This is a genomic window from Streptomyces sp. NPDC054794 (assembly GCF_053611585.1).
Window position 1 is genome coordinate 1 of the sequence record NZ_JBSHAQ010000022.1, and the last position, 57259, is coordinate 57259.

Consider the following 57259-nt stretch of genomic DNA (forward strand, 5'->3'; position numbering starts at 1 on the left):
GGCCGTTCGCCGCCGAGTCCATCCGGCGTGTCTGCACTCGGCTCGCGCGCCACCTCCCACCGGCCGTTCGCCGCCGGGTCCATCCGGCGTGTCTGCACTCGGCTCGCGCGCCACCTCCCACCGGCCGTTCGCCGCCAAGCCCACCCGGCGTGTCTCCACTCGGCCCGCGCGCCGCTCGCTCCAGCAGGCGCGGCCTGCTGCTCGTGGCCGCGCTCGCCGACAAGTGGGGGGTGGGGGAGCGGGGGCTCGGCAAGGCGGTGTGGTGCGAATTCGCGCGCCCGGCCGCAGGGGGCCGATGGCCCGGCCCGTGACGACAGCGGCCTCCGCCGGAGGAAGGTCCTCCGGCGGGGGCCGTCGCCGTACGTGCCGTGGTCAGAGACGCTCAGGCGTCCGAATGCCCAGCAGGGCCATGCCCCGGTGCAGGGTGCGGGCCGTCAGGTCGACCAGGAACAGGCGGTTCTCCATCTGCTGCGGGGTCTCGGCCTTCAGGACCGGGCACTGGTCGTAGAAGGTCGTGAGGAGCGTCGCCAGCTGGTAGAGGTACGCGGCCAGCTTGTGCGGCTCGTACGCCGACGCCACTTCCAGAACGGTCTCGGCGAACTGGTCCAGGTGCAGGCCCATCGCGCGCTCGGCGGGCGCCAGTTCCAGCTCCGGGTGGGCCGTCGGGCGGGCCTCGCCGGCCTTGCGCAGGATCGACTGGATGCGGGCGTACGCGTACTGGAGGTAGACGGACGTGTCGCCGTTCAGCGAGACCATCTGGTCCAGGTCGAACTTGTAGTCGCGCACGGCGGAGGTCGACAGGTCGGCGTACTTCACCGCGCCGATGCCGACGTACCGGCCGTTCTCGACGATCTCCCGCTCGGACAGGCCCACCTTCTCGGCCTTCTCCCGGACGACGGTCGTGGCGCGGTCGACCGCCTCGTCGAGGAGGTCCTGCAGCTTGACCGTCTCGCCCGCACGGGTCTTGAACGGCTTGCCGTCCTTGCCGAGGACCGTGCCGAAGGCGAGCTGCTGCGCCTTCACGTCGTCGTTCAGCCAGCCCGCGCGGCGGGCCGTCTCGAAGACCATCCGGAAGTGCAGGGCCTGCCGGGCGTCGACGACGTACAGGAGCGTGTTCGCCTTCAGGTTGAAGACGCGGTCGCGGATCGCCGAGAGGTCGGTGGCCGCGTAGCCGTAGCCGCCGTCCGACTTCTGCACGATCAGCGGGACCGGCTTGCCGTCCGGGCCCTTGACGTCCTCGAAGAAGACGCACAGGGCGCCCTCGGAGCGGACCGCGACGCCGGACTCCTCCAGGAGGCGGCAGGTCTCGGCCAGCATGTCGTTGTAGCCGGACTCGCCGACGATGTCGGGGTCGCGGACCTCCATGTCCAGCTTCTCGAAGACGGAGAAGAAGTAGATCTTCGACTCGTCCACGAACTTCTGCCACATGGCGAGGGTCTTCGGCTCACCGGCCTGCAGGTCGACCACCCGGCGGCGGGCCCGCGTCTTGAACTCCTCGTCGGAGTCGAAGAGCCCCCGCGCGGCCTTGTAGAGGCGGTCGAGGTTCGACATCGCCTCCTCGCCGGTCACCTCGGCGGCCTTGTGGTCCAGCTCGTGCGGGTGCTCGTCCAGGTACTGGATGAGCATGCCGAACTGGGTGCCCCAGTCGCCGATGTGGTGCCGGCGGACCACGCTCTCGCCGGTGAACTCCAGGATCTGGACCACCGCGTCGCCGATCACGGCGGAGCGCAGGTGACCGACGTGCATCTCCTTCGCCACGTTCGGCTGGGCGTAGTCGATCACCGTCGTGCCGGGCCGCTCCGCGAACGGGACGCCGAGGCGGTCCGCGTCCGCGTACCGCGCGGCCAGGTTCTCGGTGATCGCCCTGTCGCTGATGGTGATGTTGAGGAAGCCGGGGCCGGAGACCTCGATCTCCTTGATCACGTCACCCGCGACGACCTGGGAGACGACCTGGGTGGCCAGCTCCCGCGGGTTCGCCTTGGCCTTCTTGGCCAGCGCCAGGATCCCGTTGGCCTGGAAGTCGGCCCGGTCGCTTCGTCGCAGCAGCGGGTCCGCGGAGCCGGCGTCCGGCAGGGCCGCCGAGAGAGCCGTCGCGAGGTGCTGCTGGACTGAGTCGCTGAGGGACGTGACCGGGGCCATAGGAATGGGTGCCGTTCTCCTCGTGGGGATGGATAGACCCGGCCAGTATCCCATGGGAGGTAAAGCGGTTTTCCCGGTCGCGGGTCGGTCTGGGAGTATGGAGGTCCCACAAGAGTTCCAGGACAAGAGGACGTGCCGAACGTGGCTCAGAGCACCGAGACCACCGACTGGGTCTCCCGTTTCGCGGATGAGGTCATCGAGGAGTCGGAGCGTCGGGCCCCGGGCAAACCGGTCGTCGTCGCCTCCGGTCTGTCGCCCTCGGGCCCCATCCACCTGGGGAACCTGCGCGAGGTCATGACCCCCCACCTGGTCGCCGACGAGATCCGGCGGCGCGGGTACCAGGTGCGCCACCTCATCTCCTGGGACGACTACGACCGCTACCGCAAGGTGCCGGCCGGCATCGCGGGCATCGACGAGTCCTGGGCCGAGCACATCGGCAAGCCCCTGACCGCCGTGCCCGCCCCGAAGGGCTCCGCGTACCCGAACTGGGCCGAGCACTTCAAGGCCGCCATGGTCGAGTCGCTGGCCGAGATGGGCGTCGAGTTCGACGGGATCAGCCAGACGGACCAGTACACCTCCGGGGTGTACCGCGAGCAGATCCTGCACGCGATGAAGCACCGTGGCGACATCGACGCGATCCTCGCGCAGTACCGGACCAAGCCGAAGGCCGCGAAGAAGCAGCAGCAGAAGGCCGTCGACGAGGCCGAGCTGGAGGCCGAGGAGGGTTCGGGCGCGGCGAGCGAGGACGACGGCAGCTCCGGCTTGGGCGGGTACTTCCCGTACAAGCCGTACTGCGGCAACTGCGGCAAGGACCTCACCACCGTCACCTCGTACGACGACGACACCACCGAGCTGGCCTACACCTGCAACGAGTGCGGCTTCGCGGAGACCGTCCGGTTGAGCGAGTTCAACCGCGGCAAGCTGGTCTGGAAGGTCGACTGGCCGATGCGGTGGGCGTACGAGGGCGTGATCTTCGAGCCGTCCGGTGTCGACCACTCCTCGCCGGGGTCGTCGTTCCAGGTCGGCGGGCAGATCGTCGGGATCTTCGGCGGCAAGCAGCCCATCGGTCCCATGTACGCGTTCGTCGGCATCTCCGGCATGGCGAAGATGTCGTCCTCCCGGGGCGGCGTGCCGACCCCGGCGGACGCCCTGCAGATCATGGAGCCGCAGATCCTGCGCTGGCTGTACGCCCGGCGCCGGCCGAACCAGTCCTTCAAGATCGCCTTCGACCAGGAGATCCAGCGGCTGTACGACGAGTGGGACAAGCTCGCGGGCAAGGTCGCCGACGGCTCCGCGCTGCCGGCCGACGTCGCCGCGCACTCCCGCGCGGTGCGGACCGCCGCCGGTGAGTTGCCGGAGACGGCGCGCCCGATGGCGTACCGGACGCTGGCGTCGGTCGCCGACATCACCGCCGGGCACCAGGACCAGGCGCTGCGGATCCTCAGCGAGCTGGACCCGCACAACCCGCTCGGCTCGCTGGACGAGGCCCGGCCGCGGTACGACAAGGCCGAGGCCTGGATCAACACGCACGTCCCCGCCGACCAGCGGACCATCGTGCGCGACGAGCCCGACGCCGAGCTGCTGAAGTCCCTCGACGAGGCCTCCCAGCAGTCGGTGCGGCTGCTGCTCGACGGGCTGGCCGAGCACTGGTCCCTGGACGGGCTGACCCACCTCGTCTACGGCGTGCCCAAGGTCCAGGCCGGGTTCTCCGCCGACGCCACGCCCAAGGAGCTGCCGCCGGAGATCAAGACCGCCCAGCGGACGTTCTTCGCGCTGCTGTACCACCTGCTGGTGAGCCGGGACACCGGGCCGCGGCTGCCCACGCTGCTGCTGGCGGTCGGGCAGGACCGGGTGCGCAAGCTGCTCGGGGAGTAGGACGCAACGGAAAAGGGGCCCTCGCGAGAGGGCCCCTTTTCCTTGTGTCGTTTCCGACTCAGGCGATGTGGTCGGCTTCCAGTTCCGCGTTGAAGCGGTTGGTGAAGCGGTTGACCATGCGGTCGGCCTCGCGTGCCGGGAGCGCGATGCCGTACGTCGACTCCACGTCGTCCCGGAACTGGCCGGGAGTGGGGAAGCTGCCGTCTATCGACTGGCGGAAGACCTGGTAGTAGGCCTCCTCGTCGGGCTCCGGCGGGCCGCCGCCCTCGCCGAGTTCGCGGGTGCGGTTCGGGCCCACCGGGATGGGGAAGCTGCCGGTGTCCTCCGGGGAGGGCTCGGCGGCCTCGGGCTCCAGGAACCGCTGCTGCTGATCCTGGAACTCCTGGTACTGCTGCTGCTCCGCGAACCACGCCGCGTACTGCTGCTCGGGCACGTACGGGGGGTCGAAGGTGGGGTCGTAGTCGCCCTGGTAGTTGATCTGCTCAAGGGGGCCCTGGAACCACGGACTCTGGTCGTCCGGGGCCTGCGGGGCTTCCGGTTGCCCGGCGTTGGGGTTGCCGACCAGCTCGGGGCGCTGCTCGACGGGAGGAGCGCTCTGCTGCGGGACGGGCGCGGGGGTGGCCTGCGTCCGTGCCGGGGGTATCACCGCCGGCTCGATGCCCGCCGCGGCCAGGCCTGCCGGGGCCGTCTCGCCGAGCGGGACTCCGTAGCGGGCCAGGCGCAGCGGCATCAGGGACTCGACCGGGGCCTTGCGGCGCCAGGCGCGGCCGAAGCGGGCCTGGAGGCGGGCCTGGTAGACGAGACGTTCCTGCTCCAGCTTGATCACCTGCTCGTAGGAGCGCAGCTCCCACAGCTTCATCCGGCGCCACAGCAGGAAGGTCGGCACGGGGGAGAGCAGCCAGCGGGTGAGGCGGACGCCCTCCATGTGCTTGTCGGCGGTGATGTCGGCGATCCGGCCGATGGCGTGGCGGGCGGCCTCGACGGCGACCACGAACAGGATCGGGATCACCGCGTGCATGCCCACGCCCAGCGGGTCCGGCCAGGCGGCGGCGCCGTTGAAGGCGATCGTCGCCGCGGTCAGCACCCAGGCCGTCTGGCGCAGGAGCGGGAACGGGATGCGGATCCAGGTGAGCAGCAGGTCCAGGGCGAGCAGGACACAGATGCCCGCGTCGATGCCGATCGGGAAGACGTACGAGAAGTTCCCGAAGCCCTTTTGGATGGCCAGCTCGCGGACGGCCGCGTAGGAACCGGCGAAGCCGATACCGGCGATGATCACGGCGCCGGTCACGACCACGCCGATGAGGATGCGGTGCATCCGAGTCAGCTGCAGTGGCGCGGCCACGTACTCCCCTCCCCTTGCGTGTTGTTGCGCGCAACAGGGTGGCACATGAGTGCGGCGAACGTGTTGCCGGTGGTCCCGGAGCCCGGCTCGGCGGAAGGCCGGACTCCGTCAAATTGTGCGGATGAGCTGGGCGTTGTGTGCCAGGTGTGACGGTCAGCTCTTCTTCGACGCTGACTTGGACGGAGAGGCACTCGGGGCCTTGGAGGAGGAGCCGCCCGCCGACTTCGACGCCGACTTGGACGGCGAGGGCTTCGTCGTGCCCGAATCCGCTCCGGAGCCCGACCCACCGCTGTTCGCCGAGGTCACCGAGGCGACGACCTCCTTGGCCGCCTTCAGGGCCGCCTTCGACAGGGTGTCGGCGCTCGGCGTCTTGTCGCCGGCCAGGCCCGCGCCGTTGTAGTCGAGGGTGATGACGACGTTCTCGACGCGCGCCACGACCGTGTGCTGCTTGAAGGTGCCTTCCTTCTTCTTCAGGTCGTAGCGCACCGAGGTCGCCTCGTCACCCGTTCCGGAGACCGGCGCCGAGTTGGCGTTCTTCGCGCCGTCCACGGACCGGGCGTCCTGCACCTGCTTCTGGTAGTACGCCTGCGCCTGCTTCTCGGCGGAGCCGCGGCTGGTGTCGGAGTCGAAGCGGAGGAGGGAGACGTTGAGCCAGCGGAACTGGGAGCCCTTCACGCCGTTGTTGTCCAGGCTGTTCCAGGAGCAGCTGGCACGCGACGCCGTATCGTCCGTGGTGCCCTCCTTGCCCGACTTCGACCCCTTGGGTACGAGTTCGCCGAGGGTCTTGCCCGACAGCACCCCGCACACCTCCGGAAGCTTCCGGTAGGCGGCCGCCTGCACGGTCGGGGAGGCGCTCTTGGTGTTGTCGCCGCCGGTGGCGCTGCTGCTGGCGGACTGCTGGGCCTTGTCGCCGCCGTCGTCGCCGGAGTCGGAGGAGCAGCCGGCGGCGACGAGCATCACGGGGACGGCGGCGGCGCAGACAAGGATGCGGCGGAGGCCTCCCGCTCGCTGGTCACGCTCGTCACGCTGGGCACGGTGGTCGTCTCGCATGGCTGCTCGCTGCATGGTTCCTTCACTCATGACGCTCGGGTTTCCTGCGGTCGGATCGGGTCCGAGGGGCCACGGTACGCGGTGAGCGAGCTGTGCGGTTCCGGTTCACGGGCTTTGCGTACGGCCCCGGCGCGGGGCCGCGGCGCGGCTAACCGTTGAGGGAGTCGGCCAGTTGTGCGGCCAGATTTTGCGCCCTGTCCTGCATTTCCTTGCTGTCCGGGACCGTGCCGGTGGCGGTCGGCTGCTCCTCGTACTCGATGGTCACGATGACGTTGGACGTGCGGAACACCACAGTCACCGTCCGCTGTCCGGCCGCCGAGCCGGCGCCGTTCAGCTGGTCGTCGAGGAAGCCCTCGTCGCCGAGCCCGTCGAGGGTGCGGGGTTGGAGGTTGGCGGCGGAGGAGGCGGAGGGGGAGGACTGCGAGCCGGAGCCGGAGCCGGAGCCCGAGCCGGAGGCGGGCGGGGTACCGGACGGGGAGCCGGTCGGGGACACGGTCGACGTCGGCGAGGACGTCGGCGGCGAGGAGGGCGACGAGGGCGACTCGGTGGACGAGGAGCTCGGCTCGCTGCCGGCGGCCACCGTGGAGGCGGTGGGCTCGGGCAGGTCGGCCGCGGTCTCCCGGGTGGCGTAGAGCTGCTCGGCCTGGCTGTCGTCGCTGACCGCGGTGTCGTACGAGACGACCCGCTCGAAGTCGACGAGCAGGTGGTGGGTCGCGGTGGCGGACTCGACCTTCCAGCGGCAGCCGACCTTGCGGTCGGTGTCGTACGTCAGCGTCGCCTCGCCCTCGTACGCCTTGTCCCGCTGATCCGCGTCGGCGATCTGCGCGATGCCGGGCAGCAGGGAGTCGAGGGTGTCGTGGTCGACCGCGCTGCAGGCTTCGGGCAGGACGCGGTACTTGCCGGGCTCGGCGACCGCGGAGGCCGTGGTGCCGGTGCCCGGGTTCGCGTTGTCCGTCGTGTCCTTGTCCGCCGAGCCGCTGGTGCAGCCGGCCAGCAGGGCCGCGAGGAGCGCTGCGGTGCCGGGTACGTAGGCCTTCCGCTGCACGGTCAGGCTCCTCTCGACGGTGTCCGCGCGACGAAAGCCGCGGTCGGTGATCCAGTGTCCCCGCTGGTTAATCGCTTGCCGCGGCGGGGCGCCCCCAGACAACAATGTGTATCGCACGCACCACCGTGGACGCCGGTCCGTTGTCCCTTTCGTTGACCTTGGCTCCGGTTTTTGCGTTTCAAGGCTTCTGTTTGGTTACCGGGGGAAAGAGGACGATATGTCGTACGTGGAAATGCCGGGCGCGAAGGTTCCGATCCGTATGTGGACCGATCCCGCGACCGTGGAGGACGTGGCGCTGCAGCAGCTCCGCAACGTCGCCACCCTGCCCTGGATCAAGGGCCTGGCGGTCATGCCGGACGTCCACTTCGGAAAGGGTGCGACGGTCGGCTCGGTCATCGCGATGCGGGGCGCGGTATGCCCGGCGGCGGTCGGCGTCGACATCGGCTGCGGCATGTCGGCGGTGCGGACGTCACTGACCGTCAACGACCTCCCCGGTGATCTCTCCCGGCTCCGGTCGAAGATCGAGCAGGCCATTCCGGTGGGGCGGGGGATGCATGACGACGCCGTGGACCCGGGACGGCTGCACGGTCTGCCGACCGCCGGCTGGGACGGGTTCTGGGGACGCTTCGACGGGGTCGCCGAGGCCGTGAAGTTCCGCGAGGAGCGGGCGACGAAGCAGATGGGCACGCTCGGCTCGGGCAACCACTTCATAGAGGTGTGCACGGACGAGGACGGCGCCGTCTGGCTGATGCTCCACTCCGGATCCCGGAACATCGGCAAGGAACTGGCCGAGCACCACATCGGCGTGGCCCAGAAGCTCCCGCACAACCAGGGACTGATCGACCGCGACCTCGCGGTGTTCGTCGCGGACACCCCGCAGATGGCGGCCTACCGCAACGACCTGTTCTGGGCGCAGGAGTACGCCAAGTACAACCGCACGATCATGATGGCGCTCCTGAAGGACGTGATCCGCAAGGAGTTCAAGAAGGCGAAGCCGACCTTCGAGGCGGAGATCTCCTGCCACCACAACTACGTGGCGGAGGAGCGGTACGAGGGCATGGACCTGCTCGTCACCCGCAAGGGCGCGATCCGCGCGGGCTCCGGCGAGTACGGGATCATCCCCGGCTCCATGGGCACCGGCTCGTACATCGTGAAGGGCCTCGGGAACGAGCAGTCGTTCAACTCGGCCTCGCACGGCGCCGGCCGGCGCATGAGCCGCAACGCGGCCAAGCGCCGCTTCTCGACGAAGGACCTGGAGGAGCAGACGCGGGGCGTGGAGTGCCGCAAGGACTCCGGCGTCGTCGACGAGATCCCGGGCGCCTACAAGCCGATCGAGCAGGTCATCGACCAGCAGCGGGACCTGGTCGAGGTCGTGGCGAAGCTGAAGCAGGTCGTCTGCGTGAAGGGCTGACGCGGCCGGGCCGGCCGGGCCGGGCTAACCGAGCCGGGCCGCGGCCCGGCGTGCCGCGGTGGCGTGGTGGGCCGAGTCCCAGGCGCGGGCGACGCGCTCGGCCAGGGCGTAGGCCTCGGCCGCGCACTGCCGTTCACCGGTGAACCGGTACAGGTCGCCGAGCGGGTGGGCGAGCGGACGCGTGGCGTACGCCCCGCCCGCCGCGCCGGCGAACTGCTCCCGCAGGGGCAGCAGTTGCCGGATCAGCTCGGCCGCGGTGTCCCGGTCCCCCAGCCGGACCGCGAGCTCGCTGCGGTAGTCCAGCTCCACGCCGTAGAGGTGGTCCGTCACCGGACGCGGCGGGAAGGACACGGCCCGGGCCTCGTCCAGCCGGCCCAGGCGGGCCAGGACCAGGGCGTGCGCGACGGCGACGGGGGCGCCGACGGCCGCGTGCACCTGGCGGACGACCGGCTCGATGTCGGCCTCCCGCCCCTGCGTGAGCCGGATGGTCCACAGGCCCAGCGTGCGCGGGCCCGTGGCGTGGTGCGCCCCGACCCGCTGGAACAGGTCGTCCGCCTCGGCGTACCGGGCCTCCGCCTCGTCGAAACGGCCGGCGGTCGCGGCCAGCATGGCCAGCGTGGTGGCGTTGATGGCCCGCGCCCAGCGCATCCGGTAGCGCTGCGCCAGTTCCAGGCCCGCGGCGGTGTGCCGGCGTACCGCGTCCGGGTCGTTGCGGGTCGCGGCGGTCAGTCCGTCGAGGTGCTCGCACACCCAGTGGTAGGCGGGAAGGTCGTGCGTCCGGGCGAGGCCGCGCAGTTCGTCGACGAGCGGCGTGCGGTCGGCGCCCTGCAGTTCGTGCGGCAGCAGCCGGGCCGACGTCATCAGCGCCGAGGCCAGCAGCCGCGGTTCGCCGTCGGCCCGCGCCAGCGCCAGCTGGGCCCGCGCCGCCGTGGCCGCCCGCGGCGCGTCCTCGCCCGCCACCGCGTCCGCCAGGACCTGGAGCACCCGGGCACGGGTCGGACCGTCCAGCGTGTCGTCGTGGGCGAGCCGCTCCAGGCGGGCCAGCGCGGTCCGGTCCCAGAAGCCCTCCAGCCGGCTGCGCCAGGGCGAGGGCTCGGTCCAGGCGCCGTAGACCGCCGCGGCCAGGTCGTCCCGGCCCGCCCGCACCGCCAGGTCGACCGCCTGCTGCCGGGTGTGCCGGGCGGCGTCCGTGGCACCGGCCCGCACCTGCGCGCCGAGCAGCCGCACCAGCAGCGCGACCGTGTCGTCCGGGTGGGCGTCGGTGTCGGCGGTGGCCGCGGCCTGCGCGTCCAGGGCCTGCTGGATCAGCCCGACGGCCACGTCGTGGGCGTAACGCCGCTCGGCCACCTCGGCGGCGCGCAGCGCGTAGTCGACGGCCAGGGGAGCGTTCGCCGTCCTGCCCGAGCGGGCGAAGTGGTGGGCCAGTCCGGCCAGGTCGTCCGGGCGGTGCCGACGCAGTTCCCGGGCGATGCGGTCGTGCAGGCGGGAGCGGCGTATGCCCGACAGGTCGGTGTACACGGTGTCGCGGACCAGCGCGTGCACGAACCGGACGCGTCCGGGCCCGGGCTCGGTCAGCAGATCCGCGGCCACGGCGGCGTCGAGCCCCGCCAGTACGGTCTCCTCGTCCGCGTCGGCCGCGTCCGCCAGCAGCGCCACGTCGGACTCCAGCCCCGCGACGGCCGCGAGCCGCAGGGCCGTACGCGCGTCGGCGGACAGCAGCGCCAGCCGTCTGCGCAGCACGTCCCGCACCCCCTGGGGTACCTCGGACACGGCCACCAGCGCGCCCTCGCCGGCCAGCAGACGGGCGCTCTCCCACACGTAGAACGGATTGCCGCCGGTGCGTTCGGCGAGCGCCGCCACCGTGGTCGCGTCCACGGGTTCGCCGCAGACGGCGTCGACCACGGTGGCGACGTCGCCCGGTGACAGGCCGGCGAGCGCGATGCGGTGCGGCAGCCGGGGAGCGAGGTGGGCGAGGGTCTTGGCCAGTTGCTCGCCCCCCTCGGCCGGGCGGTAGCTGGCTACGGTGAGGAGGGCCACGCCGGTGACCGCGGTCGCCGCTTCGAGCAGGGCGAGGGTCTGGCCGTCGGCGCGGTGCAGGTCCTCGACCAGCACGGCGAGCGGCCGCGCGCCGGCCGCGTCCCGGAGCCAGGCGGTGAAGGCGCGGTGCATACGGAAGAGTCCCGCGGTCGCCTCGTCGCGGGTCGTGGCGGCCGTTCCGTCCGGTTCGTACAGCAGGGCCGCCAGTTCCCCGTACTGCGCCGGGGGCACGGTCCGGGCCAGCGCGCCGAGCGCCTCCACCCAGGCCCAGGCCGGCGGTGCGCCCTCGTACTCCGGGCAGCGGCCGATCACCACCGTCCAGCCCTCCCTGCGCAGACGGTCGGCGAGCCGGGCGAGCAGGGCGGACTTGCCCGCGCCCGCCTCTCCGGTGACCAGCACCGTGCCGCCCGCGCGCCGGGCGGCCCGCGCGGCGGTGTCCAGGGCCCGCAATTCCGCGCTCCTGCCGACGAAGAGCTCGTGTCCGCCGCCGGGCAGACCGGCCGGGGCAGCGCCGGCCGAAGGCGGTTCCGGTACGGCTGCGCGCAGCACGTCCAACCGCTGGGCGAGTACGGCCTGTTCCAGGTCCGCCAGGGCCGGGGAGGGATCGCAGCCGAGTTCGTCGCGCAGTACGGACTTCGCTCCGCGCAGCGCGCCGAGGGCGTCGCCGCGCCGGCCGCCGGCCCAGTGGGCGAGCGTCAGCAGCCGCCAGCCCTCCTCCCGCAACGGGCTCTCCCGCACCATCTCCTCGGCCGCCGCGGCGGCCTCGGCCAGGTGCCCGGTGCGCAGATCGGCCGCGACGGCGAGTTCACGGGCCTCGGCGCGCAGCGCGCCCAGCCGGGCCACCTCGGGCCCCGCCCAGGTCTCGTCCGCGTGCTCCAGGAAGGCGGGCCCCCGCCACCAGCGCAGCGCCTCGGCCAGCAACTCGCGGGCTTGCGCGGCCGGGGCGCGCCGGGCGCGGCCCACCCGGGCCTCGAAACGCCAGGCGTCCACCGCCTCTTCGGGCAGCCGCAGGGCGTATCCCGGGGGCGAGGAGACCAGGACCGAGGCGGGTGTGCGGGGCAGCCGCTCGGGTTCGAGCAGGCGGCGCAGGTTCGACACGTACGCGTGCAGGGACACGGTCGCCTTGGCCGGGGGCGCCCCGCGCCACAGGTCGTCCGCCACGCGGTCGACGGACACCACCGCGCCGCGGGCCGCGATCAGAAGCGCGAGGAGCGCCCGCTGCCGCGGGGCTCCCAGTCCCACCGGTTCCCCCGCGACGTCGGCACCCAAAGGACCCAGGACTCTGATACGCAGCACGTCGCCGGAATCTAGCCGAGGGCTGTACGCATCCCGTCAATGAGGGGTAAACGCCCTGGCCAGGAAGGCATCGGGCACGACGCCGAGCGGGACGCCAAGTCGTCGCCAAGTGGGCGGCGGCAGCGTGGGCATCCGTTGTCCGAAACCGATCGTTGGAGCACACCCGCGTGTCCCTCAGCAGTGCACCGTCCAGCCTCCCCGCCGACGGGCGTCCCTACACCCACGAGATGGTCGTGGTCCACCGCGTCTTCCGCCGCGAGTCGGCGCTGCTGCCCCGGCTGGTGCGAGCCGTACCGGACGGCGCGTCGGCACGGGCCGCGGAGGTCTCGGCCTATCTGACCGACTACGTGACGGGTCTGCACCACCACCACACCCTTGAGGACGAGCTGATCTGGCCGCTCGTGCGCGCTCGGGCCGCGAACGAGGAACTGGTCGTCCGGATGGCGGAGCAGCACGAACGCATCGACGCCACCCTGGCTGCGGTCGCGCAGTGGGCACCCCAGTGGCAGGGGTCGGCCGACAGCGTCGCCGGGCAGGAGCTCGCCCTGGCGCTGGAGGAGCACCGGCTCGTGCTGCTCGACCACCTCGACGACGAGGAGCGGCTCGTCCTTCCGCTGGTCGAGGAGCACCTGACCGTCGACGAGTGGGACGAGGTCGGCCGCCGCGGGCTGGAGACCCTCCCGAAGAACAAGGTCATGCTCGCCATCGGCGCGATCCTGGAGGACGCCACCGAGGAGGAGCGGGCCTACTTCCTCGGCCGGGCGTCGCTGCTGGGACGCCTGATGTGGCGGCTGGTGGGCCGGCGGCAGTACGCCTCCTTCTGCCGCGGTATGCGGGCCCCGCTGACCGGGGAGGCGGGACGGTGACCGTCCTCGACTCCGCCCCGCTCGACGTCCTCGACGCCTACCGCACCTGCGAGTTCGCCACGCTGGGCCGGGACGGGACGCCGCTGGCCTGGCCGACGGCGGTGCGACGGCACGAGGACGGCACGCTCCGGCTGACCACGTCCCTGGCGTTCGCGCAGAAGGCGCTGAACGTGCGCCGGGACGGACGCGTCGCCCTGCTCTTCTCCGACCCCACCGGCAGCGGCCTCGGCGACGCCCCGCAGATCTTCGTCGGCGGCCGGGCCGAGTGTCCCGACGACATCAGGACGGGCCCCGAAGACCTTGAGGACTACTGGCGGGTGCTCTTCGAGCGGCAGCCGCACAGCCGGTCGTATCTCTCGTGGCCCATGCGGCGGTTGATGGACTGGTACTACCTGCGGCTCGTCATCACCGTGGCTCCGGAACAGGTGATCGTGCGGCCCGCCTCGGTGCCGCCCCTGCCGCAGGCGTCCGCCGTCGCGGGCGGCGCACCGCTGCCCGGGGCCGCGCAGCTGGCCGGTTACTCCACCGCGGTCCTCGGCGTCCGCGACGCGTCCGGAGCGCCCGTCCTGGCCCGGACCCGGACGGCACCGGCGGCCGGCGGCTTCGCGGTGCTCCCGCCCGACGACTGCGCCGTGGCCCCCGGCCCGGCCTCGCTGCTGGTGCACCGGCACGACGAGCGGCTCAACCACATGCGGAACGCGCTGGTCCGCGGTGAGCTGTGCCGGACCGACGAGGGCTGGCTGCTGGTCCCCGGCAAGGTGCTGGAGCCGATGGGCTCGGGACGGCCGAGCGACGCGCCGCGGGTCCTGCGCAGCACCCAGCGGGCCACGGACCGGTATCTGCAACGCCGGGGTCTGCCCCGGCCCCAGGTGCGCTGGGACCGATTCCGCGAGGTCGCGGCGTCCGCTCCCCGGCCCGGCCGGTCGCGATGGGCGTCCTGATCACCCTCGTGGTCGTCGCGGTCGCGGGCGTGGTGGGACGGCTCGTCCGCCGGTCCCCGTCCGCGCGGCCCGAACCGGTGCCGGTGCCGGTGCGGCACGTGATGCGTTCCCCGCACCACTGACAGCCGTCCCGCCGACCAGGCGTCCCCCGCGGTCGGCGGGACGGCGCGCTACTTCGCGTGCCGCACCGCGTAGATCATGACGAACGCGATGAAGTGGATGCCGAAGAGGAAGTAGGCCAGGAAGTACCAGACCTGGCGTTCGTTCTTGGTCTCCCGCTCCAGGCGGCGCTTCTCGGCGGAGGCGCTGTCCGCGGAAACCTCGGGGACTTCGGGGACTTCGGGGACCTCGGGGACCTCGGGCATCACAGTTCCCGGTGGACCTTGGTGTTGGAGGCCTGGGCGCGCGGGCGCAGGACCAGGAGGTCCACGTTGACGTGGCTGGGGCGGGTGACGGCCCAGGCGATCGTCTCGGCCACGTCGCCGGCGGTGAGGGGCTCGGCCACGCCCTGGTAGACCTTCTCCGCCTTGTCCGTGTCGCCGCCGAAGCGGGTCAGGGCGAACTCCTCGGTCTTGACCATGCCGGGGGCGATCTCGATGACCCGGACCGGCTTGCCGACGATCTCCAGGCGCAGGGTCTCGGCGAGGACGTGGGCGCCGTGCTTGGCGGCGACATAGCCACCGCCGCCCTCGTACGTGCCGTGGCCCGCGGTGGAGGACACCACGACGACCGTGCCGTCGCCGCTCGCCTCCAGCTTGGGGAGCAGGGCCTGGGTGAGGTTCAGGGTGCCGATGACGTTGGTCTCGTACATCGTGCGCCAGTCCGCCGGGTCCCCGGTGGCCACCGGGTCGGCGCCGAGCGCGCCGCCCGCGTTGTTGACCAGGACGCCGACGGTCTTGAAGGCCGTCGCGAACTCGTCGACCGCCGCCCGGTCGGTGACGTCGAGCTGGTACGCCGTGGCCGCGTGCCCCGCCGCCACGATCTCCTCCGCCAGCGCCTCGATGCGGTCCTTGCGGCGGGCGGTGAGGACGACCCGGTAGCCGGCCCCGGCGAGCTCGCGTGCCGTGGCGGCGCCGATGCCGCTGCTCGCACCCGTGACGACGGCGATGCGGGTGGCGGCGGACGGTGCTGCGGGGGCCATGGGCTGCTCCTCGGGTCCTCGGACGTGCGTACGTTCGTTTCCCGACCAGGGTAGGCCGCCGTCAGCTCCCGCTCCTCGGCGCCCACATGATCACGGCCATGCCGGCGAGGCAGATCAGCGCGCCGGCGAGGTCCCAGCGGTCGGGCCGGTAGCCGTCGGCGACCACGCCCCACAGGATCGAACCGGCGACGAAGATCCCGCCGTACGCGGCGAGGATGCGTCCGAAATGGGCGTCCGGCTGGAAGGTGGCGACGAAGCCGTACGCGCCGAGCGCCAGCACCCCGCCCGCCACCCACAGCCAGCCGCGGTGCTCGCGCACGCCTTGCCAGACCAGCCAGGCGCCGCCGATCTCGAAGAAAGCGGCGACGACGAAGAGGGCGGCGGAGCGGAGGATCGGCATGCCCGCCAGCCTCGCACGCGCGTCACCTGATGGATGGCGCCTGTCCGCTGCCGCACGGGGGATAGATGTGTTTGTCATACCGGTATCCGAACTGGCAAGACGTACACGATGTACATGACATACACGACGAAAACAACGTACAACGCGGAGTGGTGAGCATGCGGACGACGACGAAGGTACTTGCAATGGGAGGTGTCGTACTCGCCGCGGTCACGGTCGCCGGGCCCGCACGGGCGGGCGGGGTGCCGGAGGCCGACCTGGCGTTTCACGGCTCGGCGGTGATGGAGGGGGACCGGGTCGAGGTCCAGCTGACCCCGAGCAACCACGGGCCGTCCGCCGTCCCGGAGGCCGACGTGCGGCTGCGCTGGTCGGTTCCGCTCGCCGACCGGCAGATCCTGCCGGTCGGCTGCGTCCGCACGGGTGAGCGGGAGGTGGTGTGCGGCACGGGCCCGCTGCCCGCGGACGGGCCCGGACAGCGGATCGACCTCGGGCTGATGCTGCGGGACCGGCCGCAGGAGGTCAGGCTGGAGATCGCCACGGTGTGGAGCGGCGGCATGGTGGACCGCGACCGGACGAACGACCAGGTGCGGGTGCTGGTGCTCGACACCGGGGACGCGTACTCGTTCTGAGCGGGACGGACGAGCTGCGCGGCGTACGATCGATACGATCTCTGCGCGGCGCAGACGAAGGGGAGTGCGGCATGTCCGGGAACGGGACCGAGCGGGCGAGGCTGCTGGCCGAGCTGTCCACCGTCTCCCGCCGCTACATGGCGTCGTACGCCCTGTTCAACCAGGCCGTCGCCGACCGGCTCGGCCTGCACCCCACCGATCTGCAGTGCCTGAACCTGCTCACGCTGGAGAGCGGCCCGGTGACGACGGGCCGGGTCGCGGAGCTGACGGGGCTGACGACCGGGTCGGCGACCCGGCTGGTGGACCGGCTGGAGAAGACGGGGTACGTCGTCCGGGAGCGGGACGCGGCCGACCGGCGCCGGGTGCTCGTGGCGACCGTGCCGGAGAAGATCGCCGAGTTCGGACGGACGTGGGACCGGCTGGGCGGCGACTGGACGGCACTCTTCGACGACCTGAACGACACCGAACTCGCCGTGATCGTCGGCCACATGCGGCGAACGGTGGAATTCAGCGGAGAACAGGTCACCCGCCTGCGCGAGGGCCGCGAGTAGCACCCACGCGGGTCCTTTCTGCGCCTTCGACCAGCGCCGGGCTACCTCCTGCTCCGGCGGGCGCCGGGCTGCTCACCGACTGGCGCCGGTCTGCTCCCGGGCTTCGGCTGACGCCCGGTTGTCCTCCGACTCCACGCACGCCGAGTACGTCGTCGTCGACACGGACGCGGTCGCCGAGGCGCCGACGACGGCGGACGCCGCGCACGCGGCCACGCTGCCGCTGAACGCGCTGACCGCCGCGCAGGCCCTGGACCTGCTGGAGCTCTCGGCCGGGCAGTCGCTGCTGGTGACGGGCGCGGCCGGTGCGGTCGGCGGGTTCGCCGTGCAGCTCGCCGCGCACCGCGGGATCGCGGTGACCGCGGTCGCCCGCGCGCGGGACGAGGAGCTCGTACGGTCCCTGGGGGCGGCGCGCTTCACCACCGCCGAGCGGCGCCGGGCGAGGCCGACGCCGTCCTGGACGCGGCGCTCCTCGGCGAGCGGCCCTGGAGCGGGTGCGGGACGGCGGTGCCTACGTGGGTGTACATCCGGGGGCCCACCCGGCGTCCGTGCGGGGCGTGCGGACCGCGGCGGTCGAGGTGGACGCCGACGGGGCGCGGCTGGCCGAGCTGTCGCGGCTGGTGGACGAGGGCGTGCTGACCCTGCGGGTGGCCGAGACCTACGGCCTGGACGAGGTGGTCAAAGCGCACGCGCGGCTGGCCGAGGGCGGGGTGCGCGGGCGGCTGGTCCTCGTCCCGTAGCGATTGTCTAGGGTGCGGCCCATGGAGATCGTTGACGTGAAGCCGGGCGATCCCCGGCTCGCCACCGAGCTGTTGCCCGTTCTGCGCGAGCTGCGCCCCCACCTGACCGAGGAGCTCTTCGGGCAGGTCTACGAGGAGGGGCACGCGCAGGGGCTGCGGTTCACCGCCGCCTACACCGACGAGGGGGTGTGCGCCGGGGTCGCCGGCTGGCGGGTGATCGTGAACACCAGCACGCTGCGTCAGCTGTACGTCGACGACCTGGTCACCTCGGCGGCCGTCCGCTCCGGCGGTGTGGGGCGCGCGCTCCTGGCCCACCTGGAGGGGCGCGCCCGCGCCCTCGGCTGCCACGAGCTGGCGCTGGACTCCGGTACGCACCGCACCGACGCGCACCGCTTCTATCTGCGCGAGCGGATGTCCATCGCGGCGTTCCACTTCAGGAAGCCGCTGGACTAGAGGTTCAGGAAGCCGCCGGGCCGGAGGCCTTCGTGGCGTAGGCGGTCGGGGGCACCCCCACCGTCGCGGTGAAGTCGCGGACGAGGTGTGCCTGGTCCGCGTAGCCGAGGTCGGCGGCGAGCGCCGCCCAGTCCACCGCGTGCTCGGTCTCGGCGCGCTCCAGGGCCTCGTGGATGCGGTAGCGCAGGATGACCCACTTCGGGCCGACGCCGACGTAGGCGGCGAACAGCCGCTGGAGCAGTCGTACGGACATGCCCTCGGCCGCGGCGAAGTCGGCGACGCGGCGGATCGTGCGGTCGGCGCGGATCCGGTCGACGAGGGCCATCGCGAGGTCGGCCTGCGGGTCGGGTCGGGGTTCCAGGGAGAGCAGGAAGGCGTCGAGGGCCGCGACGCGGGCGTCCTCGTCGTCCGGGGTGAGGACGGGCGCCGGGTCGGCGTCGGGGAGCCGGACCCGCCGGCCCGTCCACTCCGAGACCGGCCGGTCGGGGGCGAAGGGGCGGTAGCCGCCGGGCCGGAACTGGATCCCGCAGACCCGTCCCCTCCCCTCCAGTTTCTGGGTGAAGAGCCCGAGCCCGATGCCTGCGACCTCGGCGAAGGGCTCCTGGTCCGCGTACGTCTGGAAGACGACGTTCACCGAGGGGTGCGGGACGACGTGCGAGGCGTACGGCTGGGGGAGGTCCCAGTCGATCAGCCAGTAGTGCTCCAGATAGGGGCGCAGCGGCTCGGCGGGCTCGCGGCGGCGGAAGTCCACGTGCGCGAAGAGCTCCGCGGCGTCGACGATGCCTCGGGTGTCACGGCGTGGGGCGGCCATGGGGCGATCGTAGAGCGGGGCACTGACAGCGGTCGGAATACCGGGGAAGGGGGGACGGTTGGAGGGGTATAGTTGAACCGTCAACAACTTGGAGGATGAGCGACCATGCAGTTCGGGATCTTCAGCGTCGGTGACGTCACCCCGGACCCGACCACGGGCCGGACGCCGACCGAGCGCGAGCGCATCAAGGCCATGGTCGCCATCGCGCAGAAGGCGGAGGAGGTCGGCCTGGACGTCTTCGCGACCGGTGAGCACCACAACCCGCCGTTCGTGCCGTCGTCCCCGACCACGATGCTGGGCTACATAGCGGCGACGACCGAGAAGCTGGTCCTCTCCACGTCCACCACCCTCATCACCACCAACGACCCGGTGAAGATCGCGGAGGACTTCGCGATGCTCCAGCACCTGGCCGACGGCCGGGTGGACCTGATGATGGGCCGCGGCAACACCGGTCCGGTCTACCCCTGGTTCGGGCAGGACATCCGCCAGGGGATCAACCTCGCCATCGAGAACTACGCCCTGCTGCACCGCCTGTGGCGCGAGGACGTCGTGAACTGGGAAGGGAAGTTCCGCACCCCGCTGCAGGGCTTCACCTCCACCCCGCGGCCGATGGACGACGTACCGCCGTTCGTCTGGCACGGCTCCATCCGCTCCCCGGAGATCGCCGAGCAGGCCGCGTACTACGGCGACGGCTTCTTCCACAACAACATCTTCTGGCCGGCCGAGCACACGAAGCGGATGATCGAGCTCTACCGGACGCGGTACGCCCACTACGGCCACGGCACCCCGGAGCAGGCGATCGTCGGGCTCGGCGGCCAGGTGTTCATGCGGAAGAACTCGCAGGACGCGGTGCGCGAGTTCCGTCCGTACTTCGACAACGCGCCGGTCTACGGTCACGGTCCGTCCCTGGAGGACTTCACCGACCAGACCCCGCTGACCGTCGGCTCCCCGCAGCAGGTCATCGAGAAGACGCTGTCCTTCCGCGAGTACGCGGGTGACTACCAGCGTCAGCTGTTCCTGATGGACCACGCGGGCCTGCCGCTGAAGACCGTGCTGGAGCAGCTCGACCTGCTGGGCGAGGAGGTCGTGCCGGTGCTGCGCGAGGAGTTCGCCAAGGGCCGCCCGGCCGACGTGCCGGACGCGCCGACCCACGCGTCGCTGCTGGCCGCCAAGGAGACCGCCGGGGAAACCGGGGAGACCGCCGGGGAGACCGGAGAAACCGGGGAAGAGGAGACCGCCGCATGAAGCTCGTCGTCGTCTCGGCGGGGCTGAGCGTCCCGTCCTCCACCCGGCTGCTGGCCGACCGGCTGGCCGCCGCCGTCGACCGGAAGACCCCGGTGGACGGCGAGGTCGTCGAGGTCATCGAGCTGCGCGACCTCGCCGTGGAGATCGCGCACCACTTCACCAACGGATTCCCCGGGAAGGCGCTGGCGGCCGCGCTGGACGCGGTGACGCGGGCGGACGGGCTGATCGTCGTCACGCCGGTGTTCTCCGCCTCGTACAGCGGACTGTTCAAGTCCTTCTTCGACGTGCTCGACAAGGACGCGCTGGCGGGCAAGCCGGTGCTGATCGCCGCGACCGGCGGCACCGCCCGGCACTCCCTGGTGCTGGAACACGCGCTGCGTCCGCTCTTCGCCTACCTGCGGGCCGTGACCGTCCCGACCGGGGTCTACGCCGCCTCGGAGGACTGGGGCGCCGAGGGGCTGCCGGAGCGCGTCGACCGGGCGGCCGGTGAGCTGGCCGCGCTGATGACGGGTCTGTCGGCGGGCCGCGAGGAGAAGAAGCCGGCGCACCTGGAGGTCGCCGACTTCACGGTGGTGCCGTTCGCGGAACAGCTGGCCCGCGTCAGCTCGTCCGGTGGGTGATCGTCCGGTATGTGGGCCCGGGGCGTTGCACGCCCGGACGAGGGCCCGCCGACTTCACCGAGAAGACGGCGGGCCCTCGTCGCGCGTTGCCCCTGTGACGGTGAGAGACCGGTAAAAAGGGTGATCGTAGGCCTGCTCAGCCCGGTCGAACCGGCCGAGGCCTTGGCAGACTGGGAGCGTGCCCCAGACAGTGCTGCTCGCCGAAGACGACCGCGCCATCCGACACGCCCTGGAGCGGGCCCTGACCCTGGAGGGCTACCAGGTCACGGCGGTCGCCGACGGCGTCGAGGCGCTGGCGCAGGCCCATCGCACCCCGCCGGACGTGCTCCTCCTGGACGTGATGATGCCCGGGATCGACGGGCTCCAGGTGTGCCGGGTGCTGCGCGCCGAGGGCGACCGCACGCCGATCCTGATGCTCACCGCGCTCGTGGAGACCGCCGACAGGATCGCCGGGCTCGACGCCGGCGCCGACGACTACGTGGTCAAGCCGTTCGACGTGGAGGAGGTCTTCGCCCGGCTGCGCGCCCTGCTGCGCCGCACCAGCCCGGTCACCGCCGGCGTCGCCGGGACCAACGCGAACGGCACCGCGAGCGAACCGGCCAAGGACACCCAGCTCCCCGACCGCCAGGTCGGGGCCGCCGGGCTGCGCATGGACCTCCAGGCCCGCCGGGCCTGGCGCGGCAGGCGCGAGCTGGAGCTGACCCGCACCGAGTTCGAGCTGCTGGAGCTGCTGGTCCGCAACGCGGGCATCGTGCTCGACCACTCGACCATCTACGACCGGATCTGGGGCTACGACTTCGGCCCCGGCTCGAAGAACCTGGCCGTCTACGTCGGCTATCTGCGCCGCAAGCTGGACGAGCCCGACGCGCCGCAGCTGATCCACACCGTCCGGGGCGTGGGTTACGTGCTGCGGGAGGACTGAGTGGGCCGCCTGCGGCGGCTGTTGGCGCGGCGCCGGCCCAAACTGGTGTCGCTGCGCACGACCTTCGCCGTGTCCTTCGCGGCCGTCACCGCCGCCGTCACGATCCTCGTCGGCATCCTGTCCTACAGCGCCGCCGCCCGGCTGGTGCGAGTGGACCAGCAGTCGGTGTTCACGCAGGTCGTGCAGGACGTGCAGGACGAGGTGCGGCAGCACGAGATGGTGCCGGAGGACTTCAGCTCCTCCCGCCCGGGGCACGACCTGGTGCGGCCCGCCCGCACCGACGTCCAGGTGCTCGGCGCGCAGGGGCAGATCATCGACCACGGCAGCCCGGTGCTGCCCGTCTCCGGCCGTGACCGGGCCACGGCGAGCGCGCGGGAGGCCGGGACGACGGTCGAGTACCGGGACGTCCCGGTCGGCTCCGACCTGTTCCGCATCGCCACCGTCTCGCTCGGCGACGGACGGGGCGCGGTACAGGTCGCGCAGGAGTTCAGCGACACCGAGGACCTGCTGCGGGCGCTCCAGCAGCGCACGCTCGCCCTCATGGCGGCCGTCGTGGTCGGCGCCGGGCTCTTCGGCTGGTGGCTGGCCCGCCGCATCACCCGGCGCCTGGTCGTGCTCACCTCGGCCGCCGAGGACGTCGCCCGCACCCGGCAGCTGGGCATCGAGGTGCCGGTCGCGGGCCTGGACGAGGTGGGGCGCCTCGGCCGCGCCTTCGACCGCATGCTCGGCCGGCTCGCCCAGTCCGAGGAGGACCAGCGCCGCCTGGTCCAGGACGCGGGCCACGAGCTGCGCACCCCGCTGACCTCGCTGCGGACGAACATCTCCCTGCTGCGCCGGATCGACGAACTCCCGCCCGCCACCCGCGAGGAACTCGTCGCCGACCTCAGCCAGGAGGCGCGGGAGCTGACCGACCTGGTCAACGAGCTCGTGGACCTCGCCGCCGGGCAGTCCGACGCCGAGCCGCCGCAGCGGGTGGACCTCGCCGACCTCGCCGAGGACGTGGTGGGCCTCGCCCGGCGCCGTACCGGGCGGGAGATCGTGCTGCGGGCGAGCGGCGACACGAGCACGGACGGCCGCCCCGGGAGGCTGCAGCGGGCCATCTCCAACCTCGTGGAGAACGCGGCGAAGTTCGACGAGGGCGGCAAGGCGCCCATCGAGGTCGAGATCACCGGCCCGCTGCCGGGCGCCGCCGGGGCCTGGGGCGCCGTCGGCACCGGGGGAGCGGGTCAGGCCAGGGATGCCCGCGGCGGCACGGTCCGGGTCACGGTCCTGGACCGGGGGCCGGGGGTCTCCGACGGCGATCTCATCCGCATCTTCGACCGCTTCTACCGCGCCGCCGACGCCCGCTCCCTGCCCGGCTCGGGCCTCGGCCTGTCCATCGTGCGCGAGGTGGCCGTGGCTCACGGCGGCACACCCTTCGCCTTCCGGCGCGAGGGCGGCGGCTCGGTCATCGGCTTCACGGTCGGCGGAGGCATGCCCGGCGCCGTCTGAGGGGGCCGCCCGGCGCGGTCCGAGAGGCCCGCCCGGCGCCGTCCTGCAGGCCCCGTAGTGCGTCGGCGCGCTGTATGCCACAGCGCGCGCAGGCATGCACATCACTACCACCGAAATGGCATGGACCGTTCACGCCCCATCCATGTTCGACGCGTTGGCGCGAAAGCATTCGGCCATTGACTCTGTCCGCACGGCGACCGACCGGTCCTGTGCGGGGAGTGTCATTTCCGTAGGGGTGGGGGGACGCACAGAGTGTCCACGCTGTCGAGTGCTGCCGGGCCGGAGGCCGAAAGACCCGTGCCGCGGCGGGCCAACGCCGCGAGAGGGCTCGGTGACCGGATCTTCCGGTACCAGTTGACGGCCACCGGTGTCACGGTCCTCGCCATCATGGCGGCCGTCGGACTGTTCCTGCTGCTGAGGGCGGGTCAGGCGCTGCGCACCAGGGGCATCTGGGCCTTTTTGACGACCGCCGAGTGGCAGCCGGACGTCCACAACTTCGGCATCGCGGCCGTGCTCACCGGCACACTGCTGATCGCCGTCGTCGCGGTGACGATCTCCGTGCCGCTCGCCGTGGGAACCGCGCTGTTCATCTCCGACGTGGCCCCGCGCCCGTTGCGCCGCACCCTGGTGACGATGGTGGACCTGATGGCCGCCGTGCCGTCGGTGGTCTACGGCCTGTGGGGCCTGTTCTTCCTCCAGCAGCACGTGATCGGACTGTCGCGCTGGCTCTCCGACTGGTTCGGATGGATCCCGTTCCTGAAGGTGGACGGCGCGCAGCCCGGTGAGCCGCTGGCCTCCCAGAGCGTCTACACCGCCTCGACCTTCGTCGCCGGCATCGTCGTCGCGCTGATGGTCGCGCCGATCCAGTGCTCGGTGATGCGCGAGGTGTTCGCGCAGGCGCCGGCCGGCGAGCGCGAGGGCGCGTACGCACTCGGCGCCACCCGCTGGGGCATGATCCGGGCGGTCGTCCTGCCCTACGGCAAGGGCGGCATCATCGGCGGCACCATGCTGGGGCTCGGCCGGGCGCTCGGCGAGACGATCGCCGTCTACCTGATCATCTCGCCGGTGTTCGCCATCCAGCCGCACATCCTGCAGACCGGCTCGAACTCCGTGTCCTCGCTGATCGCCCTGCACTACGGCGACGCCTCCCCCTTCGGCATGTCGGCGCTGATGGCGGCGGGCCTGGCGCTCTTCCTGCTCACCCTGGCGGTCAACTTCACCGCCTCTTCCATCGTGGCCCGCTCCCGGTCCGGCGCGCAGAGCGAGGCATAGACATGACCGTCGTAGAAGAGCTCGTCCCCGAGACGGCCGTGCCCGTCGAAGCGCTCCCCGAGGTCCCCGACGTGCCCCGCCGGATCGGCGGTCTCACCCGCTCCGGCGTGCTGTCCCTGTTCGGCGCCGCGGCCTCGGGACTGTGCGTCGCCGTGCTGCTGTTCGGTGAACTCGCCCCGTTCTCCGGGCCCCTGGGCTTCACCCTCACCGCCTATGTGTCCTTCCTCGGCATCTACGCGGTGCTGACCGGCCTGGAGGAGAACGGGCAGGCGGTACGGGACCGGGTGATGACCATCGTGCTGTGGACGGCGGCCACGCTGCTGTTCATCGCGCTCACCCTCGTCGTCGGCTTCACCGCCTGGCGCGGGCGCGAGGCGCTGCCGCACGGCAACTTCTTCACCCAGGACATGCAGGCGTCGGGCCCGCTCGACCCGCTCACCCACGGCGGTATCGCGCACGCGATGCTCGGCACGCTCATCATGATCACCATCGCACTGGTGATCACCGTGCCGCTGGGGCTCGCCTGCGCCGTGTACCTGAACCAGATCCAGGGCCGCTTCTCCCGGTTCGTGCGCACGATCGTCGAGGCGATGACCGCGCTGCCGTCGATCGTCGCCGGTCTGATGGTGTACGCGGTCTGGATCCTCGGGCTCGGCATGCAGAAGTCGGGTCTGGCCGCGGGCTTCGCGATCAGCGTGATGATGCTGCCGATCGTCATCCGGGCCGCGGACGTGGTGCTGCGGCTGGTGCCGGGCACGCTGACCGAGGCCTCGGAGGCGCTGGGCGCGCCGCGCTGGCGGACCGTGTGGCACGTCGTGCTGCCCACGGCACGCTCGGGCCTGGCCACCGCCGTCATCCTCGGTACCGCCCGCGGTATCGGCGAGACCTCCCCGGTGCTCCTCACGGCCGGCTTCACCGCGGCGAAGAACCTCGACCCGTCGGCCGGGCCGATGGTGTCGCTGCCGCTCGCCGTCTTCAACTTCGTCAAGTCGCCCGAGCCGACGATGATCGCCCGTGGTTTCGGCGCGGCGGCCGTCCTGATGGCCCTGGTCCTGGTGCTGTTCACCATCGCCCGGATCATCGGCGGCCGTGGCCCCGGCCACCTCAACCGCCGCCAGGCCAAGCGCGCGGCCCGCGCCTCCCGCCGCGACGTGGAGCGCTTCGCCGAACTGCACACCCCGGGGCTGTCGTTGTTCGACGCCGGCCAGGGCAAGCAGGTCGACGCGCAGGACACCCGGCCGCTCCCCGTTGTCCCCTCCGGCGCGGAGCCGCAGGCCGCCGAGCCCGCGGTCCGGCTGACGAAGCCCCGGCCCGAGGCGGAGCCCGACGCCGAATCGCGAACCGCTACGCGCGAAGAACCCCCGTCCGAGTCCATCCCCGGCGAGAACTCCGGAGAGAACGCCTGATGCTCAGCCACCTCACCACTCGTTTCCGGCGCCTGCGCGCGCTGGGAACCCTCGGCGCGACGCTCGGCGTGCTCGCCGGGCTGCTGGTCGGGCCCATGGCCGCGCCGGCCGCGGCCGAGAGCTACACCCCGATCGCGGGTGCCGGATCCACCTGGGCGGAGAACGCCGTCGACGAGTGGCGCCGCGCCGTGAACCAGTACGGCATGCGCATCTCGTACGCCGGTACCGGTTCCTCCGACGGCCGCCGCCAGTTCCTCAGCGGAACCGTCGACTTCGCGGTGTCGGACATCCCGTTCCAGACGCACCCGACCGACGGTTCGGCGGCCGAGCGGCCGGCGCCCGGGTCGTACGCGTACATGCCGATCGTGGCCGGCGGCACCGTCTTCATGTACCACCTGACGGTCAACGGCAAGCGGGTCACCAACCTGCGGCTGTCCGGCGACGTCGTCACGAAGATCTTCACCGGTGTCATCAAGACCTGGGACGACCCGGTCATCAAGGCGGACAACCCCGGCCTGCAGCTGCCGCACCGCACCATCGTCCCGGTGGTCCGCTCCGACGGCTCGGGCTCCACGGCCCAGTTCACGATGTGGATGGCCAACCAGCACAAGTCGCTGTGGCAGGCCTACTGCCGCCGCGTCGGCCGCTCCGGTGCCTGCGGTCAGACCTCGTACTACCCGACCGTCTCCGGCATGATCGCCCAGTCCGGTGACCTCGGTGTCGCCGGTTACGTCGCCCAGAACTACGGCGAGGGCGCGATCGGTTACGTCAACTACTCCTACGCGCTCAACGCGCACTACCCGGTCGCCAAGATCCTGAACCACTCGGGCTACTACACCGAGCCGACCCCCAAGAACGTCGCGGTGTCGCTGCTCAAGGCGCAGATCAACACCGACAAGAGCTCGCCGGACTACCTGACCCAGCAGCTCAACGGCGTCTACAACGACACCGACCGGCGCAACTACCCGCTCTCCAGCTACTCCTACATGATCCTGCCGCTGAAGGTGCAGGGCACCTTCACCAAGGTCAAGGGCAAGACGCTGGGCGCGTTCTCGTACTACTTCATGTGCCAGGGCCAGCAGGCGGCACCGCAGCTCGGCTACTCGCCACTGCCGATCAACCTGGTCCGGGCGGGCTTCGACCAGATCCGCCGGATCCCGGGCGTGCAGGCGCAGAACATCAACATCAACGGCTGCAACAACCCGACCTTCACCACGAGCGGCCACAACCGGCTCGCCGAGACCGCTCCCTACCCGGCGGCCTGTGACAAGAAGGGCGCCCCGCCGTGCACCAGCGGCAGCGGCGGCGCCAAGGGCCCCGGCGGATCCGGCGGCGCGGGCGGCAGCTCGGGCGGCGGTGCCTCGGGCGGCGCGGCGGCCGGCGGCTCCTCCGGGGGCGGCGGTACGGGCGGCTCCGGCCCCGGCGGCAGCGGTAAGCCGTCCGTCGATCCGGACACCGGGCAGACCCTGGCCCCCGGCGGCGGTTCGGGCGGTGGCGCCGCGGGCGGCAACGGCACGGGCGCCGACGGCACCGTGGCCCTCGCCCAGCCCGTCGCCGTGGCCGCCGCGCACGGCTGGAGCAGCACACAGACGCTGATGCTGCTGGCCGCGTTCCTGGTCCTCGGCCTCCTGCTGCTGCCCTCGGTGGTCTCCCGCCTGGTGGGCTCGCGGTCCGAGAACCGCGCCACGGACGGGAGTTCACGATGAGCGGCAGACGGCCCGGCCGCGTGCGCCGCGCCCTGGTCCGCCTCCTGGCCGGCGCCACCGTCGGGGCCCTCGCGGGCCTCGCGGTCGCCCAGGCGGCCCCCACCGCCACCGCCGCAGGCAACGCCGGTTCCTCGGTGACCGTCTCGGGGCGGGGCGAGTTCAAGGACATGAAGTTCACGGTCGACCAGACCAGCCATCTCACCAGCCAGGCCGTCACGGTCAGCTGGAAGGGCGGAACTCCGACCACCTTCGCCGGCACGATGTTCAACACCGACTTCGTGCAGATCATGCAGTGCTGGGGCGACGACGACGGCACCGTCCCGTCCAACCCCGGTCCGCCGCGCACCCAGTGCCAGTACGGCGCCTCCCCGACCACCGACCGGGGCAGCTGGCCCGGCAACGGGCTGGACGACACCCGCCAGATCTTCTACAGCGCCGACCCCACCAACTACGGCCAGGACAACCGGTACGGGGCGGCCAACCCCAACGCGCCCGGCGAGGTGCCCTTCAAGTCGGTCACCGGCGAGACGGTCCTCACCAACACCCAGAACAACCGCTTCTTCAACCACAACACCACCAACGAGGTGGACTTCGCCCGCACCGGTGCCGCCGGCACCGGCGAGGAGTACTTCGAGGTGCAGACCGCCAACGAGGCCCCGCACCTGGGCTGTGGCGCTCCCGTGACGACGAACGGTGTCACCAAGCCGCGCCCCTGCTGGCTGGTCATCGTCCCGCAGGGCCACCTCGACCTCGACGGCAAGCCGTACCAGGACCACAGCCAGGTCAACGCGGGCTCCCCGGTCTCCTCGACCAACTGGCAGAACCGCGTCGCGATCCCGCTGCACTTCAACCAGGTGGGCAACAACTGCCCGCTGGGCAGCGATGAGCGCCCCACCACCGGCAGCGAGCTGGCCGCCGACGCCATGACCAGCTGGCAGATGGCCCTGTGCCCGTCCGGCAAGGTGTACGGCTACACGGAACTCGGCGAGCCCGACACCCGCAGCCGGCTCGGCAACGACGGCGGCTTCGGCCTCGGCTTCACCACCCGCGCCCTGGGCGCCGACGAGGGCACCACGGCGCCGTCCGGTACGACGACGTACGCGCCCGTGGCCCTGTCCGGCACGGTCATCGGCTTCACGATCGAGCGCAGACCCAAGGCCGGAGCACCCGACGACATCAGGAAGCTCGCGGGCACCAAGGTCGCGTCGATCAAGCTGACGCCCCGGCTCGTCGCCAAGCTGCTCACCGAGTCGTACCGCAACTCCACCTGGGGATCGGTGCTCGGTGACAAGGCGGCCCGCGGCTACAGCTGGGCGAAGAACAACCCGGCCGGCCTGGCGAGCGACCCCGAGTTCATCTCCCTCAACCCGGAGTTCGCGCACCTCTCGGTCGCCGAGACCCCGGCCACCGACACCGACCTGCTGACCTCGCTCGGGCACAGTGACTCCGCCCGTGCGGTGTGGCAGTGGATCCGGTCGGACAAGGAGGCCCGGCAGTTCCTCTCCGGCGTCTCCGACGACTGGGGCATGCGGGTCAACCCGTACTACAGCACCAACTCGGAACTGAACCCCGCCGGTCTCCCCTTCGCCCCCGAGCACGTCGACGAGTACCCGAAGAGCGACCCCTGGTGCACGGTCCCGCCCGGGACCGACGCGCCCAAGACCGCCAAGCAGTGCATGACCGACTTCCACCCGTACGTGGACGACATGCACTCCGGCGCCCTGCACGCCCGGCGCGCCGACACCCTGTGGAAGTCGACCTGGGACCCGCTGTCCAACCCGCCCGCCTACCGCAGCCCCGGCCCGCAGACGGTCGGCTCCCGGTTCGTCATCACCGTCACCGACGCGGCCTCCGCCGCCCGGTACGGCCTGCAGACGGCCCAGCTGCGCAACGCGGCCGGCAAGTTCGCCGCCCCCACCGCCGGCGCGCTGGCCGACGCGGCCAAGAGCGCCTCCGGCAAGGACGTCGCCGAGATCGACCCGGCGAACGCCAAGGCGAAGGGCGCCTACCCGCTGGCCCAGCTGGTGTACGCGGCCGCGCGGCCGGGCTCGCTGAAGGCGGACGCCCGCGCGGACTACGCGGCGCTGCTGCGCTACGCGGCGGGTGCCGGTCAGGTCAGCGGCGCCGACCCGGGCCGCCTGCCGGTCGGCTATGCCCCGCTCTCCCGTGAGCTGCGCACTCGCGCGGTGCACGCCGCCGACGCCCTCCTGCACTACAAGGGTCCGACCTCCACCGACGGCGGAGGCTCCGACGGCGGCACCGGAAGCGGCGGGAGCACCGGAGGCGGCGACACCTCCGGCGGCACCGGCTCCGGCGGCGCGCCGGGCGGCACCTCCGGCGGCACGGGAACCGGCGGCGCGAGCACCTCGCCGAGCCCCCAGGCCTCGTTCGACGGCGGCAAGGCCGTACAGACCACCGCCTCCGGTGACACCCCCGCCGACCCGGCCACCCCGCTGCGCTACGCCGTCCCGGTCGGGGCCGCGCTCGGCGCCGTGGCCGGAGTGGGCGCGCCGTTCGCGGGCGGCAGCAGGCTGCGGCTTCCGCTGCGGATGCCGCTCCCGGGCGGCCGCACGATCACCGTGATCCCGGAGTTGACGCTGCCCGAGCGGCTGCGACGACTCCTCCCCTGAGCCGGAGCACCCCCGGGTGCTCCTTCCAGACGGCCGCCCGCCCCGAAAGGCAGTCGGGGCGGACGGCCCGTACCACCCTGCCAGATCCCTTCTCCCGCACCCACGCACTATTCAGGAGACTCTCGATGCGCAGAACGCGCTCTACGGCGGCGCTCGTCGCTGCCGCCGTGGTGGCCGGCGGCCTGGCTCTGGCGAGCCCCGCGTACGCCGACCCCACCCCCGCCGGATCCTTCCGCCAGCTGGTCGGCGTGGGCTCCGACACCACCCAGGACGTGCTCAACGCCCTCGCGGGCGACACGGTCAACGGCACGAGCTACTCCGCCACCGCCGTGAAGTCGGCGACCGGCGCGGGTATCGCCTCGTACGACGCGATCGAGCCCGGCACCGGCTCCACCACGTCCAACATCACCACCCGCTCCGGCGGCCCGGCCTTCCTGCGCCCGAACGGCTCCGGCAAGGGCCGTCTCGCCCTCAGCGAGTCCCTGACCGGCGACAAGTACCCGGACTCCTCCGGCGTCTCCATCAAGGGCCAGGTCGACTTCGCCCGCTCCTCCAGCGGCCCGTCCACCTCCGGCACCGCGCTCACCTACATCCCGATGGCCCGTGACGCGGTCGGCGTCGCGGTCAAGGGTTCCGCCCTGGACACGCTGACCGTGGACCAGCTGCACGACATCTACTCCGGCACGCTCACCACGGTGAACGGCCAGACCGTGCACCCGAGGATCCCGCAGAACGGCTCGGGCACCCGTAAGTTCTTCCTCTCCGCGATCGGCCTGACCGACGCGACGCTCTCCCCGAGCATCCCGACCGTCCAGGAGAACCAGGGCAACGCTGCCCTCACCGAGGACGGCGCGCTGGTGCCCTTCTCGGTCGGTTCCTGGATCGCCCAGAACAACGGCGTCTCCCCGGACTTCACCAAGACCTCGGCGGCCGCGGGCGGTCACCTGGCCGCGGTGCAGCTGCCCGGCGACTCCGGCGCCACCACCCCGGTGGCGACGGTCAACGGCAAGCTCGCCCCGGTCAACGCCTACTACGAGAACGCCACGTTCGGCCGTGACGTCTACAACGTCGTGCCGTCCCGGGCGATCGACCCGACGAGCGTCTTCTTCGACAAGGACCTCTACGACGTCTTCGTGACCACCGGCAGCCACGAGGCCGCCATGGCCTCGGACGCCGCCGAGGGTGTCATCGCCTCCTTCGGCTTCGTGAACGAGTCCTACAACGGCTCGATCAGCGTGGCCAAGCACGCCAAGCTGGGCGGCCTGGAGGAGTCGGGCATCGACACCTCGATGCCCGCCGCGCCGACCGGCCTGAAGGCCACCCCCGGCGACGCGAGCCTGAAGCTGGCCTGGACCGCCCCGGCGCCCACCGGTCTGCCGCTCACCGACTACCGGGTCATCCTGACCGGCTCGGACGGCGCCGTCGTCGCCGTCAAGGACGTTCCGGCGGGCACCACCTCGCACACCTTCACGGGTCTGGCCACCGGCAGCTACACCGCCACGGTCGCCGGCGCCAACCTCAACGGCACCGGTGCGGCCGCGACCTGGTCCGGCTCGGTCAAGTTCGCCAGCACCACCACGGCGACGGCCGCGTCCACCGCGTACGGCAAGGTCCCGAAGGTCGTCGTCACGGTCAAGGGCTCGCACAGCGTCGTCCCGACCGGCAAGGTCACGGTGAAGGAGGGCGCCACCGTCCTCGGCACCGGCACCCTGGACGCGTCCGGCAAGGTCACCATCGGCCTGTCGAACCACCTCAAGGTCGCCACGCACGCGCTGTCCGTCTCCTACGCGGGCAACAGCAAGCTCAACGCGTCCTCGGCCACGGTCTCCCTGAAGATCACCAAGGCGTCGGCGTCCATCAGCACCACGGCGCCCGCCACGGTCAGCCACACCGCCCGGGCCAAGGTCACCGCCAAGGTCACCGCGACCGGCACGACCCCGACCGGCACCGTGCGCATCTACGAGGGCACCAAGGTCATCGCGACCGGCACGCTGAGCGGCGGCAAGGTGACCATCACCCTGCCGAAGCTGAGCCGTGGCAAGCACACGCTGCACGCCTTCTACGCGGGCTCCTCGACGGTGAGCGCCAAGACCGGCGCGAACTTCGTCATCAAGTCCACCTGACCCGCTCGGCTGCCGGGGAGATCAGCCCCATCTCCCCGGCAGCCGGCACCACTTACGACCACCGAAGGAGGCGGGCCGCCGTGACCGTCGCCGTACCGACCAAGCTCGCTCCGGCCGCGCCGCGCACGTTCGTCCGCAGCGTCACCGCGGTCCGCCACCTCGCCCGCGGCGGGCTGCTCAGCCTCGCCGCCCTGCTGCTGGGCATCTCCGCCCAGCTGCTGCTGATCAGTGGGATCCAGGAGCACAGCGCGCAGCACGCCGCGTTCGACGAACTGCGCGAACAGCTCGCCCTGGGCACGGCCCCGGTGTCCCAGACCGACCAGCAGGGCAAGCTGCTGGCGCCGGGCACCCCGGTGGCCCTCATCGACGTACCGACACTGAACCTGAACCAGGTCGTTCTCGAAGGCACCGACTCCACCGTCATGACCGACGGTCCCGGTCACCGCCGGGACACCCCGATGCCGGGACAGGCCGGCACCAGCGTGCTGATGGGCCGGGCGGGCGCGTACGGCGCCCCGTTCGCCCACCTGGCCGACCTCGCCGAGGGCGACACGTTCAGCGTGACGACCGGCCAGGGCAAGGCCAAGTACCAGGTCACCGACGTACGGCGGGCCGGCGACCCGGCGCCCGTCGCGCTGGCCTCGGGCAAGGGCCGCCTCGTGCTGATCACCGCGACCGGCGCGCGCTTCATGCCGGCCGGTGTGCTGCGCGTCGACGCCGAGCTGATCTCCGCGCCCTTCCAGACCCCCTCGGCGGTCATCCGCTCCGGCACCCTGCCGGAGTCCGAGGAGCCGCTGGCCCACCCCTCCGGGGTGCCGTGGCCGCTGGTGATGTGGCTGCAGGCGCTGCTGCTCGCCGCCGTGGCCGCCGTCTGGGCGTGGCACCGCTGGGGCCGCCACCAGACGTGGATCGTCTTCGCCCCGGTCGTCGCGGTGCTCGGCCTGCAGGTCGCCACGCGCACCACCGAGCTGCTGCCCAACCTGCTGTGACCGCCCCCGACCCGAGGTAGCCCCATCATGACCGACACCGCCGTACTTCCCCTGATCGCGACGCCGGCCTCCGCGCCCGCCACCCTGGACGCCCGCGAGGTCTCCGCCTGGTTCGGCAGCCACCAGGTGCTCAGCCGTGTCTCGCTGACGATGCCCGCGGGCCGGGTGACCGCCCTGATCGGCCCCTCCGGCTGCGGCAAGTCGACCTTCCTGCGCACCCTGAACCGGATGCACGAGCTGATCCCGAGCGCGGCCTTCGGCGGCGAGGTGCTCTTCGAGGGCGAGGACATCTACGCCCCCGAGTGGCGCCTGACCGACGCCCGCCGCCGGATCGGCATGGTCTTCCAGAAGCCCAACCCGTTCCCGGCCATGTCGATCTACGACAACGTGGTGGCGGGTCTGAAGCTGACCGGGACGAAGGTGAGCCGCCGGGAGAAGGACGAGCTCGTCGAGGAGTCGCTGACCCGCGCGGGTCTGTGGAAGGAGGTCCGCGACCGGCTGCGCCAGCCCGGTGGCGCGCTCTCCGGCGGCCAACAGCAGCGTCTGTGCATCGCCCGCGCGCTGGCCGTCCGCCCGCGCGTGCTGCTCATGGACGAGCCCTGCTCCGCGCTCGACCCCACCTCCACCCGCCGGGTCGAGGAGACGATCCACGAGCTCGCCGGCCAGGTGACCATCGTGATCGTCACGCACAACATGCAGCAGGCGGCGCGCGTCTCCGACCAGTGCGCCTTCTTCCTCGCCGAGCAGGGCACCCCGGGCGGCATCGTCGAGCACGGTCCCACGGAGCAGGTCTTCAACAGCCCCGTGGACACCCGGACCGCGGACTACGTGGCCGGCCGCTTCGGCTGAGGCCGGTCGGTCCGCGGGTCACCCCGCCCCCTGTCGGGGTGATGACCGCCACAGTCGCGGCGACACCCCCGGCAGGCACGGAGATGCCCGCCATATCGGCGTTCCTGCGGACCGGCACGGCGTCAACCGTACGGTCACTGGACCCTACGTACTGTAGGTTTCCCAACTGTCCACGGCCATGCGTCGGACAGCCGACGCCTGTTGAACGGGGGAGCCATGCCGGGCACGGGCACGCAGGAACCGCCGCGACCAGCGCGGAAGGCGGCGTTCGGGGCGACCGACGGCCTCGGGCCGACGATCGCGCTGCTCGTCGTGAGCCTGGTCGTCGCCGCCGTGGGGGTGTACGAACTGTGCGGCTTCGGTCTGCACAGCCTCGACCGGCGGCCGCACCTCTTCAGTGACGGGCTGGCCACCGGCGGTGTGATCGTGGCCGTGGTGGCGGCGGGCGCGGCGGTGGGCAACCTGGCCTGGCACCTGGCGGCGGCCCGTCGTCGTACGGACCCTGTCGAGTGAGTCCTGTCGGTCACCTGGCCCCATTACCCTACAAACTGTAGGGTCGGTGACGAAGGCGTGCGACGGGCCGTACGGTCCGCCGATCGTCCCGTCCCCCAAATTCCCGTCCCCAAGGTGACCAGTCACCATGTCCGTACAGCAGTCGACCCTGATCTCCCCACAGATCCCCGCTCAACGCAACCCCCAGCGCCACATCCGGCGCATCCTCCCGCCCGCCGACGCCCGGCTCAGAGCACGGGCCGCCGCGGCCACCGTCTGGTACCTGCGGCTGCTCGCGGTGCTCAACATCGCCGCCGTCGTCTCGCTGCCGTTCCGCGAGGAGGTCCACGAGCACAACGCGGGCGAGTTCTTCACGCCGTACCTGGCCACCGCCGGCCTGGTCTCGGCGGCGCTCGCGCTGTTCCTCGCCGTGGTGATGCGCCGGCGCAAACGGGCCGCCTGGGTCTTCAACCTCCTGATGGCCGGCCCGCTCTTCGGCCTCTACGCCCTGGCACTCACCCACGCCGCCTACCGCGAGCACCTCTTCAACTGGCTCTCCGCCCTGCTCACCGGCCTGTTCGTGGCCGCGCTGCTGCTGGGCCGGCGCGAGTTCGACGCCATCGGCGACCGCTCCAACCCGCGCCTCGCCCTCGCCGTCGGCGTGGGCGGCATCCTGATCAGCGGCACGCTCGGCACCCTGCTGGTCGACGCGACCAACAAGCTGTCGGGTGCGTCCCTCGCCGACAAGATCGCCTACACCCTGCTGCGCGGCATCAGCGTCGGCCCGCTCGCGGACCGCATCGACGCCGTGGACGCGCCCCGCTGGGTCGACGTGATCATCAACATCCTGATCGCGGCGACCTTCCTGCTCGTCCTGTACGCCTGCTTCCGCGCCCCGCGCGGCCAGGCGCTGCTCGCCGAGGACGACGAGCACCGGCTGCGCGCCCTCCTCGACCGGCACGGCGCCCGCGACTCGCTCGGCTACTTCGCCCTGCGCCGCGACAAGGCCGTCATCTTCTCGCCCAGCGGCAAGGCCGCCATCGCCTACCGCGTGGTCGGCGGCGTCAGCCTCGCCTCCGGCGACCCGATCGGCGACCCCGAGGCCTGGCCCGGCGCCATCGACGCATGGCTGGCTCAGGCCCGCCGGCACGCGTGGACGCCGGCCGTGATGGGCGCGAGCGAGGAGGCCGGCACGATCTACGCCCGGCACGGCCTGGATGCCCTCGAACTGGGCGACGAGGCGATCGTCGACCTGTCCGACTTCACCCTGGAGGGACGCGCGATGCGGGTCGTCCGGCAGGCGCACAACCGCGTCCGCCGCGCCGGCTACACCGTGCGCATGCGCCGCCACGAGGACATCCCCGACGACGAGATGGCCGTCCTCGTCGAACGGGCCGACCACTGGCGCGACGGCACGACCGAGCGGGGCTTCTCCATGGCCCTGGGCCGCCTCGGCGACCCCTGCGACGGCCGCTGCGTGATGCTGGAGTGCCGGGACGCGGAGGGCGAGCCGCGGGCCCTGCTCAGCTTCGTCCCCTGGGGCGAGCACGGCCTCTCCCTCGACCTGATGCGCCGTGACCGCGACTGCGAGAACGGCCTGATGGAGTTCATGGTCGTGGAACTGCTGCTGCGCGCCGAGGAGTTGGACGTACGGCGGGTGTCGCTGAACTTCGCCATGTTCCGCTCGGTCTTCGAGCGGGGCTCGCGGCTCGGCGCCGGTCCCGTGCTGCGGCTGTGGCGCTCGACCCTCACCTTCTTCTCCCGCTGGTGGCAGATCGAGTCCCTCTACCGCGCCAACGCCAAGTACCGGCCGGTGTGGGAGCCGCGGTTCCTGCTCTTCGCGAAGAGCAGCGACATCCCGCGCATCGGGCTGGCGAGCGCGCGGGCCGAGGGCTTCCTCACCCCGCCCGCGCTCCCGTCCTTCGCCCGGCGCAAGCGGACCGGCTGCCCGGAACTCACCTCGTCCCCACAGTCCGCAGCACCGTGAGCACCAACGCCCGTGCCACGGCCACCACTTCGGCCACGGACACCCGTTCCTCCGCGCTGTGCGCCACCCGCACGTCGCCCGGGCCGAACTGCAGCGTCGGTATCCCGGCCCCGGCGTACAGCCGCAGGTCGCTCCCGTAGGGCGCCCCGCGCTCCCGGGGCCGGGCGGCCCAGCCGTTCGTGTCGGCGAAGGCGTCGCGGACCACGTCCCGCAGCGGGTGCCCCTCGGGCAGGCGCCCGCTGGCGAACTGGCCGCCCGGCCAACTCACGGTCGCCGGGTGGTCGCGCAGCCAGGGGTCGGCGGCGCAGGCCTCGGCCACCGCGCGCTCCAGCTCGGCGCGGGCGGCGTCCGGCTCCTCGCCGAGCCGGACGCCGAGCCGGCCCTCGGCCACCAGCAGGTCGGGGACGCTGCTCGCCCAGTCGCCCGCGCGGACCGTGCCGACGGACAGGGCATAGGGGATGGCGTACTCGGCCATCAGCGGTGACGGGTCGCGATTGCGCTCCGTCTCCAGGCGGGCCAGGGCGCGGTGCAGCGGCACGTACGCGTCGATCGCGCTCACCCCGGCGTCCCGGGAGCTTGCGTGGGCGGCCTTGCCGGGCACGGCGAGACGGAAGGTCAGCGCGCCCGCGTTCGCGGTGATCAGGGTGCCGGCGGTGGGCTCGGTGATGACACAGACGTCGCCCCGGTGGCCGCGGCGCAGCGTGCCGAAGGCGCCGACACCGCCGTCCTCCTCACCGACGACGAAGTGCACGCCGACCCGGCCGCGCAGCCGGATCCCCGCCGCCCGGATCGCCGCCACCGCGGCGAGGTGCGCCACCAGCCCGGCCTTCATGTCACAGGCGCCACGCCCGTGCACGACGTCACCGGTCACCCTCGGCACGAACGGGTCCCCGTCCCAGGCCGCGAGGTCGCCCGGCGGTACGACGTCCACGTGCCCCTGCAGGATCAGCGTCGGCCCGTCACCACCGTCCGGCATGTGCCCGACCAGCCCCCAGGCCTCCTCGCGCGCCACCTCCATACCGGGAAAGCCGGGGTCCGCGCACAGCGCGTCCAGATCCATGGACCACAGATCGACCTCCAGCCCGAGCCGCTCCAGCCGCCCTGCCAGCCCCTGCTGAAGCTCGGACTCGGCGGCACTCCCGGTCACACTCGGCACCGCGATCAACTCGACCAGCGTCCGCGCCACGTCCCCCTCGTCGATCCAGGCGAGCGCGGCGGCCTCCTCGTCCGTCAGCACGTGGACTCCTTTCGTCGGCCCGGACCACGACCACCTGGATCCAGTTCACTCCGATCATCGCTCTCCACCTGCGGCCCGAACAGATGCCCGCACGTTCGGGCCGTCGGTTCGCCGCGCTCTTTTTCCGCCGGCTCGGATCACCCTTGTGCGGCAGCGCGTGGAGCGCCGTGGAAGACCTGACCGGTGTGCCAGGCCCGGTGGGAGGACGCGACAGGGCGGACGCCCGGCTGCGGGCCCACGATCGGGCGCCCGGCCAGGGCTATGACGTGGTCATGGGCGGCAGGGCTGTGGCCGACGAAGCGCTGGGAGACCAGGATGCGATGGCCGTCGCCGAGGCCGAGGACGCCCTTGTCGAAGAGCTTGTGGTGCAGCGAGCACAGGCACAGGCCGTTGTCGACGTCGTCGGGGCCGTCGAACGCCCACCACCGCACATGGGCGGCCTCCAGACCGACCGGCACCGCGCCGATCCGTCCGTCGTAGCCGCAGAAGGCGCACCGGTATTCGTAGGCGGTGAGCACCAGTTCACGCATCCGCCGGTCTCGCCGACGGCGTGCGTCGGAGAGCCGGCCGGTCTCGACCGGCTCCAACTCCAGGCCGACGGCCTCGCACAGGTCGCCGTGCAGGGAGGGCGGGAAGTGCAGGTCGAGCAGGACCCGGGCGATACGGCCGAGCAGCGTCGGTTCGTTCCGCAGCGCAGCTCGCAGATCGGGGGAGAGACGGCCGGCGGCACCCGTGTTCCGTAGATCCCGCACCCCGCTGCCCGGGCTGCCCGGCCCGCGGTCCGTTCGCACCTCCCAGACTCCGTCGCTGACGAGGTGGTGGAACGGGTAGGCGGGGGTGGTCTTGTTGGGCGGGCCGTACTCGGCCAGCAGACGCGCCAGCTCCTCCTCCACCGCGCTGTAGCGCAGCTCGCCATCGGCATCCTCCTGGAACCGGCCGAGGGCGTACAGGAACAGCAGAGGCTTGTGCGGCGCCCGCGCCCCGCCCCTACTCCACTGTCTGAGCTTCGCGGTGCGCTCCAGCCAGTCCATGTCCGGTGATCGTAGTGATGTTCCGACTTCCGTATGTCTTCGGAGAACGCCATCTACCTCACCATGGCCATGTCTCTCGTGCGCCACCTCGCAAGATCAGCCCGCTGACGGTATCCAGCGCTCTTCGGTCTGCTCGCAGGAATCTTCGTCGGCGTCGGTGTCGTGGGCGCGGCGTCCGTCGGTGCCACAGCGCCAACAGAGCCGGACGACCGACACGCAGTTCCACGACGCGAAGTTGATCTGGAACTACCACCAGATGGGACGCACCCCGCGCCCCTGCTCGGCGGCCATCGAACTGGGCAGCCACGACCTCGGCGTCGCCACCACGGCCGCCTGCCTCCACCGCGCCGGACTCTTCCCACTCGTGGTCTTCAGCGGCGGCAACAGCCCCACCACCCGCGCTCGCTTCCCGCGCGGCGAGGCCGTCCACTACCGCGAGCACGCCCTGAGCCTGGGCGTGCCGGACGAGGCCATCCTGGTCGAGCCGAAGGCGGCCAACACCGGTCAGAACATCGCCTTCTCCCGCGAAATGCTGGCCGAGGCCGGGGCGGAAGTACAGTCGCTGTTACTGATCTCCAAGCCGTACATGGAGCGCCGCTCGTACGCGACCTGCCGCAAGCTGTGGCCCGAGGCAGAGGTTGTGTGCGCCTCCGAGCCGCTTGAGTTGGACGACTACATCAAGTCCATCGGCGACGAGAAGCTCGTCGTCGACATGCTCGTCGGCGACCTGCAGCGGGTGATCGAGTACGAGCGCCTCCTGGGCGCCGGCTTCGACAGCCGCCTCATCGGCACCTGAGCCGCTGCGCGTCGGTCCGCGGGGCGGAGTGTGTGCGATCCATCAACCGAACCTGTTTCCACGGCTGTCCACACTGGCGAAGCTTTTCGCCGCCGACCGGTGGATCGTTCTGGACAACGTGCAGTTCGCTCGGCGCGACTACCAGCACCGAGCCCGCCTCGCCGCGCTGGACGACCCCGCGCGTCAGCAGGGGCTCACGCGCCCGACGCACCTTCCCCACGGGCGCCCGACGCTGATCAACCAGGCACGGTTGGTTGATCGTCGTCGCTCCCGCCGGACGCTCCAGTTGTTCGTGAGCCAGTACTACGGGCGCAGCCCCACCGGGATGTCGTGTCTGAAGCCGTCGAGGCGGTCTTGGACACGCTCGACAGCACAGACCGCGTGGGCGATCTCGCGAAAGCGTCGACCATTGCGCTGCTCGCCACGGCTGGCTGGTCAGGGGAGGTGTGGGACAGCAGTGAGATCCCGACCCGGCACGGCCGATCCGAGCGCCCGGCCGACCTGGCGGCAGCCACCGGCAGTACCGACTATCTGTGCGGCACCGGTGGTCTGCGTTACCTCGACGCTGGTCCCTTCGATGCCCACGGCATTCCCGTGACGCCGTTCCGCACCCCCGTGGAAGGCGCGCTCTGGGAGTGGGCCAGGCGATCAAGCAGCCTTTGGGCCCTGAGCAAGGCCGGGGCTGCGGAGCTGGCGAACCAACTGGCCGCCCAACGAGAAGTCCACCGTCCTGGAGCCCACGCGTGACCGCGCCGACCGTTCGGGCGTCGGCGTGACGGCCCTACCGGGTACATGACGAAGACTGGGTCCGAGAATCCTGCCTGAATCCAGTGAAACCCCAGGTCAGGGCCACACAAGGCAATACGGCTGATGCCCGGCCTCATGAAGCCGGTGCGAGAAGTCCTGCCACTCGTGCAGCAGCTGGTAGACGTTGAACGCGTCCCGGGGACCGCCCCGGTCCGGGACCGTCGACCAGATGAAGGCCGCCGCGCCCACCGCCTCCTCGCCTATGCCCCGCAGGGGGTCCACGACGGTCATGGGGAGTTTCACGACCGCGTAGTCGGGGTGCAGGACGACCAGTTCCAGGGGCGGGACCTTGTGCAGGGGCACGCCTTCGATGCCGGTCAGCACCATCGCGGCCATCGTCTCCGGCTTGATCTTGGTGAACATGCCGTTCATGCCGAGCTCGTCGCCGCCGAGTTCCTCGGGGCGCATCGAAATCGGGACGCGGGCCGCGGTCGCACCGTCGGGCGCGCCGAAGTATTTGTACGTCACCCCCACCCGACCACCATTCCTGCTCTCGGCCTTCAGCCGGTCGATCCGACGATCGGCCCGACGATCGATACGTCGGTCGTCCCGGTCCGACTCACTCGGCACGCCAGTCTGCCGTGCTTCGTTCGCTTCCTCCGCGTCGCGCCGGTGCCTTCCCCGCCGGGCACGACGAGGACCCAGGTCATCAGTCCCCTCGCCCAGTCCGCCACCGCGATGCATATCTCCACCCGACTGCTTTTCTAGGACGCGCGGCCCCCGCCGCGCAACCCGATCATCGTGTCAGTGACCTCCCCCACGGCCGCCCGCCGAAACGTGCGTGGAAACACCAGTCCGCAGGATCTTCGCAGCCCCCGACCACGATGTGCCGGACGAGCTGCGTGTACCGGCACCCAGTCTCGCAGATGGCACGGCAACGACCACGTGATTGTCGGAGTGGTCACGGTCGCGGCCTACCCTGAGGAGGTCACCCCGGCGACCAGCCTCGGAGAAAGTCCGAACAGGTCCCGGAATGTCGGCTTACGCCGGAGAGGTCGGAGAAGTCGCAGGTCATGAGTGAATCGCCCGTCGCAGGAGCGCCCTATCCCTACGAAGCGCCTGCCTCGCAGGCCCTGTTCGACCGCGCGGCCGTCGTCACGCCCGGCGGCGTGAACTCCCCGGTGCGCGCCTTCCGTGCCGTCGGGGGTACGCCCCGTTTCATGGTGTCCGGCACCGGCCCCTACCTGACCGACGCGGACGGGCGGGAGTACGTCGATCTCGTCTGCTCGTGGGGTCCCATGATCCTGGGGCACGCGCACCCCGACGTCATCGCCGCCGTCCAGGAGGCCGTCGCACGCGGTACGTCCTTCGGTACGCCCGGTGAGGGCGAGGTCGCCCTGGCCGAGGAGATCGTCGCGCGGGTCGAGCCCGTCGAGCAGGTGCGGCTCGTGTCCAGCGGGACCGAGGCCACCATGTCGGCGATCCGGCTGGCCCGCGGGTTCACCCAGCGGTCCAAGGTGATCAAGTTCGCCGGGTGTTACCACGGTCACGTGGACTCCCTGCTCGCCGCGGCCGGCAGCGGGGTCGCGACCTTCGCGCTGCCCGACACGCCCGGCGTCACCGGCGCCCAGGCCGGCGACACGATCGTGCTGCCGTACAACGACCTCGAAGCCGTGCACGAGGCCTTCCACCGGCACCCCGGCGAGATCGCCTGTGTCATCACCGAGGCCTCGCCCGGCAACATGGGCGTCGTGCCGCCGCTGCCCGGCTTCAACCAGGGGCTCAAGGACGCCTGCCAGCGCAACGGCGCCCTGTTCATCTCCGACGAGGTGATGACCGGCTTCCGGACCAGCAGGAGCGGCTGGTACGGCATCGACGGCGTCAAGCCGGACCTGATGACCTTCGGCAAGGTCATGGGCGGCGGCTTCCCCGCCGCCGCCTTCGGCGGCCGGGCCGACGTCATGGCCCACCTCGCGCCCGCCGGGCCCGTCTACCAGGCCGGCACCCTCTCCGGGAACCCGGTCGCCACCGCCGCCGGCCTCGCCCAGCTGCGCCTGCTCGACGACGCGGCCTACGACAAGGTCGACGCCGTCTCGGCCCAGATCCAGTCGCTGGTCACCGAGGCGCTCACCAAGGAGGGCGTCGCGCACACGCTGCAGAGCGCCTCCAACATGTTCTCGGTCTTCTTCACCGGCCGGGAGGTCCGCAACTACGAGGACGCCAAGGCGCAGGAGTCCTTCCGCTTCACCGCCTTCTTCCACTCCCTCCTGGCGAACGGCGTCTACCTGCCGCCGTCGTCCTTCGAGTCCTGGTTCGTGTCCACCGCGCACGACGAGCGGGCCATCCAGAAGATCGCCGACGCCCTTCCGGCGGCGGCCCGAGCGGCCGCGGAGGCCACGGCAGCATGAGCAGCAGCAAGGACATCACCGTCGTACACCTCATGCGGCACGGCGAGGTCGCCAACCCGGACGGGGTGCTGTACGGGCGGCTGCCCGGCTACCACCTGTCCGAGCTCGGCCGGCAGATGGCCGACCGGGTCGCCGAGCACCTCGCCCCGCGGGACGTGACGTACGCCGTCGCCTCCCCGCTGGAGCGGGCGCAGGAGACCGCGACCCCGATCGCCAAGGCGCACGGGCTGGACCTCGACACCGACGAGCGGCTCATCGAGGCCGAGAACGTCTTCCAGGGCAAGACCTTCGGGGTCGGGGACGGCGCGCTGCGCAAGCCCGCCAACTGGAAGCACCTCGTCAACCCGTTGCGGCCGTCCTGGGGCGAGCCGTACGTCGACCAGGTCGTCCGGATGATGGGCGCGCTGGACGCGGCCAAGGACCGGGCGCGCGGCCACGAGGCGGTGCTGGTCAGCCACCAGCTGCCGATCTGGATCGTGCGCTCGTACGTCGAGAAGCGGCGGCTGTGGCACGACCCGCGCAAGCGGCAGTGCACGCTCGCCTCGCTGACGACCTTCACCTACCAGGGCGACAGGATCGTGTCGGTCGGCTACTCCGAGCCGGCCCGCGACCTCGTCCCCGCCCATCTCCTCGCCGGTGCCAAGCCGGTGAAGGGGCAGGGCAAGGCCTTCGGCGCCTGACGCATCGGCAACTCGCCCGCAACTCATCCGCAAAGGTGTCATTGGACACCTTTGCGGGGGTTCATCAAGAAAGTATTACAAATAGCGGAACCTCCCGGTTCGTCGCGCCCTCTGAGTGGGTGACCACCAGCAGGACCTGACGAATCGGGGTTTCTCATGCGCACTTTGTCCCGAAGGGGAATGCTCGGCCTCGGGGCGGGCGCCGCGGCCGCCGCCGGTCTCGCCGGCTGCGGCGCTCTCGATTCGTCTGACGGGAACGGGCACCGTTCGGGTTCCAGTGGTGGCAAAGGCGGTTCGGGGTCCGGCGGCAAGGACGGTGCGGGGTCCGGCGGCGGCAAGGACGGCACGCCTTCCGGCCGGCCCATCGGGGACGGCTCCACGTCCTTCACGGGCAAGCAGCCCCACCAGCCCGCCAAGCCCGAGCGGCTGGAGCCGGGGCAGACCCCGCCGCAGTTCGTGATCTTCTCCTGGGACGGCGCCGGCGAGGTCGGCAACGGTCTCTTCCCGCGCTTCCTCGACCTCGCCAAGCAGCACGGCGCGAGCATGACCTTCTTCCTCTCCGGGCTCTATCTGCTGCCCGAGTCCAAGAAGCGGCTCTACAACCCCCCGAACAACCCGCGCGGCGCCTCCGACATCGGCTACCTCACCGACGACCACGTCAAGGCCACGCTGGCGAACATCCGCCGCGCCTGGCTGGAGGGGCACGAGATCGGCACCCACTTCAACGGCCACTTCTGCACCGGCCACGGCACCGTTGCCAACTGGACCGCGCAGCAGTGGCGGAGCGAGATCCAGCAGGCCAAGGCCTTCGTGAAGCAGTGGCGCACCAACTCCGGCTGGACCGATCTGCCCTCGCTGCCGTTCGACTACGACAAGGAACTCGTCGGCGGTCGTACGCCCTGTCTGCTCGGCCAGAACAACCTGCTGCCCACCGCCCGCGAACTCGGCTGGCGCTACGACGCCTCCTCGCCCGGCGGCCGCCAGATCTGGCCGGAGAAGAAGCTGGGCATCTGGGACCTGCCGTTGCAGCAGATACCTTTCCCCGGCCGCAGCTTCGAGGTCCTGTCGATGGACTACAACATGCTCGCCAACCAGTCGGTCAACACGACCAAGGCGCCGGCCCACAACTACCCCGGCTGGCGGCGGCAGTCCGCGCAGTCCTACATATCGGGATTCAAACGGGCATACGAGTCAAATCGCGCACCCCTCTTCATAGGCAACCACTTCGAGCAGTGGAACGGCGGCATCTACATGGACGCCGTCGAGGAGGCGTTCAAGCACATCGCGCGGGAGAAGGAGAAGGGCGGCGACGTCCGGCTCGTCTCCTTCCGGCAGTTCGTGGACTGGCTGGACGCGCAGCAGCCCCAGGTGCTGGCCAAGTTGCGTACGCTGGAGGTCGGGCAGCGCCCGGCGGGCGGTTGGAAGGGCTTCCTGGCCTCCGGAGCCGCCGTAAATACCACCTGATGTGCGGGTTTCCATCCGCAAGGGGGGTGCGCAAGATCCCCAGAACGGGCATGCGAAACTTTTCACATGAGCACCCGTAGCCGCGTCCTGCTTGCCGCCACGGCCGCCGCAGCGGCCCTCGCCCTGTCCGCGTGCACATCGGGCGGCACCTCGGGCGGAGGCGGTAACACCAACTTCGTGACCGGCAAGAACGGGATCGCCACGGCCGCCAAGAGCCACCGGGACGCGGCGCCGGACCTGTCCGGCAAGACCATCGAGGGCAAGAGCCTCGACATCGCCGACTACAAGGGCAAGGTCGTCGTCGTCAACGTGTGGGGTTCCTGGTGCGGGCCGTGCCGCGCGGAGGGCAAGTACTTCGCCAAGGTCGCCAAGGACTATCAGGACAAGGGCGTCCAGTTCGTCGGCATCAACACCCGGGACACCAACACCACCCAGGCGATCGCCTTCGAGAAGGAACAGGGGATCACCTACCCCAGCCTGTACGACCCGACCGGCAAGCTGATGCTCCGCTTCAAGAAGGGCACGCTCAACCCGCAGCTGATCCCCTCCACGCTCGTCATCGACCGGGACGGGAAGATCGCCGCGCGGGCCCTGGAGGCGCTCAGCGAGGAGAGCCTGCTGAAGATGGTCAAGCCGGTCCTCGCGGAGAAGTGACATGAGCGCGCTGGTGCCGCTCGCCGCGGAGTTGGTGGGCAAGAACGAGACCGTCTACAGCGGCGCCCTGCTGCTGGCCCTGCCGATCGCCATGCTCGGCGGCCTGGTCTCGTTCTTCTCGCCGTGCGTCCTGCCCCTCGTCCCCGGCTACCTGTCCTATGTGACCGGGGTCACCGGTACCGACCTGGGTGAGGCTCGCCGCGGCCGGATGGTGGCGGGCGCCTCGCTGTTCGTGCTCGGCTTCACCGCCGTCTTCGTCTCCGGCGGAGCTCTGTTCGGCTACTTCGGGCAGAACCTGCAGGAGTACCGGGACACGCTGTCCAAGGTGCTCGGCGTGCTGATGATCCTGCTGGGCGTCTTCTTCATGGGGCTGATGCCCTGGCTGACCCAGCGTGAGTTCCGCTTCCACAAGCGCCCCGCCACGGGCCTGGTGGGTGCGCCCGTGCTCGGCGCGCTCTTCGGGATCGGCTGGACGCCGTGCATCGGTCCCACCCTCGCCTCCGTCGTCGCCCTGTCCTCCCAGCAGGCGAGCGCCGGCCGCGGCGCCATACTGACCATCGCCTACTGCCTCGGCCTCGGCGTGCCCTTCGTCCTCACCGCCGTCGCGTTCCGCAAGGCCCTCGGCGCCTTCGGCTGGGTCAAACGCCACTATGTCTGGGTGATGCGCATCGGCGGCACGATGATGATCGCGACCGGTGTGCTCCTGCTCACCGGGGCGTGGGACAGTCTCGTGAATCAGATGCAGACCTGGTCCGACGGCTTCAACGTGGGGATCTGACCGATGAGCAAGACCACCGCCGACAACTCCGCGGCCGACGCCGAGGACCAGAGCCAGGCCCCGGGCGCCGCCGAGGACAACGACCTGGGCGCCGCCGGCTCCCAGCTGTCCACCGCCCCGAGCGAAGAGCTCAGCCTGCCCTCGCTGGGCGTCATCGGCTGGGTCCGCTGGTTCTGGCGCCAGCTGACCTCCATGCGGGTCGCGCTGCTGCTGCTCCTGCTGCTCTCGCTCGGCGCGATCCCCGGCTCGCTGGTCCCGCAGACCGGCGCCGACGCCACCAAGGTCGCCGACTTCCAGAAGAGCCACACCACGCTCGCGCCGATCTACGACAAGCTCGGCCTCTTCCACGTCTACAGCTCGGTGTGGTTCTCCGCGATCTACATCCTGCTGTTCGTCTCCCTCATCGGCTGCATCGTCCCGCGCACCTGGCAGTTCGTGGGCCAGCTGCGCGGCCGCCCGCCGGCCGCGCCCAAGCGGCTGACCCGGATGCCCGCGTATACCACCTGGCGCACCGAGGCCGACCCCGAGCAGGTCCGCGAGGCCGCGCTCGCCCTGCTGAAGAAGCGCCGCTTCCGCGCCCACTCCCCCGAGCTCTCGCCTTCGCTCGAGCAGGGAGGTACCCCCATCGGTGCCACGGTCTCCGCCGAGAAGGGCTACGTCCGCGAGCTGGGCAACCTGGTCTTCCACGTCGCGCTGATCGTGCTGCTGGTGGCCTTCGCCTCCGGGCAGCTGTACAAGTCGGACGGCAACAAGCTGGTCGTCGAGGGGGGCGGTTTCTCCAACACGATCCTCCAGTACGACGACTTCAAGTCCGGCAACCTCTTCCACAACGACGACCTGGTGCCGTTCAGCTTCGACTTGAAGGACTTCAAGGGCACCTACGAACTCACCGGCCCGAACCGCGGCACCCCGCGCACCTACCAGGCGAAACTCAGCTACAGCGAGGGCGCGTACGGCAAGGAGACCTCGACCACCATCAAGGTCAACGAGCCGCTGGTGATCGACGGGGCCAAGGTCTACCTCGTCAGCCACGGCTACGCGCCCGTCATCACCGTCCGGGACGGCAAGGGCAACGTCGTCTTCCACGACGCGGTACCGCTGCTGCCGCTCGACGGGAACGTCACCTCGCAGGGCGTGGTCAAGGTGATGGACGGCTACAAGAACGCCCAGGGCCTCAGCGAGCAGCTCGGCATCAAGGCCTACCTCCTGCCGACCTACGGCGGACCGGGCAGGGAGATCGCCTCGGCGTTCCCGGCGCTGCTGAACCCGATGCTGAACCTGGAGCCCTACTACGGCGACCTGGGTGTCGACGCGGGTCTGCCGCAGAGCGTGTACCAGCTCGACAAGACCCACATGAAGGACTTCAAGGACGCCAAGGGCCAGCAGCTGCGAAAGAACCTGAAGCCCGGGCAGACCATGCAGTTGCCGAACGGCGCCGGCACGGTCACCTTCGAGAAGGACATCAAGGAGTGGGCCGGCTTCGAGGTCGTCCAGGAGCCCGGCGGCGGCTGGGCGCTGACCGGCGCGATCGCCGCGATCTTCGGTCTCGCCGCCTCCCTGTTCATCCAGCGCCGCCGCGTCTGGGTGCGCGCGGCCGTGGGCCCCGACGGCGTCACCGTCGTCGAGATGGCCGGGCTCGGCCGCAGCGAGTCCGCCAAGGTGCCCGAGGAACTGGGCGACCTCGCCGGAATCCTCTACGACCAGGCGCCGGGGGCCCCCGACCCCGACGACGACCCTTCAGAAAACCCCGACCTCCCAGTCGTACCTGCCGAAGGGGCTGAGAAGTGACTCTCGCCGCCGCAACCGATCTCGCCGCCGCGACCAACGAGCACCTGGCGAGCATCAGCAACACGCTGATCTACTCCTCGATGGCCGTCTACACGCTGGCCTTCTTCGCCTACATCGCGGAATGGCTCCTCGGCAGCCGCAGCAAGGTCGGCCGCACGGCCGCCGCGCTCACCGCCGACGCGCCGAAGAAGGCGGCCGGGCCCGCGGTCACCGTGAAGACCGCCGGCGGCACCGCCGTCCTGGAGCGGCCCAAGGTCGTGGTCCGGTCCACGTCCGGCGCCCGTGACGTGCCGGACGGTCCCGGCGCCCACGGCGGCGACGAGCAGGGCGACCTCTACGGCCGGATCGCCGTGTCCCTGACCGTGCTCGCCTTCGTGGTGGAGCTGGGCGGCGTCGTCGCCCGCGCGGCCTCCGTGGAGCGGGCGCCGTGGGGCAACATGTACGAGTTCAACCTCACGTTCTCCACGGTCGCCGTCGGCGTGTACCTCGCGCTGCTGGCGCTGAAGAAGAACGTGCGCTGGATGGGCCTGTTCCTCATCACCTCGGTCCTGCTCGACCTGGGCCTCGCGGTGACCGTCCTCTACACGGCGAGCGACCAGCTGGTCCCGGCGCTGCACTCGTACTGGCTGTACATCCACGTCTCCACCGCGATCTTCTGCGGCGCGGTGTTCTACGTGGGCGCGGTCACGACGATCCTCTACCTGTTCAAGGACTCCTACGAGAACAAGCTGGAGAACGGCGGCACGCCCGGCAAGTTCGCGACCTCCTTCCTGGAGCGGCTGCCCGCCTCCGCCTCGCTGGACAAGTTCGCCTACCGCGTCAACGCGGCCGTCTTCCCGCTGTGGACGTTCACGATCATCGCGGGCGCGATCTGGGCGGGCGACGCCTGGGGCCGCTACTGGAACTGGGACCCCAAGGAGACCTGGTCCTTCATCACCTGGGTCGCCTACGCCTGCTACCTGCACGCCCGCGCCACGGCCGGCTGGAAGGGCCGCAAGGCCGCCTACCTGGCGATGATCGCGTTCGGCTGCTGGCTGTTCAACTACTACGGCGTCAACATCTTCGTCTCCGGCAAGCACTCCTACGCCGGCGTGAAGAGCCTGGGCGAGCTCACGGGCATCCCCTTCTGAGACCGGCACCGCGAAGGCCGGTTCCTGTGACGCGGGTCACGGGAACCGGCCTTTGGTATGCGGGTGGCTGGGAGTTGGGGCCATAGGCAGGGTGGAGAGCATATTCGGAGATCGAATACGTAACTCATTTCGACCACGCCCATGCCTCCCCGCCTCGGTGGGAAACGATCAAGGACCTTTCGTCCAACGTGAGATCGCTTGGCTGGTCAGAGACACTGGTGTCATGACCGGAGCCATCGAGCAGGGCACCAGCCAGACGCACGGGAACACGCACATCCTGCACTTCCTGGTGCGGTTTCCGCGGCCCATGGAGAAGGTCTGGCCCGCGCTGTCCACGCCCGAGGGCCTGGCGGGGTGGTTCACCGCCGCCGACGTCCTGGAGCCCCGGCTCGGTGGCGCGGTCACCCTGCGCGACCTGGGCAGCGGGCGGGTCACCGCGTGGGACGTGGACCGGGTCGCCGAGTACACGGTGGAGGGCGGCGGCCGGATCCGGTTCCATCTGGAGCGGGCCGGGGACGGGGCGAGCGCACTGCGCTTCACCCACGAGTTCCAGGGCGAGGCGGAGACGGAGCCCCGCTGGCGCACCCGCTTCGAACGCCTGATCGACCTGGTGGCGTCCGCGCCCTAGAGACAGCCCCTAGACCTCTGGAGGCAGCCCCTGGGGACAGCGCACCTAGGACGGCGGCAGGCACTCCTTCGCCGGCGGCTTCCCCTCCGGCCAGGCGATCCGCACGAACCGGGAGCCGCCCTCCGGGGTGAGCTCCACGACCGGTACGGCCTTGTCGTACGGATTGCCGTGTACGTCCAGGCAGATCCAGCCGCTCGCCCCGTCCACCCGCAGCGACCCCTTCACCTGCGGCCACTGCAGGCCGACGTCGGAGAGCGCCGGGATCTTCCTCCCCTCCGGCACGGCCTCGCGGACGCCCTTCACGGCCAGCCGCATCGCGTCGTACGCGATGATCAGCTGCCCGTCGTCCAGCGCGACCGTGCCGATCGGCCCGACCGGCTTGCGCGCGGCGCTCGCCAGCAGCCGCTGGAGCGCCGCCGCCTCCCGCGCCGAGCCGCCGGTCCGCGCCGGGTCCCGGGCCCAGGCGTCCGGGTGGGCGAGGGAGGTGTAGCGGACGGCGAGATGGTGCCGCAGGGCGCCGCGGTCCAGGTCCTTCTCACCGGTCAGGTACGAGCCCTCGTCCCCGGTCAGCAGCGTGAACTTCCGGTCCTGGCAGCCCCGCCCGCCGAGCGCGTTGATGAACTGCCGCAGCTGGGTGTGCCGGCCCGCGAACAGGATCGTGTCCGTCTCCTTGGACGTGTCGCACACCAGGTGGGTGATCTGCCGGAAGGTGTTGGCGGTGGTGCCCTCCTGGCTGCGGTCGGCGGGCGGGGTGAACGGCTGCGGCTCGTAGGGCGAGCCCTTGATCAGCGCGGCGAACGACTTCTGCAGCGTGCGCGTGTACGGGTCGCCCGGCTTGTCGTACACCAGCAGCGCCCGGCCCGCGCTCACCTTGGCGAACGAGGCGAGCGCGCGGGCCTCGTCGGTGTTGGTCGGCGAGACCCGGGCCAGCCCCGGGAAGGGGTCCTTGCCGCCCTGCCCGTTGGCCAGGTCGTCGGCGGTGATGGAGGAGCCGACCACCGGAATCCCCAGCCGGGTCAGCCGCTCGACCGCCTTCTTGTTGTTGTCCGTGCTCTGCCCGACTCCGGCGACGGCCCGCAGTCGGTCCGCGCTCCCGGTCATCGCCGCCAGCCGGTCGACCGTCTCCTTCCAATGCAGGCCGGTCGCCCCGGGGTTGGCCAGCACCAGCCGGATCGCCGGGGCCTCGCCGTTGGAGTCGTGATTGGCCTGGTACTGCGCCAAGTACGCGCCCTCGAGCTCGTGCTGGATGTCGCTCAGGCTGGCCGGGGCGGCCGAGGTGTACGGCAGCATCACCGCCACCGTCACATAACTCCCGGGCTTGAGCCGGTCGTTCTCCCGCTGGATCGCCCGTACCGCGTCCCGCAGTTGGGGCCGTCCGAAGTCGTACGCCGTCGTCGCCACGCCCACGCACTCGTCGCTGCCCCGGGGCCGGACCACCCCGGGCGCGCAGGACCGGTCGTCGTGCGTGAGGCCGCGCACGGCGAAGACCGCGCCGGTCACCAGGCTCGCCGTGACGAGCAGTGCCAGATAGCGGCGGAGCGGGATCTCCCAGATGCCCTCGCGCACCCATGTGCCCAGGCCCCTGCGCGCCATCACGCCTCCCCGCTCCGGTCGTCCGGGTCGTCCTCGTCGTCGGGGGCGTCCAGCGGGCGTCCGGCGAGCGCGGCCGCCGGCCAGTCCCGCGACGCCCGCCACAGCAGCGCGTTGCCCGCGGGCCGCAGGTTGGACAACTGCTCCAGCTCGAACCGCAGCCGGTCGCAGACCTTCGGATCGGGCAGCACCAGCGGATCGGCCAGCTGCCACACTGCGTGCAGCAACCGCCGGACGCGCAGGTGCAGTACGGCGTCCACGCCCTGAGGCACCTCGTGCTCGGCGTCCGTGCGGCCGAGGGCAACGGCGGCGCGCCGGTCGCCCCGGCCGGTGAAGTCGCGGCCCTCGGCGTCGTGCGCGTGGAAGTACGGTGCCGAGGCGATGAAGCACAGGGTGCGCAGCCAGGTGCGGGTGTCGAGGGTGGGGAAGGTGTCGCGCAGATGGGCGACCGCCGACTCGGTCGTTCCCAGGGCGAGTTCGTGGTGCAGCCGGTAGCGGGAACGTTCCGGTGCGTCCGCCGCTCCGTCGTGGCCGTAGTGCGCGATCAGCGTCTCGTGCGCCGTGCGCCACGCCCCGTGGTCGGTGCCCCGCAGATGCAGCCGGAGCAGCAGCAGGGTCCGTACGAAGGGGTCGCCGACGAACCGGCCCGGCGCGCCCGGCAGTCCCTCCTGGGCCAGCCGGGTCTGTAACGCGCGGACGTCCGACGGGCCGAAGTCGTCCGGGAGCAGGGCCGCGGCCAGCGCGCAGGCCGAGTCGTGGTCGTGGGCGGCGGCCAGCACGGTCAGCTCGTCCAGCCGGTCGGCGGGCACCAGCCGGTCGAGGAGTTCGCGGTAGGCGGGACAGCCGTCGGCGTCCTCGCTCAGCCGTACGTCGGCGGTCAGCAGTTCGCCGAGCGAGGAGACCTGTGGCAGGTGCTGGGCGGCCGACTCCGCGAGCAGGCCGATGCCCAGCGGATTTCCGCCGGTCAACCGGTGGGTGGCGTGCGGCAGTTGGGGCGGCACGGGTATCTCGCCGCGGACCGCGCCCACGATGTGCAGCGTGTCGTCGGGGGAGAGGGGCGGCAGGGAGACGACGAGGGCCCGCGAGGAGGGCACGGCCGGGTCCGGCGTCCACTCGCTGCGCCGCGCCACCTCGGGCAGCGCCCGGCGCACGGCGTTGCGCAGCGCCTCCCGCCCGTCGCCGCGCAGCGCGCCGACGAACGCCACCTGGTCGGCGATGCCCTCCGACCGGTCCCGCAGCACGGCCTCCACGAGCCCGGGGCCGGGTGCGCTCTGCGCGTTGTCCAGGAGCACGAGCGGCCGCCCGAGGCGCTGCATGCGCGGCAGCACGCCCGTGTAGGCCTCGGTCAGGTCGGCGAGCAGCGCCCGCACCAGATACCGCTCGGCGTGCTCGCGGGAGGTGCCGCCCGCCCGGAAGTGCCCGGACAGCAGGATGAGGCCGCGCTTGGCGTTGCCGCCCGCGTTCGGATACGTCCGGTACCAGACCGATGCCTTCTGGTGCCGCCGGCTCGCGAACCCCTCGGCGACGGACTCCAGGGTGGCCTCCACCGCCCCCGACAGGAACGGTCCGGTGCCGGTCGCCGCGGCGACCACCTTCGCCGCCACCTTGCCCGCCCACCGCCCGGCGAAGCCGCTGATCCACGACCCGCTCTCGTTCAGCAGCAGGATCCGCTCCACCTCGCGCCGGATCCGCTCCGAGTCGGCGTCGCTCCAGCCGCCCGCGGCCACCGCCACCAGCCCCGACATCAGCCGGGGAAAGGTGATCCGGCCGGCGCCGGTGACCGGCTCTGCGAGCTGCTCGGCGATCACCAGCAGCGCCTGCGCCACCGGCGACCAGGACTCGGCCGGCCGGTCCGCGGGCGGCCCCGCGAACTGCTGCTCCGTACAGTCGACCAAGGCGACCGGAGTGTGCCCCTTGTAGGCCTCCCGCAGCTCGCCGAGCACCGCGCTCTTGCCCAGCCCCCGGGCCCCGGTGAGCACGACGAAGGGCAGCTCCGCCGGATGTTCGAACGGATGCGCACGGTGCTGGTAGGGGCGCAGACCCAGGAGCCGCGGAGCGAGTCCGGGCGGATCCGTGTCGAACAGGGCCCCGCGTCCGTGCAGACGTCTGTGCACCGCATCCCCCCTCAACACCAGTGTAGGAAGGGGGAGTTGATTCGGGCCAGAGTCAGGGATGACCGTTGGGTCACGAATCCGGCGCGCCCGGTTACGCCACGGTCGAGGTGATGTGATCCCGCAGCCGCTCGACGTACAGCCGCATGTTCTTGTACGCGACATCGGTGTCCGGGTAGCGGCTCGCGAACCACAGGCCCTCGTGCAGCCGGTTGACCCACGCGCACACCTGGTCGCCGTACGACACCCGCATCAGCCCGTACGCTTTCTGCTCGGCCCACCGCTCGGAGCCGGCGATGCCCCGGGCGTCGACGAACGACACGATCGAGTACAGGTCCGGTGACGTCGGGCGGAAGTCCGCGCCGAGCAGGCGCAGCACCCGGGCGAGCGGCATGCGTGCCAGCGGGCGGGCGGCCTGCAACTCGGCGCGCACGGCCCGCAGCGCGCTCGGCAGGTCGGGCGTCCGCGCCACCGGGACCTCGATCGGCGCGCCCCCGACGTACCAGCCCACCGACCCCGACCAGCGCGACTTCACCCGGGTGTGGAACGGCACCACCGTCCGGTACACCGACTGCCCGCCGAGCTCGTGGACGATCAGGCCGGTCGCGGCCAGCAGCCCGACCAGGCTGCCCCCGAAGGGCCGGCAGTACGCCTCGAAGGCGGCGGCCGTGTCCGCGTCCACGAGCGGCTCGCTCATCATCCGCTGGGTGGGCAGTCGGCCGCCCGGCTCCAGGCCCAGGTCCACCGGGAAGCCGGGCAGTGTTCCGTCGCACCGCCGGATGAACTCCCGCCAGCGGCCCACGATGTCGTGACCCTCGTCGATCCGGTCCGCGTCCGCCCGCTCGATCTCGCAGAAGTCCACGTAGCTGGCGGCCGGTCCCGGCCGCTCGCGGTCGCACCCCTCGGCGCCCGTCGCGTACAGCTCGTGGATGTCGGCGGGGATGCCGTGGAGGGAGTAGGCGTCGACGTTGCTGTGGTCGAAGGCCATGTACACGCTGGTGCCGTCGTCCCGGACGACCGCCGCGTAGATGAGGTTCGGCCAGGCCAGCGCGTCCGCCGCCACGTCGAACCGGTCCTGGAGGTGCCGGACCAGCGCCGAGGCGTCGGTGAAGTCGCCGACCACCTCCCGGCGCAGGGACACCGTGTCCGCGTCCAGCGTGAACCGGCGCAGCTCGTCACCGTCCCAGCGGAAGCCGCTGCGCAGCGTCTCGTGGCGCAGCGTCCAGTCGCGCAGCGCCGCCTGGAGCACGTCGAGATCCACCCGCCCCGGGAGGTCGAACGCCGTACCGAGCCAGGTCGGCACGAACAGCCCGTCCTCGCGCACGCAGCGGGCCGTCCTGAGGTGCGACTCCTGGATGTACGCCGGCGGCCGGGAGTCCTCCGGCAGCCCGGAGGCGGCCGCGACGGTCGCCGGACTGAGCGTCCACTCGACGAGCCGTCCCGGCCGGACCTCGCAGCGTTGGATGTCGGTGATTCGCACGGGCCAACTCCGATCGCAAGAGGGGACCCGTTGATCGGGTCCCCTTCAAGGGAATGCCGCGAGACGCGACCGGGACATGCCGTGCCGCGGCTTTTGACCGGAACGAGGGGAGGCTCGAACGCCGAAGCGATCACTCCACGGTGATCGAATCCAGCTTCTCCCGCAGGTAGACGTGCGAGTCCACGGGCGGGTACGCCACCCGCCCCACGGGCGCCGGCACGGACTCGACGAGCGTCCCCGGGGTGCACTCGCCGAAGTAGACGAGGGACATCAACTCCTCGGTGGGCACGTCCGTGGGCGGCGGCAGCACGCGGTGCCGGCCCGAACGCCACCGGTCACCGGTCCAACGGGCCATGAGATCACCGAGGTTGACGGTGAAGGCGGCCGGATCGTAGGGCGCGTCCTCCCAGCCGGCCCCGCCGTCCGCGGGGTCCGTGTACACCTGCAACCCGCCCCGGCCCGCCTGCCGGTCGAGGATGGTGACGGTCCCGAAGTCGGTGTGCGGTCCGATCCGGAACTGGCCGGGCCGGGGCGCGCCGACGACGTCCGTCCCCGGGTACCAGTTGATGTTGAAGCCGTACGTCGGACGGTCCATGTGCCGTGCGAAGAAGTCGCGTTCGAGCCCGAGGGCGTACCCCAGCAGGGACAGCAGCTCCCGTTCCAGCCCGGCCATCCGCTCCAGGTACTCCTCGCACAGCGGCCGGAGTTCGGGAACCTCGCGCGGCCACACATTGGGCGCGTACCACTCGGCGTTGACGGCCGGATCCTCGAACGGCTCGTGCGTCGCGAACGTCAGCGACTCCTTCAGATCGGGCGGGGTCTCGGTCCCCTCCGCGTACCCGTTGGCCTCGGCCCCCGGTCCGAGCCAGCCGCGCCCGCCCACCTTCGCCGCGTAGGCCTCCTTGACGTCCACGGGCAGCGCGAAGAACGCCCGCGCGGCCTTGCGGACGTCACGGCGCAGCCCGGGGTCCACACCGTGCCCCGTGACGAGCAGGAACCCGGCACTCTGCAGGGCCTGGTCGACGGTACGTGCGAGACCGGCGCGCGCCTCGGCGTCCCCGCTCAGCCAGGGCCGCAGATCGATGGTCGGGATACGGGACGAGGGCCTCGGGCCGCTCACCGATGTCTGATCCATACGACCACTCTCCGCCGCCGGAAAGAACGGGGCAACGTGGATCCGGCCCACCGTGTCGGCGATCCGATCACCGCTCTGTACCCTGTCCCGATCACATCGGGCAGGAGGAACGGGTCATGGTTGCTGCTCCGGTACTGGAGGACCTGCGGGAGGTCTGCCAGCCGCAGGCCAAGCTGGCGAGCCGCAACGGCGAACACTGGGCGGGCCGGCTGTACATGCGGAGCGTCTCCCTGCGGTTCACGCGCCAGTTGGTGCGCACCCCCATCACGCCGGACCAGCTGACCTGGACGATGGTCGGCTGCGGGGTCGCGGCCGGCGCCGCCCTGCTGATCCCGGGCCCGACCGGTGCCGTACTCGCCGTGATCCTCATGCAGTTGTTCCTCCTCTTCGACTGCGTCGACGGTGAAGTCGCCCGCTGGAAGGGGCAGAACAGCGCGGCGGGGATCTACGTCGACCGCCTCGGCGCCTACCTCGCCGACGCGGCGCTGATGGCGGGCGCCGGATTCCGCGCCGCCGAGAACGGGTTCGGCGGCTGGCTGTCGGTCGGTCTCGTCACCGCGCTCGGTGTCGTCCTGCTGAAGGCCTCGACCGACCTGGTGGACGTGGCGCGGGCGCGGCGCGGGCTGGGTGTCGCCGACGACGAGTCGACCCGGCCGCGCTCCCAGGGCGTGGCGACGGTGCGGCGGCTGGCGGCCGCCTTCAAGATCCACCGGGTGACGAACGGCATCGAGGCGTCACTGGTCCTGCTCGCCGCGGCCGTCGCGGACACGGCGACCGGCGGGATCGAGCCGACCCGGTGGGCGCTGGGCGCGCTGGCCGCGATCACCTGGGTGATGGTCCCGGCCCACCTGCTGTCGATCCTGTCGTCGTCCCGGCTGCGCTGAGGAGCGAAACCACCGCGCGCGGGCGGTCGGTGTCAGTCCGCCACCCGCAGCAGGAGCTTGCCGGTGCTCGTGCGCGCGCCCATCAGCCGGTGCGCCTGTGCCGCCTCCGCGAGGGCGAACTCCGCGGTCACCGGGAGGGACACCGTGCCGTCGACCGCCTTCTCGAAGGACCGCTCGGCCAGGCGGCGGAGCTTCGCCGGGGCCGTCGCCGTGAGGCTGAGGACGGAGAAGCCGGCGACCGACCTGCCGAGCGGGTACAGCT

At 71.7% G+C, this 57259-nt stretch carries 47 protein-coding genes and 3 pseudogenes (1 of these 50 cut by a window edge); 33 read left to right on the forward strand and 17 right to left on the reverse strand.

What is annotated here, in order from left to right; genetic code table 11:
• Window positions 1-372 precede the first annotated feature (372 nt).
• Window positions 373-2139 (reverse strand): arginine--tRNA ligase, encoded by a 1767-nt coding sequence (gene argS / locus ACWGKT_RS23195; protein ID WP_356157790.1) that lies wholly within the window; start codon window positions 2137-2139, stop codon window positions 373-375.
• A gap of 141 nt (window positions 2140-2280) precedes the next feature.
• Between argS and lysS the strand changes: the two are divergent.
• Window positions 2281-3942 (forward strand): annotated as a pseudogene (lysS, locus tag ACWGKT_RS23200) (lysine--tRNA ligase); the annotation flags it as partial.
• Between the two features lie 130 nt (window positions 3943-4072).
• Here the strand turns inward: lysS and ACWGKT_RS23205 are convergent.
• From ACWGKT_RS23205 to ACWGKT_RS23215, 3 genes are all read right to left on the reverse strand, one after another.
• On the reverse strand, window positions 4073-5356 hold the full coding sequence (locus ACWGKT_RS23205; RefSeq protein WP_453275186.1) for a DUF2637 domain-containing protein: 1284 nt from the start codon (window positions 5354-5356) through the stop codon (window positions 4073-4075).
• 153 nt (window positions 5357-5509) lie between these two features.
• A complete protein-coding gene (locus ACWGKT_RS23210) occupies window positions 5510-6436 on the reverse strand; it encodes a DUF3558 domain-containing protein (protein WP_453275187.1) in 927 nt (308 codons plus the stop codon).
• Window positions 6437-6554: 118 nt separating this feature from the next.
• Entirely contained in the window at window positions 6555-7451 is an 897-nt protein-coding gene (locus ACWGKT_RS23215) for a DUF3558 domain-containing protein (protein WP_453275188.1), read from the reverse strand.
• A 217-nt stretch (window positions 7452-7668) separates the two neighbouring features.
• Between ACWGKT_RS23215 and ACWGKT_RS23220 the strand changes: the two genes are divergently transcribed.
• Window positions 7669-8862 (forward strand): RtcB family protein, encoded by a 1194-nt coding sequence (locus tag ACWGKT_RS23220; RefSeq protein WP_453275189.1) that lies wholly within the window; start codon window positions 7669-7671, stop codon window positions 8860-8862.
• A gap of 24 nt (window positions 8863-8886) precedes the next feature.
• On the opposite strand, the gene ACWGKT_RS23225 is transcribed toward ACWGKT_RS23220, so the two are convergent.
• Window positions 8887-12195 carry a BTAD domain-containing putative transcriptional regulator gene (locus ACWGKT_RS23225; protein ID WP_453275190.1) on the reverse strand — a complete coding sequence of 1103 codons (3309 nt, stop codon included), beginning with the start codon at window positions 12193-12195 and terminating at the stop codon, window positions 8887-8889.
• A gap of 167 nt (window positions 12196-12362) precedes the next feature.
• Here ACWGKT_RS23225 and ACWGKT_RS23230 point away from each other — a divergent pair, with 167 nt between their 5' ends.
• From ACWGKT_RS23230 to ACWGKT_RS23240, 3 genes are read left to right on the forward strand one after another with little or no spacing between them, the layout of a single operon-like run.
• Window positions 12363-13061: a hemerythrin domain-containing protein gene (locus ACWGKT_RS23230; protein WP_453275191.1), complete on the forward strand. Its 699-nt coding sequence runs from the start codon at window positions 12363-12365 to the stop codon at window positions 13059-13061.
• The gene (locus ACWGKT_RS23235) at window positions 13058-14002 is read left to right on the forward strand and encodes a pyridoxamine 5'-phosphate oxidase family protein (RefSeq protein WP_453275192.1); all 945 of its coding nucleotides are present in this window, start codon (window positions 13058-13060) and stop codon (window positions 14000-14002) included. Before ACWGKT_RS23230 ends, ACWGKT_RS23235 begins: the two co-directional genes overlap by 4 nt.
• Window positions 13990-14124 carry a hypothetical protein gene (locus tag ACWGKT_RS23240; RefSeq protein WP_453275193.1) on the forward strand — a complete coding sequence of 45 codons (135 nt, stop codon included), beginning with the start codon at window positions 13990-13992 and terminating at the stop codon, window positions 14122-14124. Before ACWGKT_RS23235 ends, ACWGKT_RS23240 begins: the two co-directional genes overlap by 13 nt.
• A 48-nt stretch (window positions 14125-14172) precedes the next feature.
• Here the strand turns inward: ACWGKT_RS23240 and ACWGKT_RS23245 are convergent, their stop codons facing one another.
• The 3 genes from ACWGKT_RS23245 to ACWGKT_RS23255 all read right to left on the reverse strand — a co-directional run bounded on the left by ACWGKT_RS23245 (window position 14173) and on the right by ACWGKT_RS23255 (window position 15543).
• The gene (locus ACWGKT_RS23245) at window positions 14173-14367 is read right to left on the reverse strand and encodes a hypothetical protein (RefSeq protein WP_453275194.1); all 195 of its coding nucleotides are present in this window, start codon (window positions 14365-14367) and stop codon (window positions 14173-14175) included.
• Window positions 14367-15143, reverse strand: a complete 777-nt coding sequence (locus ACWGKT_RS23250) for an SDR family NAD(P)-dependent oxidoreductase (RefSeq protein WP_453275195.1) — start codon at window positions 15141-15143, stop codon at window positions 14367-14369. The genes ACWGKT_RS23245 and ACWGKT_RS23250 overlap by 1 nt, the downstream gene beginning before the upstream one ends.
• A gap of 61 nt (window positions 15144-15204) precedes the next feature.
• Window positions 15205-15543 (reverse strand): YnfA family protein, encoded by a 339-nt coding sequence (locus tag ACWGKT_RS23255; RefSeq protein ID WP_235455508.1) that lies wholly within the window; start codon window positions 15541-15543, stop codon window positions 15205-15207.
• Between the two features lie 185 nt (window positions 15544-15728).
• Here ACWGKT_RS23255 and ACWGKT_RS23260 point away from each other — a divergent pair, with 185 nt between their 5' ends.
• From ACWGKT_RS23260 to ACWGKT_RS23275, 4 genes and pseudogenes are all read left to right on the forward strand, one after another.
• A complete protein-coding gene (locus tag ACWGKT_RS23260) occupies window positions 15729-16172 on the forward strand; it encodes a hypothetical protein (RefSeq protein WP_356157758.1) in 444 nt (147 codons plus the stop codon).
• 71 nt (window positions 16173-16243) lie between these two features.
• Complete coding sequence (locus ACWGKT_RS23265; RefSeq protein WP_453275196.1) at window positions 16244-16723, forward strand: MarR family winged helix-turn-helix transcriptional regulator; 480 nt, start codon at window positions 16244-16246, stop codon at window positions 16721-16723.
• A gap of 133 nt (window positions 16724-16856) precedes the next feature.
• A pseudogene (locus ACWGKT_RS23270) lies at window positions 16857-17460 on the forward strand (zinc-binding dehydrogenase); the annotation flags it as partial.
• 21 nt (window positions 17461-17481) lie between these two features.
• The gene (locus ACWGKT_RS23275; RefSeq protein ID WP_453275197.1) at window positions 17482-17913 is read left to right on the forward strand and encodes an N-acetyltransferase family protein; all 432 of its coding nucleotides are present in this window, start codon (window positions 17482-17484) and stop codon (window positions 17911-17913) included.
• A 4-nt stretch (window positions 17914-17917) separates the two neighbouring features.
• On the opposite strand, the gene ACWGKT_RS23280 is transcribed toward ACWGKT_RS23275, so the two are convergent.
• Entirely contained in the window at window positions 17918-18724 is an 807-nt protein-coding gene (locus tag ACWGKT_RS23280; RefSeq protein WP_453275198.1) for a DUF6597 domain-containing transcriptional factor, read from the reverse strand.
• A gap of 105 nt (window positions 18725-18829) precedes the next feature.
• Between ACWGKT_RS23280 and ACWGKT_RS23285 the strand changes: the two genes are divergently transcribed.
• The 13 genes from ACWGKT_RS23285 to ACWGKT_RS23345 all read left to right on the forward strand — a co-directional run bounded on the left by ACWGKT_RS23285 (window position 18830) and on the right by ACWGKT_RS23345 (window position 36456).
• Window positions 18830-19969, forward strand: a complete 1140-nt coding sequence (locus tag ACWGKT_RS23285) for an LLM class flavin-dependent oxidoreductase (protein ID WP_453275199.1) — start codon at window positions 18830-18832, stop codon at window positions 19967-19969.
• Window positions 19966-20589, forward strand: coding sequence for an FMN reductase (locus ACWGKT_RS23290; RefSeq protein WP_453275200.1), 624 nt, complete (start codon window positions 19966-19968; stop codon window positions 20587-20589). The genes ACWGKT_RS23285 and ACWGKT_RS23290 overlap by 4 nt, the downstream gene beginning before the upstream one ends.
• A 190-nt stretch (window positions 20590-20779) precedes the next feature.
• Entirely contained in the window at window positions 20780-21511 is a 732-nt protein-coding gene (locus ACWGKT_RS23295; RefSeq protein WP_356144170.1) for a response regulator transcription factor, read from the forward strand.
• The gene (locus ACWGKT_RS23300; RefSeq protein ID WP_453275201.1) at window positions 21512-23002 is read left to right on the forward strand and encodes a HAMP domain-containing sensor histidine kinase; all 1491 of its coding nucleotides are present in this window, start codon (window positions 21512-21514) and stop codon (window positions 23000-23002) included.
• A 252-nt stretch (window positions 23003-23254) separates the two neighbouring features.
• Window positions 23255-24274: a phosphate ABC transporter permease subunit PstC gene (gene pstC, locus ACWGKT_RS23305; RefSeq protein WP_235455497.1), complete on the forward strand. Its 1020-nt coding sequence runs from the start codon at window positions 23255-23257 to the stop codon at window positions 24272-24274.
• A gap of 2 nt (window positions 24275-24276) precedes the next feature.
• The gene (gene pstA, locus ACWGKT_RS23310) at window positions 24277-25680 is read left to right on the forward strand and encodes a phosphate ABC transporter permease PstA (RefSeq protein WP_453275202.1); all 1404 of its coding nucleotides are present in this window, start codon (window positions 24277-24279) and stop codon (window positions 25678-25680) included.
• A complete protein-coding gene (locus ACWGKT_RS23315; RefSeq protein WP_453275203.1) occupies window positions 25680-27386 on the forward strand; it encodes a phosphate ABC transporter substrate-binding protein PstS in 1707 nt (568 codons plus the stop codon). The genes pstA and ACWGKT_RS23315 overlap by 1 nt, the downstream gene beginning before the upstream one ends.
• A complete protein-coding gene (locus ACWGKT_RS23320; RefSeq protein WP_453275204.1) occupies window positions 27383-30016 on the forward strand; it encodes a hypothetical protein in 2634 nt (877 codons plus the stop codon). Before ACWGKT_RS23315 ends, ACWGKT_RS23320 begins: the two co-directional genes overlap by 4 nt.
• Window positions 30017-30141: 125 nt before the next feature.
• Window positions 30142-32139 carry an Ig-like domain repeat protein gene (locus ACWGKT_RS23325; RefSeq protein ID WP_453275205.1) on the forward strand — a complete coding sequence of 666 codons (1998 nt, stop codon included), beginning with the start codon at window positions 30142-30144 and terminating at the stop codon, window positions 32137-32139.
• A gap of 80 nt (window positions 32140-32219) precedes the next feature.
• Window positions 32220-33128 carry a sortase gene (locus ACWGKT_RS23330; RefSeq protein ID WP_453275206.1) on the forward strand — a complete coding sequence of 303 codons (909 nt, stop codon included), beginning with the start codon at window positions 32220-32222 and terminating at the stop codon, window positions 33126-33128.
• Between the two features lie 27 nt (window positions 33129-33155).
• Window positions 33156-33977 carry a phosphate ABC transporter ATP-binding protein PstB gene (pstB, locus tag ACWGKT_RS23335; RefSeq protein WP_453275207.1) on the forward strand — a complete coding sequence of 274 codons (822 nt, stop codon included), beginning with the start codon at window positions 33156-33158 and terminating at the stop codon, window positions 33975-33977.
• A 216-nt stretch (window positions 33978-34193) separates the two neighbouring features.
• Window positions 34194-34490, forward strand: coding sequence for a hypothetical protein (locus ACWGKT_RS23340; protein ID WP_453275208.1), 297 nt, complete (start codon window positions 34194-34196; stop codon window positions 34488-34490).
• Between the two features lie 127 nt (window positions 34491-34617).
• Complete coding sequence (locus ACWGKT_RS23345; protein ID WP_453275209.1) at window positions 34618-36456, forward strand: phosphatidylglycerol lysyltransferase domain-containing protein; 1839 nt, start codon at window positions 34618-34620, stop codon at window positions 36454-36456.
• Here ACWGKT_RS23345 and ACWGKT_RS23350 read toward each other — a convergent pair.
• Complete coding sequence (locus tag ACWGKT_RS23350; RefSeq protein ID WP_453275210.1) at window positions 36425-37693, reverse strand: ArgE/DapE family deacylase; 1269 nt, start codon at window positions 37691-37693, stop codon at window positions 36425-36427. The two genes, ACWGKT_RS23345 and ACWGKT_RS23350, sit on opposite strands and share 32 nt — an antisense overlap.
• 137 nt (window positions 37694-37830) lie before the next feature.
• Window positions 37831-38724: a phosphorothioated DNA-binding restriction endonuclease gene (locus ACWGKT_RS23355; protein ID WP_453275211.1), complete on the reverse strand. Its 894-nt coding sequence runs from the start codon at window positions 38722-38724 to the stop codon at window positions 37831-37833.
• A 256-nt stretch (window positions 38725-38980) separates the two neighbouring features.
• On the opposite strand from ACWGKT_RS23355, the gene ACWGKT_RS23360 reads away from it, so the two are divergent.
• Together ACWGKT_RS23360 and ACWGKT_RS23365 are read left to right on the forward strand one after the other, a co-directional pair.
• Window positions 38981-39520 carry a YdcF family protein gene (locus ACWGKT_RS23360; RefSeq protein ID WP_453275284.1) on the forward strand — a complete coding sequence of 180 codons (540 nt, stop codon included), beginning with the start codon at window positions 38981-38983 and terminating at the stop codon, window positions 39518-39520.
• Between the two features lie 28 nt (window positions 39521-39548).
• Window positions 39549-40267, forward strand: a pseudogene (locus ACWGKT_RS23365) (WbqC family protein).
• A gap of 96 nt (window positions 40268-40363) precedes the next feature.
• Here ACWGKT_RS23365 and ACWGKT_RS23370 read toward each other — a convergent pair.
• Window positions 40364-41011, reverse strand: a complete 648-nt coding sequence (locus ACWGKT_RS23370) for a hypothetical protein (protein ID WP_235455485.1) — start codon at window positions 41009-41011, stop codon at window positions 40364-40366.
• A 329-nt stretch (window positions 41012-41340) separates the two neighbouring features.
• Between ACWGKT_RS23370 and hemL the strand changes: the two genes are divergently transcribed.
• The 8 genes from hemL (at window position 41341) to ACWGKT_RS23410 (ending at window position 49797) form a co-directional block, all read left to right on the forward strand.
• Window positions 41341-42675: a glutamate-1-semialdehyde 2,1-aminomutase gene (hemL, locus tag ACWGKT_RS23375; protein WP_235455484.1), complete on the forward strand. Its 1335-nt coding sequence runs from the start codon at window positions 41341-41343 to the stop codon at window positions 42673-42675.
• On the forward strand, window positions 42672-43355 hold the full coding sequence (locus tag ACWGKT_RS23380) for a histidine phosphatase family protein (RefSeq protein WP_235455483.1): 684 nt from the start codon (window positions 42672-42674) through the stop codon (window positions 43353-43355). Before hemL ends, ACWGKT_RS23380 begins: the two co-directional genes overlap by 4 nt.
• Window positions 43356-43511: 156 nt before the next feature.
• Window positions 43512-44819 carry a hypothetical protein gene (locus ACWGKT_RS23385; RefSeq protein WP_453275212.1) on the forward strand — a complete coding sequence of 436 codons (1308 nt, stop codon included), beginning with the start codon at window positions 43512-43514 and terminating at the stop codon, window positions 44817-44819.
• Window positions 44820-44885: 66 nt separating this feature from the next.
• Window positions 44886-45473, forward strand: coding sequence for a TlpA family protein disulfide reductase (locus ACWGKT_RS23390; RefSeq protein ID WP_235455481.1), 588 nt, complete (start codon window positions 44886-44888; stop codon window positions 45471-45473).
• A 1-nt stretch (window position 45474) separates the two neighbouring features.
• The gene (locus tag ACWGKT_RS23395) at window positions 45475-46251 is read left to right on the forward strand and encodes a cytochrome c biogenesis CcdA family protein (RefSeq protein WP_356143999.1); all 777 of its coding nucleotides are present in this window, start codon (window positions 45475-45477) and stop codon (window positions 46249-46251) included.
• Between the two features lie 3 nt (window positions 46252-46254).
• Entirely contained in the window at window positions 46255-48039 is a 1785-nt protein-coding gene (resB, locus tag ACWGKT_RS23400; protein WP_453275213.1) for a cytochrome c biogenesis protein ResB, read from the forward strand.
• Window positions 48036-49169 carry a c-type cytochrome biogenesis protein CcsB gene (gene ccsB / locus ACWGKT_RS23405; protein ID WP_356144003.1) on the forward strand — a complete coding sequence of 378 codons (1134 nt, stop codon included), beginning with the start codon at window positions 48036-48038 and terminating at the stop codon, window positions 49167-49169. Before resB ends, ccsB begins: the two co-directional genes overlap by 4 nt.
• A 223-nt stretch (window positions 49170-49392) precedes the next feature.
• Entirely contained in the window at window positions 49393-49797 is a 405-nt protein-coding gene (locus tag ACWGKT_RS23410; protein WP_453275214.1) for an SRPBCC domain-containing protein, read from the forward strand.
• 45 nt (window positions 49798-49842) lie between these two features.
• Here the strand turns inward: ACWGKT_RS23410 and ACWGKT_RS23415 are convergent, their stop codons facing one another.
• The 4 genes from ACWGKT_RS23415 to ACWGKT_RS23430 all read right to left on the reverse strand — a co-directional run bounded on the left by ACWGKT_RS23415 (window position 49843) and on the right by ACWGKT_RS23430 (window position 56113).
• On the reverse strand, window positions 49843-51390 hold the full coding sequence (locus ACWGKT_RS23415) for a hypothetical protein (RefSeq protein WP_453275215.1): 1548 nt from the start codon (window positions 51388-51390) through the stop codon (window positions 49843-49845).
• Entirely contained in the window at window positions 51390-53501 is a 2112-nt protein-coding gene (locus ACWGKT_RS23420; RefSeq protein ID WP_453275216.1) for a hypothetical protein, read from the reverse strand. The genes ACWGKT_RS23415 and ACWGKT_RS23420 overlap by 1 nt, the downstream gene beginning before the upstream one ends.
• 91 nt (window positions 53502-53592) lie before the next feature.
• Window positions 53593-54978 carry a condensation domain-containing protein gene (locus tag ACWGKT_RS23425; RefSeq protein WP_453275217.1) on the reverse strand — a complete coding sequence of 462 codons (1386 nt, stop codon included), beginning with the start codon at window positions 54976-54978 and terminating at the stop codon, window positions 53593-53595.
• Between the two features lie 130 nt (window positions 54979-55108).
• Window positions 55109-56113 carry an isopenicillin N synthase family dioxygenase gene (locus tag ACWGKT_RS23430; RefSeq protein WP_453275218.1) on the reverse strand — a complete coding sequence of 335 codons (1005 nt, stop codon included), beginning with the start codon at window positions 56111-56113 and terminating at the stop codon, window positions 55109-55111.
• A 116-nt stretch (window positions 56114-56229) separates the two neighbouring features.
• Here ACWGKT_RS23430 and ACWGKT_RS23435 point away from each other — a divergent pair, with 116 nt between their 5' ends.
• Window positions 56230-56997 (forward strand): CDP-alcohol phosphatidyltransferase family protein, encoded by a 768-nt coding sequence (locus ACWGKT_RS23435; RefSeq protein WP_453275219.1) that lies wholly within the window; start codon window positions 56230-56232, stop codon window positions 56995-56997.
• A gap of 32 nt (window positions 56998-57029) precedes the next feature.
• On the opposite strand, the gene ACWGKT_RS23440 is transcribed toward ACWGKT_RS23435, so the two are convergent.
• Window positions 57030-57259, reverse strand: partial view of a quinone oxidoreductase family protein gene (locus ACWGKT_RS23440; RefSeq protein WP_453275220.1) — the end only. 745 nt of this gene lie beyond the right edge of the window; 230 of the gene's 975 nt are visible here — the last part of the coding sequence; its start codon lies off the right edge, out of view; the stop codon is at window positions 57030-57032.

Excerpts from the sequence above, each read along its gene's own strand:
- ACWGKT_RS23220 (WP_453275189.1), top strand. The coding sequence starts at position 7,669 with ATGTCGTACGTGGAAATGCCGGGCGCGAAGGTTCCGATCCGTATGTGG.
- ACWGKT_RS23290 (WP_453275200.1), top strand. The coding sequence starts at position 19,966 with ATGAAGCTCGTCGTCGTCTCGGCGGGGCTGAGCGTCCCGTCCTCCACC.
- ACWGKT_RS23340 (WP_453275208.1), top strand. The coding sequence starts at position 34,194 with ATGCCGGGCACGGGCACGCAGGAACCGCCGCGACCAGCGCGGAAGGCG.
- pstB (WP_453275207.1), top strand. The coding sequence starts at position 33,156 with ATGACCGACACCGCCGTACTTCCCCTGATCGCGACGCCGGCCTCCGCG.
- ACWGKT_RS23240 (WP_453275193.1), top strand. The coding sequence starts at position 13,990 with ATGGGCGTCCTGATCACCCTCGTGGTCGTCGCGGTCGCGGGCGTGGTG.
- ACWGKT_RS23435 (WP_453275219.1), top strand. The coding sequence starts at position 56,230 with ATGGTTGCTGCTCCGGTACTGGAGGACCTGCGGGAGGTCTGCCAGCCG.
- pstA (WP_453275202.1), top strand. The coding sequence starts at position 24,277 with ATGACCGTCGTAGAAGAGCTCGTCCCCGAGACGGCCGTGCCCGTCGAA.
- ACWGKT_RS23345 (WP_453275209.1), top strand. The coding sequence starts at position 34,618 with ATGTCCGTACAGCAGTCGACCCTGATCTCCCCACAGATCCCCGCTCAA.
- ACWGKT_RS23255 (WP_235455508.1), bottom strand. The coding sequence starts at position 15,543 with ATGCCGATCCTCCGCTCCGCCGCCCTCTTCGTCGTCGCCGCTTTCTTC.
- ACWGKT_RS23415 (WP_453275215.1), bottom strand. The coding sequence starts at position 51,390 with ATGGCGCGCAGGGGCCTGGGCACATGGGTGCGCGAGGGCATCTGGGAG.
- ACWGKT_RS23245 (WP_453275194.1), bottom strand. The coding sequence starts at position 14,367 with ATGCCCGAGGTCCCCGAGGTCCCCGAAGTCCCCGAAGTCCCCGAGGTT.
- ACWGKT_RS23265 (WP_453275196.1), top strand. The coding sequence starts at position 16,244 with ATGTCCGGGAACGGGACCGAGCGGGCGAGGCTGCTGGCCGAGCTGTCC.
- ACWGKT_RS23285 (WP_453275199.1), top strand. The coding sequence starts at position 18,830 with ATGCAGTTCGGGATCTTCAGCGTCGGTGACGTCACCCCGGACCCGACC.
- ACWGKT_RS23325 (WP_453275205.1), top strand. The coding sequence starts at position 30,142 with ATGCGCAGAACGCGCTCTACGGCGGCGCTCGTCGCTGCCGCCGTGGTG.
- ACWGKT_RS23430 (WP_453275218.1), bottom strand. The coding sequence starts at position 56,113 with ATGGATCAGACATCGGTGAGCGGCCCGAGGCCCTCGTCCCGTATCCCG.
- ACWGKT_RS23280 (WP_453275198.1), bottom strand. The coding sequence starts at position 18,724 with ATGGCCGCCCCACGCCGTGACACCCGAGGCATCGTCGACGCCGCGGAG.
- ACWGKT_RS23355 (WP_453275211.1), bottom strand. The coding sequence starts at position 38,724 with ATGGACTGGCTGGAGCGCACCGCGAAGCTCAGACAGTGGAGTAGGGGC.
- ACWGKT_RS23250 (WP_453275195.1), bottom strand. The coding sequence starts at position 15,143 with ATGGCCCCCGCAGCACCGTCCGCCGCCACCCGCATCGCCGTCGTCACG.
- hemL (WP_235455484.1), top strand. The coding sequence starts at position 41,341 with ATGAGTGAATCGCCCGTCGCAGGAGCGCCCTATCCCTACGAAGCGCCT.
- ACWGKT_RS23385 (WP_453275212.1), top strand. The coding sequence starts at position 43,512 with ATGCGCACTTTGTCCCGAAGGGGAATGCTCGGCCTCGGGGCGGGCGCC.
- ACWGKT_RS23380 (WP_235455483.1), top strand. The coding sequence starts at position 42,672 with ATGAGCAGCAGCAAGGACATCACCGTCGTACACCTCATGCGGCACGGC.
- ACWGKT_RS23260 (WP_356157758.1), top strand. The coding sequence starts at position 15,729 with ATGGGAGGTGTCGTACTCGCCGCGGTCACGGTCGCCGGGCCCGCACGG.
- ACWGKT_RS23370 (WP_235455485.1), bottom strand. The coding sequence starts at position 41,011 with ATGCATCGCGGTGGCGGACTGGGCGAGGGGACTGATGACCTGGGTCCT.
- ACWGKT_RS23410 (WP_453275214.1), top strand. The coding sequence starts at position 49,393 with ATGACCGGAGCCATCGAGCAGGGCACCAGCCAGACGCACGGGAACACG.
- ACWGKT_RS23320 (WP_453275204.1), top strand. The coding sequence starts at position 27,383 with ATGAGCGGCAGACGGCCCGGCCGCGTGCGCCGCGCCCTGGTCCGCCTC.
- resB (WP_453275213.1), top strand. The coding sequence starts at position 46,255 with ATGAGCAAGACCACCGCCGACAACTCCGCGGCCGACGCCGAGGACCAG.
- ACWGKT_RS23395 (WP_356143999.1), top strand. The coding sequence starts at position 45,475 with ATGAGCGCGCTGGTGCCGCTCGCCGCGGAGTTGGTGGGCAAGAACGAG.
- ACWGKT_RS23360 (WP_453275284.1), top strand. The coding sequence starts at position 38,981 with ATGGGACGCACCCCGCGCCCCTGCTCGGCGGCCATCGAACTGGGCAGC.
- ACWGKT_RS23390 (WP_235455481.1), top strand. The coding sequence starts at position 44,886 with ATGAGCACCCGTAGCCGCGTCCTGCTTGCCGCCACGGCCGCCGCAGCG.
- ACWGKT_RS23315 (WP_453275203.1), top strand. The coding sequence starts at position 25,680 with ATGCTCAGCCACCTCACCACTCGTTTCCGGCGCCTGCGCGCGCTGGGA.
- ACWGKT_RS23275 (WP_453275197.1), top strand. The coding sequence starts at position 17,482 with ATGGAGATCGTTGACGTGAAGCCGGGCGATCCCCGGCTCGCCACCGAG.
- argS (WP_356157790.1), bottom strand. The coding sequence starts at position 2,139 with ATGGCCCCGGTCACGTCCCTCAGCGACTCAGTCCAGCAGCACCTCGCG.
- ACWGKT_RS23210 (WP_453275187.1), bottom strand. The coding sequence starts at position 6,436 with ATGAGTGAAGGAACCATGCAGCGAGCAGCCATGCGAGACGACCACCGT.